At 49.0% G+C, this 57,671-nt stretch carries 51 protein-coding genes (1 of these 51 only partly in view); 40 read left to right on the forward strand and 11 right to left on the reverse strand.

Going from position 1 to position 57,671, the window contains the following annotated elements; translation table 11 throughout:
- Position 1: 1 nt before the first annotated feature.
- Positions 2-1,474 (reverse strand): 16S rRNA (cytosine(1407)-C(5))-methyltransferase RsmF, encoded by a 1,473-nt coding sequence (gene rsmF, locus AT746_RS09465; protein ID WP_062479652.1) that lies wholly within the window; start codon positions 1,472-1,474, stop codon positions 2-4.
- A 112-nt stretch (positions 1,475-1,586) separates the two neighbouring features.
- On the opposite strand from rsmF, the gene AT746_RS09470 reads away from it, so the two are divergent.
- From AT746_RS09470 to rmf, 22 genes are all read left to right on the forward strand, one after another.
- Positions 1,587-1,844, forward strand: coding sequence for a DUF3862 domain-containing protein (locus AT746_RS09470; RefSeq protein ID WP_062479655.1), 258 nt, complete (start codon positions 1,587-1,589; stop codon positions 1,842-1,844).
- A 115-nt stretch (positions 1,845-1,959) separates the two neighbouring features.
- Positions 1,960-2,640, forward strand: a complete 681-nt coding sequence (locus AT746_RS09475; RefSeq protein ID WP_062479657.1) for an SIMPL domain-containing protein — start codon at positions 1,960-1,962, stop codon at positions 2,638-2,640.
- A 78-nt stretch (positions 2,641-2,718) separates the two neighbouring features.
- On the forward strand, positions 2,719-3,183 hold the full coding sequence (locus AT746_RS09480; protein WP_062479659.1) for a GAF domain-containing protein: 465 nt from the start codon (positions 2,719-2,721) through the stop codon (positions 3,181-3,183).
- Positions 3,184-3,188: 5 nt separating this feature from the next.
- Positions 3,189-3,476: a hypothetical protein gene (locus AT746_RS09485; RefSeq protein ID WP_420480312.1), complete on the forward strand. Its 288-nt coding sequence runs from the start codon at positions 3,189-3,191 to the stop codon at positions 3,474-3,476.
- Positions 3,477-3,485: 9 nt separating this feature from the next.
- Positions 3,486-4,169 carry an RNA chaperone ProQ gene (gene proQ / locus AT746_RS09490; protein WP_062479663.1) on the forward strand — a complete coding sequence of 228 codons (684 nt, stop codon included), beginning with the start codon at positions 3,486-3,488 and terminating at the stop codon, positions 4,167-4,169.
- Positions 4,170-4,173: 4 nt separating this feature from the next.
- Positions 4,174-6,213 carry a carboxy terminal-processing peptidase gene (prc, locus tag AT746_RS09495; protein ID WP_062479665.1) on the forward strand — a complete coding sequence of 680 codons (2,040 nt, stop codon included), beginning with the start codon at positions 4,174-4,176 and terminating at the stop codon, positions 6,211-6,213.
- Between the two features lie 176 nt (positions 6,214-6,389).
- Complete coding sequence (locus tag AT746_RS09500; RefSeq protein WP_062479667.1) at positions 6,390-7,721, forward strand: sodium-dependent transporter; 1,332 nt, start codon at positions 6,390-6,392, stop codon at positions 7,719-7,721.
- Positions 7,722-7,800: 79 nt separating this feature from the next.
- On the forward strand, positions 7,801-9,261 hold the full coding sequence (nhaC, locus tag AT746_RS09505) for a Na+/H+ antiporter NhaC (protein ID WP_062479669.1): 1,461 nt from the start codon (positions 7,801-7,803) through the stop codon (positions 9,259-9,261).
- A 75-nt stretch (positions 9,262-9,336) separates the two neighbouring features.
- Positions 9,337-11,907, forward strand: a complete 2,571-nt coding sequence (gene pepN, locus AT746_RS09510; protein WP_062479671.1) for an aminopeptidase N — start codon at positions 9,337-9,339, stop codon at positions 11,905-11,907.
- A 34-nt stretch (positions 11,908-11,941) separates the two neighbouring features.
- Positions 11,942-12,166 carry a DUF2835 family protein gene (locus AT746_RS09515; RefSeq protein ID WP_231731054.1) on the forward strand — a complete coding sequence of 75 codons (225 nt, stop codon included), beginning with the start codon at positions 11,942-11,944 and terminating at the stop codon, positions 12,164-12,166.
- A 205-nt stretch (positions 12,167-12,371) separates the two neighbouring features.
- Positions 12,372-14,435 carry a DUF1302 domain-containing protein gene (locus AT746_RS09520; RefSeq protein WP_062479673.1) on the forward strand — a complete coding sequence of 688 codons (2,064 nt, stop codon included), beginning with the start codon at positions 12,372-12,374 and terminating at the stop codon, positions 14,433-14,435.
- Between the two features lie 13 nt (positions 14,436-14,448).
- On the forward strand, positions 14,449-15,813 hold the full coding sequence (locus AT746_RS09525) for a DUF1329 domain-containing protein (protein WP_062479675.1): 1,365 nt from the start codon (positions 14,449-14,451) through the stop codon (positions 15,811-15,813).
- Between the two features lie 165 nt (positions 15,814-15,978).
- Positions 15,979-16,974: a WD40/YVTN/BNR-like repeat-containing protein gene (locus AT746_RS09530; RefSeq protein WP_082633400.1), complete on the forward strand. Its 996-nt coding sequence runs from the start codon at positions 15,979-15,981 to the stop codon at positions 16,972-16,974.
- 9 nt (positions 16,975-16,983) lie between these two features.
- The gene (locus tag AT746_RS09535; protein ID WP_062479679.1) at positions 16,984-19,320 is read left to right on the forward strand and encodes an efflux RND transporter permease subunit; all 2,337 of its coding nucleotides are present in this window, start codon (positions 16,984-16,986) and stop codon (positions 19,318-19,320) included.
- A gap of 325 nt (positions 19,321-19,645) precedes the next feature.
- Complete coding sequence (locus AT746_RS09540; RefSeq protein ID WP_062479681.1) at positions 19,646-24,472, forward strand: NAD-glutamate dehydrogenase; 4,827 nt, start codon at positions 19,646-19,648, stop codon at positions 24,470-24,472.
- Between the two features lie 308 nt (positions 24,473-24,780).
- The gene (pyrD, locus tag AT746_RS09545; protein WP_062479683.1) at positions 24,781-25,788 is read left to right on the forward strand and encodes a quinone-dependent dihydroorotate dehydrogenase; all 1,008 of its coding nucleotides are present in this window, start codon (positions 24,781-24,783) and stop codon (positions 25,786-25,788) included.
- Positions 25,789-25,893: 105 nt separating this feature from the next.
- Positions 25,894-26,421 (forward strand): cell division protein ZapC domain-containing protein, encoded by a 528-nt coding sequence (locus tag AT746_RS09550; protein ID WP_062479685.1) that lies wholly within the window; start codon positions 25,894-25,896, stop codon positions 26,419-26,421.
- A gap of 148 nt (positions 26,422-26,569) precedes the next feature.
- Positions 26,570-28,678, forward strand: a complete 2,109-nt coding sequence (gene rlmKL, locus AT746_RS09555) for a bifunctional 23S rRNA (guanine(2069)-N(7))-methyltransferase RlmK/23S rRNA (guanine(2445)-N(2))-methyltransferase RlmL (protein WP_062479687.1) — start codon at positions 26,570-26,572, stop codon at positions 28,676-28,678.
- Positions 28,668-28,898, forward strand: a complete 231-nt coding sequence (locus tag AT746_RS09560; RefSeq protein ID WP_062479695.1) for a glutaredoxin family protein — start codon at positions 28,668-28,670, stop codon at positions 28,896-28,898. Before rlmKL ends, AT746_RS09560 begins: the two co-directional genes overlap by 11 nt.
- Positions 28,895-30,784, forward strand: coding sequence for an ABC transporter ATP-binding protein (locus AT746_RS09565; protein ID WP_062479699.1), 1,890 nt, complete (start codon positions 28,895-28,897; stop codon positions 30,782-30,784). Before AT746_RS09560 ends, AT746_RS09565 begins: the two co-directional genes overlap by 4 nt.
- A gap of 34 nt (positions 30,785-30,818) precedes the next feature.
- Positions 30,819-32,537 carry a DUF3466 family protein gene (locus AT746_RS09570; protein WP_062479705.1) on the forward strand — a complete coding sequence of 573 codons (1,719 nt, stop codon included), beginning with the start codon at positions 30,819-30,821 and terminating at the stop codon, positions 32,535-32,537.
- A gap of 312 nt (positions 32,538-32,849) precedes the next feature.
- Entirely contained in the window at positions 32,850-33,026 is a 177-nt protein-coding gene (rmf, locus tag AT746_RS19640; protein WP_082633216.1) for a ribosome modulation factor, read from the forward strand.
- Between the two features lie 62 nt (positions 33,027-33,088).
- On the opposite strand, the gene fabA is transcribed toward rmf, so the two are convergent.
- Positions 33,089-33,607, reverse strand: a complete 519-nt coding sequence (gene fabA / locus AT746_RS09575) for a 3-hydroxyacyl-[acyl-carrier-protein] dehydratase FabA (RefSeq protein WP_062479707.1) — start codon at positions 33,605-33,607, stop codon at positions 33,089-33,091.
- 169 nt (positions 33,608-33,776) lie between these two features.
- On the opposite strand from fabA, the gene AT746_RS09580 reads away from it, so the two are divergent.
- Positions 33,777-34,022: a hypothetical protein gene (locus AT746_RS09580; protein ID WP_062479709.1), complete on the forward strand. Its 246-nt coding sequence runs from the start codon at positions 33,777-33,779 to the stop codon at positions 34,020-34,022.
- Between the two features lie 15 nt (positions 34,023-34,037).
- On the opposite strand, the gene AT746_RS09585 is transcribed toward AT746_RS09580, so the two are convergent.
- Both AT746_RS09585 and AT746_RS09590 read right to left on the reverse strand, forming a co-directional pair.
- On the reverse strand, positions 34,038-35,579 hold the full coding sequence (locus AT746_RS09585) for a Na/Pi cotransporter family protein (protein WP_197414353.1): 1,542 nt from the start codon (positions 35,577-35,579) through the stop codon (positions 34,038-34,040).
- Positions 35,580-35,594: 15 nt separating this feature from the next.
- On the reverse strand, positions 35,595-37,001 hold the full coding sequence (locus AT746_RS09590) for an MBL fold metallo-hydrolase RNA specificity domain-containing protein (protein ID WP_062479712.1): 1,407 nt from the start codon (positions 36,999-37,001) through the stop codon (positions 35,595-35,597).
- 261 nt (positions 37,002-37,262) lie between these two features.
- On the opposite strand from AT746_RS09590, the gene AT746_RS09595 reads away from it, so the two are divergent.
- From AT746_RS09595 to AT746_RS09605, 3 genes are all read left to right on the forward strand, one after another.
- Positions 37,263-38,090 carry a L,D-transpeptidase family protein gene (locus tag AT746_RS09595; protein ID WP_197414354.1) on the forward strand — a complete coding sequence of 276 codons (828 nt, stop codon included), beginning with the start codon at positions 37,263-37,265 and terminating at the stop codon, positions 38,088-38,090.
- Positions 38,091-38,184: 94 nt separating this feature from the next.
- A complete protein-coding gene (locus AT746_RS09600) occupies positions 38,185-38,460 on the forward strand; it encodes an Lpp/OprI family alanine-zipper lipoprotein (RefSeq protein WP_062479717.1) in 276 nt (91 codons plus the stop codon).
- Positions 38,457-38,810 (forward strand): DUF1840 domain-containing protein, encoded by a 354-nt coding sequence (locus tag AT746_RS09605; RefSeq protein WP_062479719.1) that lies wholly within the window; start codon positions 38,457-38,459, stop codon positions 38,808-38,810. The genes AT746_RS09600 and AT746_RS09605 overlap by 4 nt, the downstream gene beginning before the upstream one ends.
- 497 nt (positions 38,811-39,307) lie before the next feature.
- On the opposite strand, the gene AT746_RS09610 is transcribed toward AT746_RS09605, so the two are convergent.
- The 3 genes from AT746_RS09610 to AT746_RS09620 form a co-directional block, all read right to left on the reverse strand.
- Complete coding sequence (locus tag AT746_RS09610) at positions 39,308-41,380, reverse strand: tetratricopeptide repeat-containing diguanylate cyclase (protein ID WP_062479722.1); 2,073 nt, start codon at positions 41,378-41,380, stop codon at positions 39,308-39,310.
- Between the two features lie 207 nt (positions 41,381-41,587).
- Complete coding sequence (locus tag AT746_RS09615; RefSeq protein ID WP_062479724.1) at positions 41,588-41,878, reverse strand: high-potential iron-sulfur protein; 291 nt, start codon at positions 41,876-41,878, stop codon at positions 41,588-41,590.
- Positions 41,879-42,011: 133 nt separating this feature from the next.
- The gene (locus AT746_RS09620; RefSeq protein ID WP_062479726.1) at positions 42,012-42,791 is read right to left on the reverse strand and encodes a class II glutamine amidotransferase; all 780 of its coding nucleotides are present in this window, start codon (positions 42,789-42,791) and stop codon (positions 42,012-42,014) included.
- Between the two features lie 193 nt (positions 42,792-42,984).
- Between AT746_RS09620 and AT746_RS09625 the strand changes: the two genes are divergently transcribed.
- Positions 42,985-43,560, forward strand: a complete 576-nt coding sequence (locus tag AT746_RS09625) for a Tll0287-like domain-containing protein (protein ID WP_062479729.1) — start codon at positions 42,985-42,987, stop codon at positions 43,558-43,560.
- Here AT746_RS09625 and AT746_RS09630 read toward each other — a convergent pair.
- Positions 43,550-44,047 (reverse strand): DUF2165 family protein, encoded by a 498-nt coding sequence (locus AT746_RS09630; protein ID WP_082633218.1) that lies wholly within the window; start codon positions 44,045-44,047, stop codon positions 43,550-43,552. The genes AT746_RS09625 and AT746_RS09630 overlap by 11 nt on opposite strands.
- Positions 44,048-44,211: 164 nt before the next feature.
- Between AT746_RS09630 and AT746_RS09635 the strand changes: the two genes are divergently transcribed.
- A complete protein-coding gene (locus tag AT746_RS09635) occupies positions 44,212-45,783 on the forward strand; it encodes a cation:proton antiporter (RefSeq protein WP_062479732.1) in 1,572 nt (523 codons plus the stop codon).
- Positions 45,784-45,793: 10 nt separating this feature from the next.
- Here AT746_RS09635 and AT746_RS09640 read toward each other — a convergent pair whose 3' ends face one another.
- Positions 45,794-46,258, reverse strand: a complete 465-nt coding sequence (locus AT746_RS09640; RefSeq protein WP_062479734.1) for a hypothetical protein — start codon at positions 46,256-46,258, stop codon at positions 45,794-45,796.
- A 240-nt stretch (positions 46,259-46,498) separates the two neighbouring features.
- Here AT746_RS09640 and ccoN point away from each other — a divergent pair, with 240 nt between their 5' ends.
- The 12 genes from ccoN (at position 46,499) to ttcA (ending at position 56,723) form a co-directional block, all read left to right on the forward strand.
- Positions 46,499-47,926 (forward strand): cytochrome-c oxidase, cbb3-type subunit I, encoded by a 1,428-nt coding sequence (gene ccoN / locus AT746_RS09645; RefSeq protein ID WP_062479736.1) that lies wholly within the window; start codon positions 46,499-46,501, stop codon positions 47,924-47,926.
- 14 nt (positions 47,927-47,940) lie between these two features.
- Positions 47,941-48,546 (forward strand): cytochrome-c oxidase, cbb3-type subunit II, encoded by a 606-nt coding sequence (gene ccoO, locus AT746_RS09650; protein ID WP_062479738.1) that lies wholly within the window; start codon positions 47,941-47,943, stop codon positions 48,544-48,546.
- Between the two features lies 1 nt (position 48,547).
- A complete protein-coding gene (locus AT746_RS09655; RefSeq protein WP_062479741.1) occupies positions 48,548-48,739 on the forward strand; it encodes a cbb3-type cytochrome oxidase subunit 3 in 192 nt (63 codons plus the stop codon).
- Positions 48,732-49,685 carry a cytochrome-c oxidase, cbb3-type subunit III gene (gene ccoP / locus AT746_RS09660; protein ID WP_062479743.1) on the forward strand — a complete coding sequence of 318 codons (954 nt, stop codon included), beginning with the start codon at positions 48,732-48,734 and terminating at the stop codon, positions 49,683-49,685. Before AT746_RS09655 ends, ccoP begins: the two co-directional genes overlap by 8 nt.
- A 73-nt stretch (positions 49,686-49,758) precedes the next feature.
- Positions 49,759-50,247: a FixH family protein gene (locus AT746_RS09665; RefSeq protein ID WP_062479745.1), complete on the forward strand. Its 489-nt coding sequence runs from the start codon at positions 49,759-49,761 to the stop codon at positions 50,245-50,247.
- 17 nt (positions 50,248-50,264) lie between these two features.
- Positions 50,265-52,643 carry a heavy metal translocating P-type ATPase gene (locus tag AT746_RS09670; protein ID WP_062479748.1) on the forward strand — a complete coding sequence of 793 codons (2,379 nt, stop codon included), beginning with the start codon at positions 50,265-50,267 and terminating at the stop codon, positions 52,641-52,643.
- Positions 52,640-52,819, forward strand: coding sequence for a cbb3-type cytochrome oxidase assembly protein CcoS (ccoS, locus tag AT746_RS09675; protein WP_062479750.1), 180 nt, complete (start codon positions 52,640-52,642; stop codon positions 52,817-52,819). The genes AT746_RS09670 and ccoS overlap by 4 nt, the downstream gene beginning before the upstream one ends.
- On the forward strand, positions 52,809-53,495 hold the full coding sequence (locus AT746_RS09680; RefSeq protein ID WP_062479752.1) for a sulfite exporter TauE/SafE family protein: 687 nt from the start codon (positions 52,809-52,811) through the stop codon (positions 53,493-53,495). Before ccoS ends, AT746_RS09680 begins: the two co-directional genes overlap by 11 nt.
- Before the next feature lie 84 nt (positions 53,496-53,579).
- Positions 53,580-54,311: a fumarate/nitrate reduction transcriptional regulator Fnr gene (gene fnr, locus AT746_RS09685; protein ID WP_062479755.1), complete on the forward strand. Its 732-nt coding sequence runs from the start codon at positions 53,580-53,582 to the stop codon at positions 54,309-54,311.
- A 120-nt stretch (positions 54,312-54,431) separates the two neighbouring features.
- Positions 54,432-55,364, forward strand: coding sequence for a universal stress protein UspE (gene uspE / locus AT746_RS09690; RefSeq protein WP_062479757.1), 933 nt, complete (start codon positions 54,432-54,434; stop codon positions 55,362-55,364).
- A gap of 11 nt (positions 55,365-55,375) precedes the next feature.
- Positions 55,376-55,717, forward strand: coding sequence for a DUF4112 domain-containing protein (locus AT746_RS09695; protein ID WP_197414355.1), 342 nt, complete (start codon positions 55,376-55,378; stop codon positions 55,715-55,717).
- Between the two features lie 94 nt (positions 55,718-55,811).
- Positions 55,812-56,723 (forward strand): tRNA 2-thiocytidine(32) synthetase TtcA, encoded by a 912-nt coding sequence (gene ttcA, locus AT746_RS09700; protein WP_156413664.1) that lies wholly within the window; start codon positions 55,812-55,814, stop codon positions 56,721-56,723.
- A gap of 15 nt (positions 56,724-56,738) precedes the next feature.
- Here the strand turns inward: ttcA and AT746_RS09705 are convergent, their stop codons facing one another.
- Positions 56,739-57,395, reverse strand: a complete 657-nt coding sequence (locus tag AT746_RS09705) for a DUF2987 domain-containing protein (RefSeq protein ID WP_062479759.1) — start codon at positions 57,393-57,395, stop codon at positions 56,739-56,741.
- Positions 57,392-57,671: the final stretch of a glucosaminidase domain-containing protein gene (locus tag AT746_RS09710; protein WP_231731055.1), read on the reverse strand. 524 nt of this gene lie beyond the right edge of the window; only the last 280 of its 804 coding nucleotides appear in the window; its start codon lies off the right edge, out of view; the stop codon is at positions 57,392-57,394. The genes AT746_RS09705 and AT746_RS09710 overlap by 4 nt, the downstream gene beginning before the upstream one ends.

Raw genomic sequence — 57,671 nt, forward strand, 5'->3', positions numbered from 1 at the left:
CTTATTCCATAGGTTCAGGGTATAAGTTGTGGGGCTGGCCATCAGCGGACCAGTCAGGCAGGTTATCTCTGACCAGCTCACGGGGCAGGGTGTTTTTTATCTTCAACCCTAAACCTTTTGCCAGACCCACCGGGGTATTTTGCCAGGTTAAAAGTAACTCTCCTTGCGGTGGCTTAGTGTCTGCCGTGAGGTCCCGGCCCTGGTAGTACTGGCGCAGTTGATCTGTGCTGAGGGCCAGACACTGACGGGTAAAGTTCATGCCCAGCGCCATGGCGGCATCATGGCTTAACCGAAAACCGGATTTATGCCGACTGGCGATTTTCAGACCGACACGCTGGAAACGGAACTGGCCGAGCAGGTTTTCTGTCTGTTGGGGAAACAACCAATAATCCTGCTCTTTGATAAAAAGCCTGGACTCTTCAGGAAGTCTGCAACCGAACTGCCCGGTCAGATAGTCATTAAGTTGCTGTTGTTGCTTTTTACTCGCCGGGGAAAAGGGCAGTTGTGCCTTTCTGGGAGCAGGAAGTTGAAGACCAAGATCACGGGTTTTGCGAAATCGGGCAACAAAAAAGCCTTCGCTGTTAAACAGCTGCGGCCAGATATGCAGATATCCTTGTTCGGTGACGGCCTTCTCTGCACCAGGGAAAAGCTTATCCAGGGCTTCCACCTCTACCGAATCGGCATATCTGTCCAGAAGATACTGGCAAACAGACTGGTTCTCCTGCTGATTCAGGGTACAGGTGGAATAGACCAGGCAGCCGCCTGGCTTTAGTGCTCTGAAGGCACTGTCAATTAATTGCTCTTGCAGTGCGCTGATGGAGTCAATGGATGCCTGAGACCAGTTTTTTAGTGCGTCGGGATCTTTTCTGATGGTACCTTCGCCGCCGCAGGGCGCATCCAGTAATACTGCATCAAAGGTTTGCGGTAACCAGTCGCCAAACACCTTACCATCAAAATGACTGATAGCCGTATTACGTACACCCAGCCGCTGCAGCACTGCTGCCAGAGATTTAATCCGGCTTGCCGCCAGCTCATTAGCAACCAGCAAACCATTGTTATGCATCAGGGCGCTTAGTTGTGTGGTTTTTGAGCCTGGTGCGGCCGCCATATCAAGGACTCTTTCAGGTAACGCGTTACCGATAAGCGCCTGCGGTGGCAGCATAGAACTGGCTTCCTGAATATAAAAAAGCCCGGCCAGATGCTCTGGTGTGCTCCCCAGGGGGGCCATGTGTTCCTGCTGTTGTGGGCGCTCCAGCCAGAATCCCTCTGAGCACCATGGAACAGGGGTAAGGCGCCAGTTTTGTTGTTTCATTCGCTGACAAAAATCCTGCACGCTGATCTTCAGCGTATTGACCCTGATACTCTTGCGCAACGGGGCTTTGCAGGCCTGAATAAATCCGTCCATGGACAAAGAGTCAGGCATAATCTCAGCCATGTGATTTAAGAAGGTATCCGGAAGATAGGGTAAAGACATAAATAACAAGCCTTAAGAAGCAAGGGGCTATTATACCTAAAATTAAACATGGTTGGTTGCAGGGCCTGGTCTGGGGTAAACTCTTGTAAAATATCAGCCTGGAATCAGCACAATGAAAAAGTTACTCGTCGGCTCCTTGTTAGTGTTATTGGCAGCCTGCTCCAAAGTTAACATGGAGTCTTATGACCAGATTAAGACCGGCATGTCCTATACCGAGGTTAAAAAGGTGTTGGGTGAAGCAGATAAATGTGAAGATAAATTAGCCAATACCCAGTGTATCTGGGGAGATGAAGACAAGCATATTAAAGTAAACTTTGTCGCCGATGCGGCGGTTTACTTCGACCATAAAGGGCTGATACCGGGCCAATGAGTAGTTGTGACCAGCGTGACTGATATGCTCACAAGTAATTCATCATAGGTTCAGTTGCCATGGAGACAATGCAAGACTGAATCAATGATTGATGAATCGCTCAATGGAGAAGCTTATGAAAACAATCCTTATTGCACTATCCCTGCTTGTAATAGGTATCCCGGCACAGGCACAACAACCGCAGCCACAGCAAATCAGGGTGGTAGGTCAGTCCAGCGTCAGCAAAGTACCGGATTTATTCCATTTCAGTCTGTATATCGAAGAAAAGGGGCCTGTGATCAATAAACTGAATGACAGTCTCACGGATAAAACCGGCCGTATTATCAAAAGTTTGCTGGATCAAGGCGTCGAGGAAAAAGATATCGCGTCAATGCAGGTACAATTGCAGCCCTGGTATGAACACAGAAACGGCATGACAGAACAAAAGGGGTTTGTGTTGTCCCGCACCGTGCATATCAGTCTCAGAGCGTTGAAGTTATACGATAAGGTACTGGATTCAGTGTTTAAAATCGGTGCTACGCGTATGGACGGTTTTGAATATGGCTTTGACGATCCGCAGAGCCTGTACCTTCGAGCGCTGGAGCTGGCTGTTGAGGATGCCCGCGTTCGCGCCGAGAAGCTCGCCGCTGCGGCCGGTGTGAAGGTTGGCAAGGTCACCTCAATCAACGAAGTGTCGCAGTATCGTCCTGTAGCGAAAATGGCCGAATCACGCATGCGTATGCAAAGTGATGTCAGCATGCCAGGGCAACAGACCATTGATGCCAGAATCGAAGTGCAATTTGAGCTGGTTCAATGATTCTTGTGGAACCGGTAATTTTTTTATGTCCCCTGACCGGGGCGTGTTAAACCATTTAAATAGGCAGTAGAAGTATTTATGCCAATAGCTAAACCGCAGTTGTACGCCGAGATCACTCAGCAAGCCGGGGCCCTGATCGAAGGAGAGCAAGACTTAATTGCTAACCTGGCGAATCTCAGTGCTTTACTATGGATGCGTTTACCTGAAATTAACTGGGCAGGGTTTTATCTTTATAAAGATGAGCAACTGGTACTGGGACCGTTTCAGGGCAAACCGGCCTGTGTGCGTATTCCCATGGGGCGTGGCGTTTGTGGCACCGCGGCCAAGCTGGGAGAGGCTCAGTTGGTTGAAGATGTTCACCAGTTTGAAGGCCACATCGCCTGTGACAGCGCCTCTAATTCGGAAGTGGTAATCCCTTTCTACCGGGGCGGTGAACTCCTGGGAGTGCTGGATATCGACAGCCCTGTTACCGGGCGTTTTGACCAGCAGGATTTACAGGGTTTGCAACAGCTTGTGGATACGCTGCAGGAGAACCTGATTTGAAACAGATGGTGGATATACATGTGGTTCTGGCAACACCTGCAGATATGGAGTTCTGGGAAGAGCAGGCGGAAGAAGCCAGTGACAGATTGAACGAGTTTCTGCACTACCTGTATGCCAGTGTTGAAGAGGACATCGAGACCCATCAGCTTGAATTAATGCTCCAACATATCTGGGAAAATTGGTACGAAGATCAATATTTACTGGATATTGAAGAGCATGAGCTGCATGACTGGGTTGACCAACTAGTGGCAACTTGGGATGATGAGCACCCTGAAGCACACACAGACCATTAGAACAATTGAATGGATAACCCACAACAGAAGTTTTCAAACAGCAAAGAAGTCATCGCTTTTTTAGCTGAAACCTTTCCTGCCTGTTTTAGTACTCAGGGTGAGGCCAAGCCTCTGAAAATAGGAATTTTCCAGGACCTGGCTGAGCGTTTAGCCGGGGATGAGCGTATCAGTAAGACCATGCTGCGCACGTCCTTGCGACACTACACCAACAGTTGGCGTTATCTGCACGCAGTGACTGAGGGAGCCCATCGGGTTGATCTCGACGGCAAACAAGATGCTGTGGTTGATAAAGAGCATGCTGAACATGCCAAAACGCAACTGGCTGAGAGTAAAGAAAAAGCCGCACTGAGGCGCAAGGAAAATAAAGATAAAGCAGCCCGGCCATCGACTGGCCAGAAGAAAACACCCAGAGCGAAAGTTACCGATGGCACAAAAGCCAACCGGTCAGCAAATAATGGTGCCAACGGAACTAAAAGCAGTTCTGCTAAACCAATAAAAAGAACACCCCCTGCTAAACTAAGTGATAAAGATCTGGTTGCGGGCACACAAGTCACGGTTAAACTCGGTAAAGTGCCTGTTGAGGGTACTATCAGTGAAATAGCTAAGGAAGGGGTTCATGTTCAGCTCAGTACCGGCATGGTGGTTAAAGTGCCAGCCGATACATTGAGGTTGTTGACCCCGCCTAAGAGGTAAATATATGAATCATGCAATTCGGGTTTCTGTCGCCACCGCACTTCTTGCGCTCAGTGGTAATGCAATAGCGGTATCGGTTACGGCCAGTATCGAAGATTTGCCTGAGCTGGAGCAGGAATCTCAACATGCTGTCGCATCAAAGCGGATAGCATCCTTATTCACAAGGGCGCACTATAAGAATGTTGAGCTTGATGATGAGATGTCATCGAAAATCTTTGACCGTTATCTGCAAGGTCTTGACTCGAATCGCAACATATTTCTTGCCTCCGACATTGCCAGCCTGGAACAGCACCGTAAGAGTTTTGATGATGCCCTGCAAAGAGGGAATCTGAGCCCGGCGTATGATATGTATACGCTGAATATAAAGCGTCGTGCCGAACGTTATCAATATGCCCTTTCATTACTTGAGCAACCTTTCGATTTTGAAAAAAAAGGGGATGCTTTTCACTATGATCGGGAAGAGGCAGAGTGGCCGGCAGATAAAGCTGAACTCGATGAATTATGGCGTCAGCGGGTCAAATACGATGCCTTAAATCTCAAACTTGCCGGTAAGGACTGGGACGACGCTAAAGAAATACTGGAAAAACGCTATCAAAGAGCGATCAAGCGTCTGACACAAACCCAGAGCGAAGATGTGTTTCAGGCAGTGATGAATTCATTTGCCCGCAGTGTTGAGGCCCATACCAGTTACCTTTCTCCCCGAAATGCCGAGCGTTTCCAGATGGAGATGGATTTGTCTTTTGAAGGTATTGGTGCGGTATTGCAGTCAGAGGATGATCATACTGTGATCCGCTCTATTGTGCCTGGCGGCCCGGCTGATCAGTCAAAGCAAATCAAGCCTGAAGATAAGATTGTCGGTGTGGCCCAGGACGAGGATGAGTTTGTCGATGTGGTAGGCTGGCGTCTGGATGAAGTGGTCGAACTGATTAAAGGACCCAAAGGCAGCGTGGTCAGGCTCCAGGTACTCAAAGGCTCGGTAGACAGCGGGGCGCCCTCAGTTGTCAGTCTGACCCGGGATAAAATAAAACTGGAAGATCGGGCTGCAAAATCTGAAGTCTATGTTCCGGAAGAGGGCCCGAACAAAGGAGAGAAGCTGGGTGTGATTACCATTCCCTCTTTTTACAATAAACTGCACCAGGACGTAAAAACGGAGATAGATAGTCTTAAAGAACAGGGTGTTCAGGGGATGATCATAGATCTGCGCGGTAATGGTGGCGGATCACTGAGTGAAGCAACTCAATTGTCAGGTTTGTTTATTGATAAAGGGCCTGTAGTGCAAATCCGTGACGGAGCCGGGCGTATACGCGAAGAGCGTGACACCGATGGGATGGTTTTTTATGAAGGGCCGCTGACCGTGCTGGTCGACAGGTACAGTGCCTCGGCTTCAGAGATCTTTGCTGCCGCGATGCAGGATTATGGTCGAGCCCTGATTGTCGGCGAGCAAACTTTTGGTAAAGGTACGGTTCAGCAGCACCGTGGCTTAGGGCGCATTTATGATCTTTACGACAACCCTCTTGGCAGTGTGCAGTTTACTATCGCTAAATTTTATCGGATAGATGGCGGCAGTACTCAGCACAAGGGCGTCATCCCGGATATTCTTTTGCCTTCACCTGTAGATCCTGAAGATTGGGGCGAGAGTAAAGAAGAGAACGCGCTGCCCTGGGATAGCATAGTGCGGGCCAATTACACCACTTTTGGTGATACCAGTGATGCGGTGCAAAAGGTTGAAGAAAGCCATGAGCAGCGGATTCAGAAAGATCCTGAATTTTCGTATATCTTCGAAGATATTGAAGAGTATCGTCGCAAGAAAGAAGAGAAGTTTATTTCTCTGGTTGAATCTGAGCGCAAACTGGAAAAAGAAGAGCAGGAGAAAAAGGCATTACAACGGGCGAATGAACGCCTTGCCCGTCTCGGTAAAGAGCCCGTGGAGAATCTTGATGATTTACCAGAGGATTTGGAAGAAATCGATCCGTTTCTTGACGAGGCAGCATCTATCACTTTTGATGTGGTGAGTACCGGCAAGTATGCCATTAAGACACTTTAGTTGTTTTAGTTGATTGAGGCAGGGCCATGTATTGTTACATGGCCTTGTTTTTATGTGCTGCAGATCCCTATGGCTGGCATCTGGGATATCATATAGATCAGAAGAAAAAATTTAAAACAAGTAATAAGTCAGGGGCAATCCCGACATAAAAATAACAAAAATATAGGGCAAAAAAAATGAGTGCAAGAGGTGAGTTTTCTTCCAGGCTGGGGTTTGTGCTGGCAGCGGCAGGTTCTGCAGTAGGGCTGGGGAATATCTGGGGCTTCCCTACTCAGGTGGCCAGTAATGGCGGAGCCGCCTTTGTATTGATGTATATTCTTCTGGCATTTGTGCTCGCCTATCCCGTATTAATGGCCGAGCTGTTAATCGGTCGTGCAACCCAGTCGAACATGGTTGATGCACTGGGTAAAATCTCCGGCAGTATTGTCGGCAAGGCAACCGGGATTTGGGGTTGTGTGACGGTATCGCTGATCCTGGCTTTTTACGCTATTGTCGCTGGCTGGATGATTGCTTTTGGACTGCAGGCGCTGACAAATATTTTCCAGTGGCAGTCAATGTCGCTGTGGCTTACCAGTTTTTCTGACAGCCGCAATCTGATTTTCTGTGCGCTCTTTGTACTGCTTACTGCGTTGATTGTTATCGGTGGGGTCAGTAAAGGCATCGAGAGGTGGTCGGTCAGGCTGATGCCGACCTTATTTCTGATCGTATTGCTGTTAATTGGCTATGTTATGACCCTTGATGGTGCTGTGCAGGGACTGAAGATCTATCTTCTGCCAGACTTTTCCAAGGTGCTGAATCCTGATTTGCTGATCAGTGCCATGGGGCAGGCGTTTTTCTCTATGTCGCTGGGTGTAGGTACCATGCTGGTTTATGGCTCTTATGTCAGTCGCAAAGAAAAACTACCCAGTCTTGGCGCCTCTGTTGCTCTGGTTGATATCGCTGTCGCTATTCTTGCCGGCCTGCTGATTATTCCTGCTATGTACGTCGCCCTTCACAATGGGGTTGAGATTTTCTCAGAATCCGGAGAACTGATTGCGGGAGATACCCTTATTTTTACCGTGTTACCTGCGTTGTTCGATACGATGGGCTCGGTAGGTAATCTGGTGGCACTGGCGTTCTTTATTCTGATGACCATTGCTGCGGTAACATCATCCATCTCCATGCTTGAGGTGCCGGTGGCGTATGTGGTGGAAAGTCATGGCGTGAAACGTAAAATCGCGGTGTGGCTGATTGCAACAGTAATCTTCCTGTGCAGCGCCATCATTGCACTGAACTTTGAGTCACTTTTCGGTTTGGTTATTGCTGTAACTACTCAATACAGTCAGCCTTTGCTTGGGCTGATGCTGTGTATTTTTGCGGGCTGGGTTTGGAAGCGCAATGAAATCCTGCAGGAGCTCCGTCATAGCGATGAGCATGCGGCAGAGGGACTATTCTGGAAGATTTGGCCCTGGTATGTCCGTTTTGTGTGCCCGGTCATTATCGTACTGATGTTCTACCGGTCTTTCTGATTTGTTTTAAGGCCGTCGACCATCAGGATGGACGGCCGGTTTATCGATCCTAAAATAACAATAATCCAAGGAGTCACTGATGTCTGACCGAAGACAACCCTCAATGCTGGATGCACTGATCCCCATTGCGGTGCTGGTTGTGCTGTTAAGCTCGTCGGTAATACTTTTTGCCGACGACTCTTCTTATGGTCCCAACCAGATAGCCTTGTTGCTGGCCATGGGGGTGGCTGCCATTATCGGGCTGAAGAATGGTTACAAATGGAAGGAGATCGAGGAGGGGATAGTACACGGAATTTCTCTGTCACTGGGGGCGGTACTGATACTTTTGTCTGTGGGCGCATTGATTGGTACCTGGTTGCTTTCAGGCACCGTGCCCATGCTGATTTACTACGGACTCAAACTGCTCGATCCGTCTTTCTTTTATGCGGCCACCTGTATCATTTGCGCCATTGTTGCCATGAGCATTGGCAGCTCCTGGACCACCGCTGCGACGGTAGGGGTGGCATTGATTGGCGTGGCTAATGGTATGGGCATGTCTGAAGCGGTCACCGCCGGTGCCATTGTTTCCGGCGCCTATTTCGGTGACAAGATATCACCCCTTTCAGAAACCACTAACCTTGCACCAGCAGTGGCCGGTACTGAACTGTTTGAACATATTCGCTATATGCTCTGGACCACTATCCCGAGCTTTGTTCTGGCGATACTGCTGTTTGTGATTGTGGGGCTTAACGCCTCTGGTCAGGCATCGCTGGAAAAGATTGAGAGAATGCAGCAACTGCTGGAAGCTAACTTTGAACTCAGCCCGGTATTACTGGTACCCCTGATTGTGCTGCTGGTGCTGGCGGTCAGAAAAGTCCCTGCATTCCCGACGGTTTCAATCGGCGCACTGTTGGGGGGCTTATGGGCCGCATGGTTTCAACCTGATGTGGTTCAGAGTCTGGCAGAGCAGGGTCGTGAAGGGTGGCTGGCTTCGGTAACTGTGGTCTGGACCAGTTTGTTTAACGGCGTCAGTCTGGATACTGGCAATGCCGATCTGGACGATTTGCTCAGTGGCGGCGGTATGTCCAGCATGCTGAATACTATCTGGCTGATTATCTGCGCCATGTCTTTTGGTGCGGTAGTGGAAAAAACCGGTCTGCTGAAAAGGGTGGTTACCGTGTTTCTCAAAGGCGCAAAAACTGCCGGAGGCATGGTCACCCGCACCATGTTCACCTGCCTGGGTACCAATCTGATTACTGCCGATCAGTATATGTCTATTGTGATGCCGGGCAGAATGTACAAAGAAGAATTTGCCAAACGGGGGCTGCACCAGCTGAACCTGTCCCGTAGCCTGGAAGATGGAGGAACTCTTACATCACCGTTAATCCCCTGGAATACCTGTGGTGCTTACATGCATAGTGTGCTGATGGTCAGCCCGCTGGAATACATTTTCTTTGCGTTTTTCAATCTGATTAATCCGGTGCTAGCGATTATCTATGCCTACCTCGGCATTAAAATACTGCGTATCCCTGTACCATCGCCAGAGCCCGGCAAAGCCTGATAAAATAACAGGTATCTTCTCGTTGTTACTCGCTGTGGCCTGTTCAGGTCACAGCCACCTGATTCAGGAGTTCTAATGTCATCAAACCAGTCCCGCGCGATGAAACTTGCCGATTATCAAGCCCCCGGTTTCAGTGTCTCCGATATCTATCTGGAGTTTGATTTACAGGACGAACAAACCAGGGTGACGGCCATCAGTCAGGTGCAACGGGTCGACAGTGCCATCCGGGATCTGGAACTGGATGGAAAAAAACTGATTCTGGAAGGGCTGTGGATAAACGGTACGCAGACTGAGGTTAGCCTTACAGAACAGGGTATCCGGCTGACTGAGGTGCCGGATCAGTTTGAACTGAGAATCGAAACCCTTATCGACCCGGTCAATAACCATGCTCTTGAAGGTCTGTACAAGTCAGGAGGGGCGTTTTGTACTCAATGTGAAGCGCAGGGCTTTCGTCGTATAACCTATTTTCTGGATCGGCCGGATGTGATGGCCCGATACCGGGTTAAGGTTATTGCTGATAAGCAGGACTGTCCTTATTTGCTGGCCAACGGCAATCTGATTGATAGCGGTGATGCAGAACAGGGGCGTCATTGGGCACTGTGGGAGGACCCCTTTCCGAAACCCTGTTACCTGTTTGCTCTGGTGGCCGGTGATTTCGATAAGCTGGAAGATCAGTTTACCACTCACTCCGGTCGTCAGGTGGAATTGCAGCTGTTTGTTGATAAAGGCAATGTCAGTCGTGGTCAGCACGCCCTCGATTCCCTGAAAAAAGCCATGGCCTGGGACGAGCAGAAATACGGTCTGGAATATGATCTGGATATTTACATGATCGTCGCGGTGGATTTTTTCAATATGGGGGCGATGGAAAACAAAGGTCTGAATATCTTTAACAGCAAATATGTGCTTGCCGATGCCGCTTCTGCCACAGATCAGGATTACTTTAATATTGAGTCTGTGATTGCCCATGAGTATTTTCATAACTGGACAGGTAACCGGGTGACCTGCCGTGATTGGTTTCAGCTGAGCCTGAAAGAGGGGCTAACGGTTTTCCGGGATCAACAATTCAGCGCGGATATGGCCTCTGCTGCCATTGTCAGGATTAATCAGGTCCGGGTAATGCGTGAGCACCAGTTTGCAGAAGACAGTGGCCCCATGGCCCACCCTATTCGTCCGGCTGAAGTCATGGAGATGAATAACTTCTACTCGGTCACGGTTTATGACAAGGGCGCTGAAGTGATCAGAATGCTGCATACCTTATTAGGTGAGCAGGGCTTCAGAAAGGGCATGGATTGTTACATCAGTCGCCATGACGGTCAGGCGGTGACCTGTGATGATTTTGTGCAGGCAATGGAAGATGCCAATCAACGGGATCTCAGTTTGTTCCGCGGATGGTATAGCCAATCTGGTACACCGGTGATCAGCGTGGATTGTGAGTGGGATGAATCCACTCAGCAACTGAGATTGGATCTGACTCAGAAAACGCCGCCAACGGCAGACCAGGCTGAAAAGCAGCCCTTGCATATTCCTGTCGCCATTGAGGTTGTGCCTGTGTCGGGGCAGGGAGAGGGGCGAAGTGAAGTGCTTTCGCTGACCGGGCAACAACAACGCTTTACCTTCGAGAATATCTCAGCCGAGCCGGCCGTGGCCTTACTGACCGGGTTCTCGGCACCGGTTAAGGTGGATTATCAGTCAACACCGGGCCATCAACTGGCGGTTATTCTGTACGCCAGCGACCCTGTTGCCCGCTGGGATGCCTGTCAGCAACTGGTCAGTGACGCGATTTTTACTATTGCGCAGAATGATGCCCGTACTGTGCCTGATTTCCCGATAGAGCTTTTTGCCGGCCTGCTGGAACAGGCGCAGACGGAGCCCGCGTTAATCGCAGAAATGCTGGAACTGCCAAGTTTTGAAACGCTGGCCCAGCAAAGGGATAGAATCGATGTGGATGCCTTGCTCGGCGCCAGGAAACAACTCAAGACGCTGCTGGCAGAGAAATTTTCAGCTCAGTGGCAGAGATTGTTTATACAGTTATCCAATCCTCAGTACGACTATCAACAGCAACAAGTGGAAAGGCGACGACTGTCCGGTGTCTGTTTGTCTTACCTTGCATGCACTGAAGCCAGCCTGGATATTCTGCGTCAGGCGTATAAGCATAGTGACAATATGACCGACACTCTGGCCGTGCTTAAGGCTTGTCAGGCTGAGAACCTGCCCCTGTTTGACGAGCTGATGCAGGACTTTGAACAGAGGTGGCATGATGATCCGCTTGTTATGGACAAGTGGTTTGCGCTGCACGCCGGGCGTCAGCATCCGGGGTGTCTGAGTACACTGCAATTACTGATGTCTCATGGCAGATACAGTATCAATAACCCAAACAGAGTGAGGTCGGTAATGGGCACCTTTGCTTTTTATAATACCGAAGGCTTCCATCGTCGCGACGGCAGTGGCTATAGGTTTCTGACTGATTACCTGCTCGAACTGGATGCGGTCAATCCTCAGGTAGCGGCACGGCTGATCACGCCAATGATCCAGTATGCGAAACTTGATGAAAACAGACAGCAGAAAATACGTCTGCAACTGTTGCGACTGTTTGAGCATAAATCACTCAGTCGTGATTTATATGAAAAAGTACAAAAAGCGCTATAAATGTAGACATCTGAACGCAGAGTATGGGTTTTAAATGGTGAACACCTATTTTTTCCGTATTCATTTAAGCTACGACCAGTGCCAGTATCTATATACTGGCAGTACCAGCCATGCTGTTGTGACTGCCGAGTCAGGGCAACGTATTCGCATTCCGGCAAGTAACCTGAGGCCTTTTATCGGTCAATATGGGATCCGCGGCCGTTTCCGCTTAATAACTAATCAAAACAATAAAATTCTGTCTTTTGAACCTGTCTCCTAATCGCAACTTGCTAAATTTAAGACAGCAACCTATTGAAAATAATAAGAAAAGCAACTAGGCTCAACTGGTACGATTTGTTCTTGCTAATGGGCTAAAATGATGTAATCATTTTGTTAATTGTCCAGCATTGGCGCCGGATACCGAGGCAAAAGCATCTGCAGTGGGACATAAAACACATTGCTGCAGGTTCAGGGGAGAATAAAAAATGAATAACAGGCCGCGCATATTTAACAAGACACCTTTGGCAATTGGCATTGCCGCACTGCTTGGGGGGGCAATGGCTCCTGCAATGGCTGCCAGTTGGGATGTCGGTGATGTGTCTATTACTTTAGATTCCAATTTTTCTTTCGGTGCTAGCTACCGGATTGAAGAACGGGACTTCAGTCTGATAGGTAACAGTAATCATCCGAAGTTCGACTGGACAGGCTATAACGGCACGACTAATGTGGTGTATTCCTCAGCCGATATCTGGGCCCAGGCCGATGGGGCCTATTCAACTAACGGCGATAACGGCAACCTCAATTTTGATCCATGGGAACCCTTCTCGACTCAGTTTAAGGGCAGTCACGATCTGAATATCACCTACAAAGACATGGGGTTCTTTGCCCGGGCGATGTATTTCTACGATTTCGAACTGATGGACGGCGATCGCGCCTGGAAAAATCCGGTCTCCGCTCAGGCTGGTTTTAACGAGCCTTATGACCCTTGTAGCGACCCTGAAGCCAAAGATGAATTGTGCCGCGACTTCCGTCTGTTGGATGCATTCTTCTATTACGATTTCTATATGGGCGATGTACCGGTTTCCCTGCGTGTCGGGAATCAGGTCGTAAGCTGGGGTGAGAGTACCTTTATTCAGCACGGTATCAACACGATCAATCCTGTGGATGTCACCAGGGCTCAGGCGCCCGGTGCAGAACTGAAAGAAGTCTTTATACCGGTTGGTATGGTGTTTGCGCAGTTTGGCCTGACCAATAATATGGGCCTGTCCATGTACTATCAGTATGAGTGGGAAAAAAGTCGTCTGCCTCAGGCCGGCAGCTATTTTGCCACCAACGATTTTGCCGGGGAGGGCGGTCAGTCAGCCAACGTGCAGTTAGGCTTTACCGGTAACCCTGATATCGACCTGAATTTCCTGCTGATGAGCCTTAATGGGCTCGGCGACGGCCTGCGTGCAGGCGCGGACGCCAGCCAGATTTCACAGGCATACCTGGCATTTCCGACTAAAGTAGCAGTGCGCGGATACAGTGATGAGGCGCACAATGATGCCGATGATCAGGGCCAGTACGGCATCAAGTTGTCTTACTATTCAGAAGCGCTGAATGATACTGAGTTTGGTTTCTACCATATTAACTATCATAGCCAGCGGCCATTGATCTCCGGTATCGCGTCTGACTTCACTCAGGCTGGTATTGGGGCTGACCTGGCTTATCTGGCAGCCAATCAGATTACTAAAGATAATATCACCGATTTGCGTGCTTTCACTAAGGCCGAGTTCGAGTATCCGGAAGACATTAAACTTTATGGTATCAGTTTCAACACGCAGGTGGGTGAAACAGCTCTGGCCGGTGAAATCGCTTACCGTCAGGACGAGCCTCTGCAGATCGATGATGTTGAACTCCTGTACGCTGGTATGCCACAGCAGCTTGCCAATGCAGGTCTGCGACCTGACCTGGCAGGTATATCTCAGTTAAATGATTACCTTGGTTATACGGTAGGCCCGGGCGAGACAGCACCTGGCGCTGTTTTTTCTGATACTACCCAGATACAGTTCACTGCCACGCACTTATTCGGCCCTACATTAGGCACAGATAATCTGGTGGTGTTGGGTGAAGTCGGTTATGTCAACGTACACGATATGCCGGATCCGGCGTTGCTCAGACTGAACGGCCCGGGAACCTCCAGAAGTGGTCCGATTCCCGGTAAGGAAGGTCTGCATATAGGCTTGTCGAATGGCCCGGAAACCAATCCTTTCCCGACGGACGACGCCTGGGGTTACAGATTGCTGGCTAAGGCCGATTACAATAACGTGTTTTCCGGTGTCAACATGTCAGTGAGGGCGACATTTGCCCATGACGTTGACGGCATTACTCCGGATCCACTGTTCCTGTTTATTGAAGACAGAAAGTCTTCCAGTATATCTCTGGATTTTGACTACCTGAGTAAGTGGTCTGCCAGTTTCTCACTGAATTCCTTCTGGGGTGGCGTAGGTACAACTAACTCGCTGTCTGACCGGGACTTCGTATCCTTCAACATCAAATATTCAATCTAGGGAGTCGTAGCAAATGAAAAAGTTAACCCTAGTCGCAACGGCATTGAGTCTGGTTATCAGTAGCTCATTGGCCCAGGCTAAAGTCTCAGAAGCAGAAGCGGCAAAGTTAGGTACAGAGCTGATGCCACTTGGTGGCGAAAAGTCAGCGAATGCGGATGGCAGCATCCCTGCGTGGAATGGCGGTATCACCGAACCCCCGGCAGGATATTCTGTTGGCGATCACCACCCCGATCCGTACCCCGGTGATAAGGTGTTGTTTGAGATCACTGCATCCAATATGGCAGAACACGCTGAGTTGTTGTCTGAAGGTCAGAAAAAATTGTTCGAAACCTATCCGGATACCTTTAAAATTCCGGTTTATGAGACCCGTCGCAGTGCATCAGCACCAGAGTTTGTCTATGAAGCTACCAAAGAAAATGCGACCCGCGCAGAGCTGGTAGAAGGTGGTAACGGCGTAAAGAATGCGGCAATGGGCATTCCTTTCCCGATTCCGCAAAACGGCCTGGAAGCTATCTGGAACCATATTCTGCGCTATCGTGGCGAAGCCATTCAGCGCTATGGCGGTCAGGCCGCCCCCACTGCCGCCGGTGATTATAATCTTATCGGTTTTGATGATGTTCTGATGATTAAGTACTCGGAGCAGGGGGTTACCCCGGAAAAACTGGTAGAAGAAAATGTACTGATGAAGTTCAAGCAGAGTATTACCGAGCCGGCCAGACTGGCGGGTACTGCGTTGCTGGTACATGAGACCATGGATCAGGTGCGCGAACCGCGCCAGGCCTGGACCTATAACACCGGTCAGCGCCGCGTGCGTAAAGCACCGAATATCGCTTACGATGCACCGGGCACAGCGGCTGATGGTCTGAGAACTACCGATGATTTCGATATGTTTAACGGCGCTCCTGATCGCTATAACTGGACGCTCAAAGGCAAACAGGAGTTATATGTTCCGTATAACAACTACGAGCTTCACAGTGATGACGTTACTTATAGCGACATTCTCAAGCCCGGACATATCAATCCTGATCTGACCCGTTTTGAAAAGCACCGGGTGTGGGTAGTCGAAGCGAACCTCAAAGATGAGTACCGTCATATATATCAGAAGCGGGTGTTCTATATTGATGAGGACAGCTGGCAGATTCTGGTAGCCGATATGTATGATAACCGTAACGAGTTATATCGGGTGGCAATGGCATACGCAGTAAACTATTACGAAGTGCCTGCCCTATGGTCTACACTGGATGTGTATCATGATCTGAACTCTCGTCGTTATCTGGCGCTGGGTCTGGATAATGAAACTCAGATGTATGATTTTACTATTAAACCAAGTGACAGGGATTTTACGCCACAGGCATTGCGCCGCTCAGGTATAAGATAACTGTCGTTACCAACTCCTGAGTGGAAATGGTATAAAACGGTTGGCAATGCCAACCGTTTTTGTTGGTCTCATCCAGTGAGACTCACCCGCTTTGCGGGCTAGCTGAAGCTGCGCTAGAACTCTTCCGGAGTTTTAGTGATGAGTTTCTCAACCGTGCGAAATTCTATGAAAAAAAACATATTGCCTCTCTTCGCCGCCGTTTTAATCTTCAGTACTACGGCAACCTCAGATGTCACCCCACAAGCCTCATTTCAGGCCCCTCTGGCAAATAAGTCCCTGTTACTGGATATCAGCCAGATAGGACAAACACAGCGGCTTATCGCTGTCGGTGAGCGGGGGCATATTCTGATTTCTGAGGATGGCCAGAGCTGGCAGCAAAAGCAGGTACCGGTAACTGCTACGCTGACTGCAGTGTTTGCCCGCGATAATCATATCTGGGTGGTGGGGCATGATGCCGTGATTCTGTACAGCGACGATGGTGGAGAAAGCTGGCAGATTCAGAATTTTGAACCGGAACTACAAAAACCTTTAATGGATGTTCTGTTTTTCGATGATCGCCATGGTATTGCTATTGGTGCCTACGGTCTGTTCTACCGGACAGAGGATGGTGGACAAAGCTGGAATAAGGAAGCCCATATCTCTTTGCTGAATGAGATGGATGTGGAATACCTTGAATCCCTTAAGGAGGAGGACATAAATCTCTATGAAAGCGAAATGGAAGCGATTTTACCCCATCTGAACCGCGTTTCTGTTGCCGGTGACAAACTGTTACTTGCAGGAGAAGCCGGAACGCTGGCTGTCAGTGAGGATAAGGGACAAAGCTGGCAACGCATGGATGTGGATTACTACGGTTCCTTTTTTGATATCCAGCAAATGACAGATGGCCGGATCTTCGCTGCGGGCCTGCGCGGGAATCTGTTTGAATATGTTGATGAGCAGTGGCAGGAGATTGAAACCGGTATCAGTTCAACCCTGAACTCAATTGTCCGTATCGAAGGTAAAGCGCCGCTGATTGTTGCTAACAAGGGCTATTATTTGTGGCTGGAAGAGCCACTCAGAGCCGAGCAGACCGACGACGAAGAAGCGCTGGTCAATGCTGTGCTGTTTAACGATAAACTCCTGGTGGTTACAGAAGCCGGGATCCAGGAACTGCAGAAGTAGAGTGCAATTATGACAAAGCTGATAGATTTTTTAGAGTTGGTTATCTTCAGGCACAGAGGCTGGGTCATTGCACTGTTTGCATTGTTTACCGGATATCTATTGTTGCAGGCTACTAACCTGCGCCTGGATGCCGCGTTTACCAAGAATATTCCGTTGAACCACAGTTATATGAAGACCTACATGGAGCACCAGAAAAATTTTGGTGGGGCCAATAGCATTCTGGTGTCGGTGTGTGACAGAGATTCGGATATTTTTAATGAAACCTTTTTCAATCGCCTGAAAGAAGTTCATGATCAGTTATTTTTTATTCCGGGAGTCGATCGTTCTCAGGTTAAGTCACTTTACAGTGCCTCGACCCGTTTTACTGAGGTTGTTGAGGAGGGCTTTTCCGGGGGGCCGGTGATCCCGGCTGATTTTTCAGCTTCCGATCCCAGGGGGCTTGATCTGGTATCCCAGAATATCAGTAAGGCGGGTATTGTCGGACGAATGGTGTCCGATGATTTCCAGTGCGCTATGGTCAATGCCCAGCTGCTGGAATTGGATCCGCAAACCGGTGAACAACTGGATACCCTTGCGTTTGCTGCGGATCTCGAAGAGCAACTAAGAGGTCAATACGAAGACGACGAAATAAGCATCCATATTATTGGCTTTGCCAAGATGGTGGGTGATGTGGCAGATGGCGCAAAGGATGTATTGCTGTTTTTTGCCGTTGCTATCGCTATTACGGCCGTGATGGTGTACTTCTTCTGTAAATCTCTGTTGCTGACCGTGTTGCCGTTAGCCTGCTCGATTATTGCGGTGATCTGGCAAATGGGTCTGGTTACCTTACTGGGCTTTGGTCTGGATCCTATGTCGATTCTGGTGCCATTCCTGGTTTTTGCTATTGGTGTCAGCCATGGCGTGCAGATGATTAATTCGGTCGGTAAGCAGGTGGTGATGGGGCACAGTGCCAAATCCGGTGCACAGATGGCATTCCGCACTCTGCTGATCCCCGGTGGCGTTGCACTGCTGTCAGATACTGTTGGCTTTATGACTTTACTGGTCATTGATATTGGCATCATCAGAGAGCTGGCCATCACGGCCAGTTTAGGTGTGGCAGTGATTATTCTCACTAACCTCATCTTACTGCCGGTGTTAATGTCTTATGTGAAGCTTGGCGATAAATACAAAGCTAAGTTTGCCAATAAGGAAAAGCGTTCAGACCACTTCTGGGAAACCATTTCGAAATGTTCAAGCCCAAATGTGGCTAAGGTCATTCTGGTATTGGTGGCTTTGTTGTTCGCTTATGGCTGGTATCAGTCGAGCCAGATGAAGATCGGCGATTTGCATGCCGGCGCTCCGGCTTTGCATGAAGATTCCAGATATAATCAGGATACCTTCCTGATCACCGATAAGTATGCCATCAGCGTGGATTATTTGTCAGTGCTGGTAGAAACCACCGCATCAGCCTGTACTTCACATCAGATTATGAGTGATATTGATGAGTTCCAGTGGAAGATGGAAAATGTTCCCGGGGTACAATCTACCGTGAGTCTGGCCTCTGTGGCTAAACTGATCAATGCCGGTTATAACGAGGGTAATCCCAAGTGGCGGGTGTTGCCGAGAAACCAGCAAACCATGGTTCAGGCTATTTCCCGTGTTGACACCTCGTCCGGTCTGCTCAATGGTGATTGCTCGGTGATGCCGGTGATTCTGTTTATGGATGACCATAAAGCGGAAACCATCAACCGGGTCGTTGATGCGGTGAAAGAATACCGTCAGCAGTATGAGCGTGAGGATTTACAGTTCAAACTGGCATCCGGGCCAGTGGGCGTGATGGCGGCCACTAACGAAGCCGTTAAAGCAGCTCAGAACCCAATGATGGCTTACGTATTTGGTGCGGTGATTCTGTTGTGTCTGCTCAGTTTCCGATCATTACGCGCAACCTTGTCAGTGGTCATTCCTCTTTATGTGGTATCCGTGCTGGCACAGGCATTGATGACCAAACTACAAATTGGTTTAACGGTTTCCACTTTGCCGGTGATTGCCCTTGGGGTTGGTATTGGTGTCGACTATGGTATCTACATTCTGTCAACTATGAGTCAGAAGCTTAAAAGTGGTATGCCGGTTCGTCAGGCGTATTTTGATGCGCTTAAAGAAAGGGGCAGTGCGGTGCTGTTTACCGGCATCACCCTGGCCATTGGTGTCAGTACCTGGGTGTTCTCCAGCCTCAAATTTCAGATGGATATGGGGATATTGCTGACCTTTATGTTTGTGGTAAATATGCTTGGAGCCATCGTGGTATTGCCCGCTTTGGCTTCTGTATTCTGGTATAAACAGAACAGCGATAAAAAAGTGCGAAAATAATTCACATTTTTTTTATGCAACAAAGTCCGGCCCGGAAAGATTCTGCGGTCGGGCTTTTGTTTTCAGGCGGTAGTCTGAATGACGCACAATTAAGGCTTTTAGCGACGGATAGCTATCAGTTCTGAACAGATTGGTGAAAATTTACCGAACCCCATACAGCCTGCATAGCGTTATTTTTATCCTGGCTCCCTGCATATCTATTTTTGTTGTCTTTGTTAACCCCTGTCAGGGCCTTTCAAAGCCCGCAGTAATCAGCGAGAATACGCCTAAAATCTAAAGAACTCAGTTCTTTAGCCCTACAAAGTCTGCATAACAAGGTAGAAAAATGACGGTTGATAACCAGCACTCTGTACTTTTGGATAATGTTTACACACTGATTCGTAAGAAAGTGGATAAAACGCAGGCGCAACTGGTGGAGCAGTTTGCCAGAATTCTATTTAATAACATCTCCCGTGATGACCTGGAAAATCGTGTCGACAGCGATCTTTATGGGGCCAGTCTGAGCTTGTGGAATGAGTTCTCTGATTATCATGACAGCGAGCCATTCATCCGCGTATTCAATCCTGAAATATCCAAGCATGGCTGGCAGTCTTCACACACTATCATTGAGATCATCACTGAAGACATGCCGTTTCTGGTGGACTCAGTCAGAATGGCCATCAACCGTCTGAGTATTACTGCCCATTTGTTGCTGCACAGTCCCATCGCCGTTAAGCGGGATAAAAAGCATATGGTTGAAAGCCTTCTTGATACAAAAAAAGAAGGTCATGGCAAGCAAACGATTTTCCTTATCGAGGTAGACCGGCAAACCAGTAAGAAAGCGCTGCAGGATATTGAGAAAGAGCTGCACTCGGTGCTGGATGAGGTTCAACTGGCGGTGTCTGACTGGATGCCGATGAAGAATCAGCTCAAGGAAATTATCGCCGGGTATGACAAACAGCCTTGTCCGGCGGGGCAGGAAGCGCAAAAACAAACCCATGCTTTTTTACGCTGGATCAGCAATGAAAACTTTACCCTGATGGGCTATCGCCATTATCAGGCCAAAGCCATCGAAGGGGATCATCGCTGGATCGCGGACAATGATTCGAGTCTGGGATTAATGAAGAACTCTGTCAGCAACAGGGAACGATTGCTTTCCAAACTGCCGGTTTCTGCACAGCAGGAAACCTTAAGTGAGAATCCCCTGATTCTGACCAAAACCAATTCCAAATCCAGGGTGCATCGCCCGGCGTATATGGATTACATCGGTATCAAGGAGTTTGATAAGCAGGGTAATGTAGTAGGGGAGCATCGCTTTATCGGCTTGTATTCTTCCGCCTTTTACAATGCCGGAGCCTATGAAGTTCCCGTTCTCAAAGACAAAATTGCCCGCATGTGTGATAACTCAGGTTTCGACAAGACCTCACATGCTTACAAGGCCTTTCTGAATATTCTGGAGACTTACCCCCGTGACGAACTGATTCAGGCTAATGAGTCAGAACTGGGTAAGATTGCCCTGGGCATTTTTCAGATGCAGGAGCGCGGCATCTCACGCTTGTTTATGCGCCGGGATGTGTTCGGACGTTTTTATTCCTGCATGGTGTTTGTGCCCAGAGAGCGCTACAACACCCAGTTACGTAAAGAAACCCAGGCGCTGCTGCAAAAGTCCTTTAATAGTGATCAGGACGTGGAGTTCACCACCTATTTCTCTGAGTCTGTGTATGCCCGCACCCATTACATCGTCAGGGTGAAAAATAACAATGTGGAAATTAATGTGAAGGAAATTGAAAAGAATATCATCGAGCTCAGCAAGCGTTGGGAAGACAAACTCAGCAGTGCACTGAGAAGTACATATGGTGAAGCCCGCGGCAAGCAGCTGGATGAAAAATATCTCAATGCGTTCACCCGCAGCTATAAAGAGCATAATCTGCCCACCACTACAGTAGTGGATATTGAGAAAATCGAGAGCCTGACCGATACCCACACCCTGGATATGTTGTTCTACAGGCCGCAGGAAGAATCAGCTGACAGTGAAGCGGTTAAACTGAAGTTGTTCCACCGTAATCAGCCCATTCATTTGTCTGCGGTACTGCCGATGCTGGAGCATTTTGGTCTGCGGGTCATCGATGAAAGTCCCTACCAGGTGAAGGCCAGTGACGGCAGCGTCAACTGGATTATGGATTTCTCCATGTTGCACACGGCCAGCAACAAGATGAGCCTGGAGCAGGCGCAGGAATTGTTCCAGGACGCCTTCTCAAAAGTCTGGTACCAACAACTGGAAGATGATGCCTTTAACCGTTTGGTGCTGGGCGCTGGCTTACCCGGTCGCAAGGTCACCATTTTGCGCGCCTATGCCAAATATATGCGCCAGACAGGCAGTTCCTTCAGTAAAAACTATATTGCTCGCACTTTGGATGCATACCCTGGTATTGCAATATTGCTGGTAAACCTGTTCGAGCAGCGTTTTGACCCTAAAATCAAACGTTCAGAGAAAAAAGAAGAGGCCTTGCTGACAAAAGTCAAAGAGAGCCTGGACAACGTCTCTAATCTTGATGATGACCGTATTATCCGTCGTTATCTGGATATGATTATGGCCACCCTGAGAACCAACTTTTATCAGGCCGACGAGCAGGGCAATGACAAATCCTATATTTCCTTCAAGCTGCTGCCGGAACTGATCCCGGAAATGCCACTGCCACTGCCGAAATTCGAGATTTTCGTCTATTCGCCCAGGGTAGAAGGGGTGCATTTGCGCGGGGGTAAAGTCGCCCGTGGTGGTTTGCGCTGGTCCGATCGCCAGGAAGACTTCCGCACCGAGGTACTGGGACTGGTCAAGGCCCAGCAGGTTAAAAACACCGTCATCGTGCCAGTGGGCGCCAAGGGCGGCTTTGTATGTAAGAACCTGCCTGTGGGTGAAGGGCGCCAGGCGATTTTCGAAGAAGGTAAAGCCTGCTACAAGATATTTATCCGCTCATTACTGGATATCACTGACAATATTGTTCAGGGTGAAGTGGTGCATCCTGAGAATGTGGTCAGACTGGATGAAGATGACCCATACCTGGTAGTTGCAGCCGATAAGGGCACCGCGACCTTTTCCGATATCGCCAATGGTATTGCTGAAGAGTATAACTTCTGGCTGGGTGATGCCTTTGCATCGGGAGGCAGTGTTGGCTATGACCACAAGGGCATGGGTATTACCGCACGGGGTGCATGGGAGTCAGTTAAACGCCACTTCCTGGAAATGGGTGTGAACTGTCAGACCACTGACTTTACCTGTGTCGGCATCGGCGATATGGCCGGTGATGTGTTTGGTAACGGCATGTTGTTATCCAGGCACATTCGCCTGGTGGCGGCCTTTAACCATATGCATATTTTCTTTGACCCCGATCCCGATGCAGCCAGCAGCTACAAAGAACGGGAACGCCTGTTTAAGGACACGTCACTGAATTGGGCAGACTATGACAAATCGTTAATCTCCAAAGGAGGTGGCGTATTTTCAAGGGCTGACAAGTCGATCAAGCTTTCCCCGGAAATGAAAAAGTGGCTGGGTACTAAACAGCAGACCATGACACCTAGCGAACTGATCAAAAACATCCTGCAAATGCAGGTGGATCTGATCTGGAACGGCGGTATCGGCACCTACATGAAAGGCAGCAAGGAAACGCATGCCGATGTGGGTGATCGTGCCAATGATGATCTGAGGGTAAATGGTAATCAGGTCAAAGCAAAAATAATAGGAGAGGGCGGTAACCTCGGTTTTACGCAACTGGGCAGAATTGAGTACTGCGCAAATGGCGGACGCATGAATACCGACTTTATCGATAATGTCGGTGGTGTGGACTGCTCAGATAACGAAGTTAACATCAAGATATTGCTGAATACCCTCGTGCAGGACGGTGAACTGACGCTCAAACAGCGTAATAAGCTGCTCTATGACATGACCGATGATGTGGCGCAAATCGTATTGCAGGATTGTAAGCGTCAGACTCAGTCTATCTCTATTGACGAGTTGGGCGGTGCAGATCGACTCAAAGAGCAACTGCGCTTTATCCATGGGCTGGAGCGAGAGGGGAACCTGAACCGCGAACTGGAGTTTATTCCTTCCGATGATGAACTGTCTGAACGTCAGGCCTCCGATAAAGGGCTGACCCGGCCGGAAATGTCGGTATTGCTGGCTTACGGCAAGATGGTACTGAAAGAAAGACTGAACATTCCGGAGGTTACGGATAACCCTTATCATGCAAAATTGCTGATCAGCGCCTTCCCTAAACCTCTGCAGGACAGGTTCTCGGAGCAAATGACTCAGCATCCGCTGCGCGGCGAAATCATTGCCACTAAGCTGACCAATAATATGCTCAATGATATGGGCCTAAACTTCGCCTTCAGGCTGCAGGAAGAGACCGGCGCCACTATTTCCGAGGTAGTTAATGCCTATTCTGTGGTCAAGGGTATTTTCGGCATGGAAACCCTGTGGCGGGATATTGAAAAGCTTGAAGACAAAATCACCAGCGATGTGTTGCTGAGTATGCTTGATGATATGCGCCGCACGCTGCGTCGCGCCTCACGCTGGTACCTGCGTCATGGTAATAAAGCCATGGCGATTGATGAGTCGGTGGAGTTTTACCGCAGTACCTTTGATGACCTGAGTAAGAATCTGCAGAATTATCTGGTAGAAGAGGAATACAAGGAACTGGAAAACAAAGCGCTTAAACTGACTAAAGGTGGCGTACCTGACAATATTGCCTATAAAGTCGGTAGCCTGAGCAATCTGTTTTCCTGCCTGGATCTGGCCCAGATTGCTGCCAATGAGGGTAAGCCGGTGGCGCTGGTCGCGAGTCTCTATTACAGATTGGGTAACAAGCTGCAATTGCACTGGTTCCTGGATCAAATTAACCGTCAGTCCGTGAGCAATCATTGGCAGGCACTGGCCAGAGCCTCTTACCGCGAAGAACTGGACTGGCAGCAACGGGCCATTACCTCAGTACTGTTGAAGTTTGAGCCGGATAATAAAGACGCCCAGGCGATTCTGGATAACTGGATGGAAGCCCATAAGGTATTGCTGGAACGCTGGTATCACATGATGTCTGAGTTTAAGACCAGCAGCACCCATGAGTTCGCCAAATTCTCTGTGGCATTGCGTGAGTTGATGCTGCTCAGTCTCAACTGCTCTTAGGTTTTAACAGGATTTTTTGTATATAATGCCCCGGTTTTACCGGGGCTTTTTTATGTCCAGGGGCTGGGAATGCCAGAAAAATGCGAAGCATTTTTAATGACCAGCGCGCAGGCATGGATGCCGCAGCTGGACTTTTGATAAAGGCAGGATGCCTGATTCAAAAGGACGGTATGCCGGGGTTGTAGGGAACATTCCCCGGCGATGTCCAGGGAAGGACGGTATGCCGGAAATGTCAGGAACGGATTTCCGGTGATCTCGTTCCTGTAACTGCAATCCAAATTAATCAATAACAGGTGGATACAGCGCCCATGTATACGTTTCTCAGAGAGTTATTGTTCAGTCTTGATGCCGAGAGATCCCACGATGTCAGTATGGGCTTTTTAAAACACAGCCAGCATAATTTGTTAAACAGATTGTATGCACAAAAGTTGCCGCCAAAACCGGTTCAGGTACTGGGTATGAACTTCCCCAATCCGCTGGGACTGGCCGCCGGATTGGATAAAAATGGCGAATGTATTGACGCTTTTGCTGCCATGGGGTTTGGCTTTATCGAAATCGGCACTGTTACGCCCAGACCTCAGCCTGGTAATGATAAACCCAGATTATTCCGCTTACCCCAGTCTCAGGCCATCATCAATCGTATGGGCTTTAACAACAAAGGGGTTGACTATCTGGTAGAGCAGGTCAGGCAGGCGGAATATCAGGGCATTCTGGGCATTAACATCGGTAAGAACAAAAGCACAGCCGAAGAGCGCGCACTGGATGATTATATTCTGTGTCTGGACAAGGTCTACAACCATGCCAGCTATGTCACCATCAATATTTCATCACCGAATACACCCGGCCTGCGAAATCTGCAATACGGCGAAGCCCTGGACTCATTGTTGCGTGGTCTGAAACTACAGCAGGATAAATTGGCCCAGCGCCATGGTAAGTATGTTCCGATACTGGTAAAGATTGCCCCGGATCTCAGCGATGAAGAATTACAGGATATTGCCCGCTCACTGATGCAAAGTGGCATGGATGGTGTGATTGCCACCAATACCACCCTCAGCCGCGAAAAGGTTAAGGGGCAGCAATATGCACAGGAGAGTGGGGGACTCAGTGGATCGCCACTGACAGACCAGAGTCAGATGATCGTCAGCAAACTCAGTAAGGCGCTGCAGGGTAATATGCCAATTATTGGTGTCGGCGGTATCGATTCACCCGAGACAGCAAAAGCCCGCATGAACGCAGGATCGGATCTGATCCAGATCTACTCCTCTTTGATCTATCAGGGGCCTGAACTGATCGCCAGGATCCTTAAATCCTTATAAGGATCCCGCCGCGATCCTTTCCCACTATTATAAAAAAATATTAATAAAAATAGATGGTTAGGTGTATGTTCAGGGAAGACAATAATAAGCGATGGAGGGCCCGGTATGCTGCAACCTGATACAAACTGGTATTGGTTTTATGATTCACAACATGGCTGCTTGTCGCTGTCTATGGGCGAAATGCAGTTTACAACACCTTATGCATACAAGGTGCTCAATCGCTCTCCCGTCAAGGCGGCAGATTTCGACCTGCAGGACCTTGAGCATTATTCTCTAGTTGCCCGTGAGCTTGAATTGACATGCACGACCTTTTCGGCTGCGCTAAAGACTCAGTTGGCGCTGAATATTTGTGCAGCCCTGAGATTCCATAAGCCGCTGATGCCAAAAAGCTGGTTCTTTAATCGTCACAACAATCCGGGCCATTATCATCACCTTGCATACCTGACCACCGCAACCTCAGAAGCCAGAGTCTGGGTTGTCGAAGAAAAGCCCAGCAGTTGCCTGTGCATGCTATTGAGCCCTGAACTTGAGCTTCGTCAGGGTAAAACAATGAAACAGTTTGAGCTTATCCGGGTTACACCGGATTGTTTGCTACCTTGCCTGGAACAATACCCACAGTTAAAACGAGCCTGAGTATCACAGCTCGGAGTTGTTGTGCCAATCTGCTCTGACAGAGCAATTATCTGTGTGGATTGGTATTCTCCTCAGTGATAAAAATTGATCCATACAAAAGACATCATTTCCCTTATAATCCCTGCCTTTGATTTTTAACGGGCACGGCATGTACGCTTTTTTGATAACAACTTCCAAGGGTCTGGATGAACTGCTGATGCAGGAAATTGCAGAACTCTGTCCGGATTTGAGTCTGAAATCCAAGCCTGGTCAGGTGTTGTTTGAAGGAGAGCTCGAGCAGGCTTATCGTATCTGTCTGTGGTCGAGGCTGGCCAACCGGGTATTGCTGACGCTGGCTGAAGGCGAGATCAATGACGCAGAGCAGCTCTACAAGTTAGCCAGCAGTATCAACTGGTCATTGCAAATGGATGTGACACAAAGCTTTGTGGTCGATTTTATCGGTACCAACAGGGCGATAAACAACAGTCAGTTTGGTGCGGTAAAAGTTAAAGATGCCATAGTGGATCAGTTTCAGGAACTCTATGAGCGCCGTCCCAATGTCAGCAAAGAGCATCCGGATTTGCGCATTCAGTGTCGCTTGTGGCGACAGAACCTGGGTATCTATCTGGATCTGAGTGGTCACAGTCTGCATCAGCGTCATTATCGCCTGAAGGCCGGCAGTGCTCCGGTAAAAGAACATATTGCGGCGGCCATGTTATACCGTAGTGGCTGGATTAAGAACCAGAGCCAGGTGATTGCTGACCCCATGTGCGGCGCAGGAACGGTGGTCATAGAAGCGGCCCTGATAGCCTGTAATATTGCTCCGGGATTATCCCGGAGGGACTGGGGTTTCAGTCGCTGGAAAAAGCACCAGGATGCAATCTGGCAGGATCTTGTCAGCCAGGCCGAAGTGCAGCAACGTGCCTGCAGTACCCCCATTTTTGCCAATGATATCGATGCCGCTATGGTTGCGCTGGCAAAACAGAATGCCGGTGCCGCCGGTGTTGCCCAGGACATTGTATTTTCAAATCAGGATGCGCTGCAGTGGCGTTGTGATGAGACCGAACCTGGCTATCTGGTGTCTAATCCTCCTTATGGTGAGCGCCTGGGTGAGCTGACCCAATTGCTCGGTTTGTTCGCCAACTGGGGGCTGCATATCAAGCAGCATTTTAAAGGCTGGAAACTGTCACTGCTGACCTCTAACCGTGACCTGCTGCGTCAGATGAAGCTCCTTGCCAATAAGACTTATCAGCTTTATAACGGCAAGCTCGAATGCCAGCTGGTTAATTACAACCTGGATGAGAAAAACTGCGAAATACGTGAGCAGGCGCCTGCCGGTAGTGACTTTGCTAACAGGTTACGAAAGAACCTGAGTCGTCTCAAAGGCTGGCTTAAGCAGCTCGACAGTAACTGTTACCGCATTTATGACGCTGATTTACCAGAGTATAATCTGGCCATTGATATCTACGCTGACTGGGTGGTAGTGCAGGAGTATGCGGCACCCAAAGATATTCCCGAAAGCAAAACCCGTAAGCGTCTGATGGATGCGCTGATGCAGCTGCCATCGGTATTGAATATCGACAGTGACAAGATTGTGCTGAAGGTGCGTCAACAGCAAAAGGGAAAAGAGCAATACCAGAAAATCGCCACAGAAAAAGAGTATCTGCAAGTGTGGGAGAATGGCGCGCGTTTTTGGGTCAATCTTAAAGATTATCTGGATACCGGGCTGTTTCTGGATCACCGCACTACCCGCGAAATGGTCAAACAGCGCAGCAAAGGCAAGGATGTGCTGAATTTGTTTGCCTACACCGGTGCGGTGTCGGTGCAGGCGGCGCTGGGCGGGGCCAAATCCGTCACCACAGTGGATATGTCAAAGACCTATCTGGAGTGGGCTAAGCGTAACTTTGAGCTGAATAAACTGAGTAACGTGTATCAGTATCGCTTTTTGCAGGAGGATTGCCTGCAATGGTTGCGCGAGCACAATGGTAAATACGATTTGATTTTTATCGATCCGCCGTCATTTTCCAATTCTAAACGCATGCAGGATACCTGGGACGTACAGCGGGACCATCTGGCTTTACTTGGCGATGCACAGGCCTGCCTCAGGCCCGGTGGGGAAATCGTGTTTTCCAATAATCTGCGCTCCTTCAGGCTTGATGAAGACGGGCTCCGGGCCATGGGGTTGCAGGCTGAGAATATCAGTGCACGGACCTTGCCGGAGGATTTTAAACGAAATCCCAAGATTCACCATTGTTGGGTTATTCGTCATGCAAACTAGCGTGCTTTTATACAGTACCGAGGGCTGTCACTTGTGTGAGCAGGCCGAGGAGCTGGTGCTGGCCATGGCACCAGAGATGCACATTAAAAAGATAGATATTGCCTATGATGATGCCTTGTATGAGCAATATCGTTACCGTATTCCGGTATTGAAAAACGCCGCTGATGCTGAGCTTAACTGGCCTTTTGATACCGCTACACTAAAAGAGTTTCTATCTTGAGTTTACTGCAGTTAAAAAACGCGCAACTGGCCTTTGGCCACCAGGCATTGCTGGATCATGTTGAAATGGTCATCCAGCCACAGGAACGGGTGTGTCTGGTGGGGCGTAATGGTTGTGGAAAATCTACCTTATTAAAAATTATTGAAGGCAGTATGCACCTGGATGATGGCCAGCGCATTGTTGCAGCAGAGACCATCATTGCGCGTCTTGAACAGGATCCGCCGCAGTCAGTGCAGATGAGTATATTTGATTATGTGGCTGAGGGGCTGGCGGAGTCCGGCGAATTACTCAAAGCCTGGTTTCATATCACCGCACAGGTGGCCAGCGATCCTAGTGAACGAAATCTTAACCGCATGCAACAGTTGCAGTCTGAGCTGGATCATCTCAACGCCTGGCAGTTTGAGCAGCGTATTACTCAGGTGCTGACTCAACTGGAGCTCGACGGCGAACAAGCCCTGTCATCCCTCTCAGGTGGCTGGCGGCGCAAGGCGGCCCTGGCCCGGGCGCTTGTGACAGCACCGGATATCCTGCTACTGGATGAGCCTACTAACCATCTGGATGTGCAGAGTATTCAGTGGCTGGAAAAAGTGCTGATGGATTTCAACGGCACCGTGGTGTTTGTCAGCCATGACCGTGCCTTTATTCGTAATATTGCTACCCGCATATTGGATCTGGACCGGGGACAGCTCACCAGTTATCCGGGTAACTATCAGCAGTATCTGGATAAGAAAGCTGAAGATCTGGCGATTGAGCAAAGCCACAATGCCCTGTTTGATAAAAAGCTCTCAGAAGAAGAACGCTGGATCCGGCAGGGAATTAAGGCCCGTCGGACCCGTAATGAGGGCCGGGTCAGGGCGCTCAAAGCCCTGCGTAAAGAGCACGCTCAGCGCCGACAGGTTCAGGGTACAGCCAAAGTCAGCCTGGCTGACAGTCAATCATCGGGCAAACTGGTTTTTGAAGCCAAAGCGCTCAGTTATGCTATTGAGGGCAAGCCGATTGTCCGTGATCTGGATTTCAGCCTGTTGCGGGGTGACAAACTGGCACTGGTGGGTCCCAATGGTTGTGGTAAAAGTACCCTGATCCGCTTATTGCTTGGTAAACTGCAGCCGGACTCCGGTAGCGTACGTCAGGGCACTAACCTTGATCTGGCCTATTTTGATCAACATCGGGTGGCACTGGATCAGAATGTCAGCGTTGTGGATGCGGTGGCCGATGGCAAGAAAGAGCTGACCATCAATGGCCGTACCCGTCACGTGATCAGTTATCTGCAGGATTATCTGTTTGCCCCGGACCGTGCACAGGCGCCGGTGCATTCGTTGTCCGGGGGCGAGCGTAACCGGTTGTTGTTGGCAAAGCTACTGGCTAAACCCAGTAATCTGCTGATTCTTGATGAGCCAACCAATGACCTGGATGTAGAAACTCTGGAGTTACTGGAAGAAACCCTCAGTCAGTACCCCGGTACATTGATTCTGGTCAGCCACGATCGGGAGTTTGTGGATAATGTGGTCACGTCCAGTCTCTATTTTGAAGGGCAGGGCAAGATCCAGGAATTTGTTGGCGGCTATGCCGAGATTAATCAGTGGTACAGCCAACAAAATAGACCAGCAGCGGAAACTAATAGCAAAGCGCAAAGTCCAACGGCCAGACCTTCTGCCAGCAAAGGGCAGAAATTATCCTATAAGTTTCAGCTTGAGCTTGAGAAGTTACCGCTGAAGATAGAACAGCTTGAACAACAGGTTGCTGAACTGGAGCAGCGTGTGAACAGCCCGGATTTCTTTAAACAGGAACCGGAACAAACCGCCAGCCTGCTTGAGAAGCTTGCCAATACTCAGAGTGAGTTGGAACAAGCCTATGACAGGTGGGAAGAATTAGATAGCATGTCCTAGACGGAAATGTGCTTGCAGTAAAACAGGATCACAGATGACAAAAACAAGACTATACCCTTTTTCCACATTAGCCCTGACATGTCTCAGCCTTGGAGTCTCTGCGGCCAGTTATGAGGTTGTTGAACTGGACGCCACGGATAAAGGTGTTTCCAGCTTTGCCGCTGCAATTAATGAACAGGGGCAGACCGGTATACTGGTACAAACGCCATTTAACCCGCCCATTGATATCAGCCTGTTAAACCTTGAAGAGAACGATGCCCTGCGGGATCAGTTGAATGACCCTGATGCAGTAGAGAACGGTCAGATCAGTGAAGAAGATTTGGTGATTATTTACCGTTTTCTGGTTGGCAGCGTGCCTGCTAATCTGCTGTACCAAAAACTGGGCTCAATACAGAGTTACCTCGCCAATGGAACCGGCAGCACAGAAGAAACTGGTTTCGATATCGTCGATGCCGATATGGAGGAACTCAGTCGCAGCGTTGATACTTTTGTGACCGATATCAACAGCCAGGGTGATGTAGCCGGATATGGCAGTGCGCCATACACTAAGTTTCCATGGGTTAATGAGGACGATGAAGCCCTGACCTATGTAGCACGGGAATTCAGCAGTCGCGGTTTTGTCAGAATTAACGGTCAGCTGGTTGAGCTTTCTCCGGAAGAGACATCACTGGGTGGTTTCAGCCAGGCCAGGGCCATTACTGACAATTATCTCGTAGCCGGCACTGTGTCCACAGAAGCGAATGATATTTTGCTGGATACGCTGGAGGATTGTAATGATGAAGAGACCCGGGGCGATTTTCCGGCCGAAGTCTGTTACAACGATGCCGTGAGAAGTCTTGAATCGAATTACAATCGTGCTCTGAACAGGTTTTTTCAGACCCGTGCCAATGTCTGGCAACTGGACGCTGAGGGCAATATCAATGGGCAAACCCGCTACGGTATCAGCTATCAGCCAGATGAAGAAGACACCGGGGTTTATGTCAGCCGAGCTGTAGATGTCAACGAGCAGGGTATAGCCGTTGGTGAAACCAGCCACCTGAATCCTTTCCGGGATAATGTTGTACGTAATTATGCGGCAATATTCAAAGAGGGCGAAGTCATGGCGTTTGCGGATCAGGAAGATTACTCCCTGAGCTCTTTAAACCGCAATAACACCCTAAGTACTGCCACTGCAATCAACAATCAGAATCAGGTTGTAGGTTATGCGATTAAAACGATAAATGGTTTTGACCGGACCAAGTTTTTTGTCTATGACCTTGATTCAGAAGAGCTGGTGTTTCCGGATGATTTCTTCCCTGGCTCAGCCAGTATCGCAAGGGACATTAATGATCAGGGACAGGTTGTGGGCGAGGGGGAAGTTGACTCGGTGATAGGCAGTTCTACCCGCAGACGTCACGCATTTTTGTATGATATTGATGAGCAGCGTTTTGAAAATCTCAATGATTTAATCGGCTGTGACGCGCCTTATACTCTGGTTCAGGCCCATAGCATTAATAACAACGGTGAAATTGCAGCATTGGCTACCGTTACCGGTGTCAGAAAAGACATTACCGGGGAACCGCAATTGGACGACGACGGCAATCAGATCGCTGAAGAAACAGTAATGACGGTAAAACTTGTACCTGTTCCGGGAGGCAGCCCTGATGACTGTGAAGAGACGGACGACAAACAAGAACGCCAGGGCGCCGGCATAGGCTGGTTACTGCTGGCGTTAATGACCATGGTGGGACTGAGACGCCGTTACCAGTCATAATCACGCAGAAAGACTTGCAATGGATGTCACCTAAACAAGTTGCAGGATTACCTGATAAAAAAGCCTCTGAAAAACAGAGGCTTTTTTGTTTTTGCATCCTATCTTTTTGATTTAACAATATATTCCATACACATCGATTTATGACAGAACTATTACAAAATAATGTAAGGAAAATGTCATAACAATTCAGTCAGTTAAATAATGTCAATAAGTACTGCAAGGAAGTTATATTGAACCATTGGTACAGATCCTCTATCACATAAGTGTGGTCGCAATGATCACAACTTCAAACTCTACGGATGAGGTATCTAAATGAAAAGACAGAAAAGAGATAAACTTTCCCGTGCTCATGCTAAAGGCTATCAGGCAGGCATATCAGGTCGTTCCAAAGAAATTTGCCCTTATCAGACAATGGATAGCCGCTCTCAATGGTTAGGAGGGTGGCGAGCCGCTCAGGAAGACCGAAGTATAGGGTTAGTTAATCGCTAGTCCGTCATCTCGTAAAAAAAGCCCCGTAGGGGCTTTTAACGTTTTAAGGGTAACAGAAACGGTCAGAAATTGCTGGTGTCCTGGAATAAGCCGACTTTGAGATCTTTTGCTTCGTAGATTTTCCTGCCATCCACTTCAACAATGCCATCAGCCATACCCATGAAGAGCTTGCGCTTAATAACACGCTTCATATGAATTTTATAAGTCACTTTTTTCGCAGTTGGAAGAATCTGACCTGTGAATTTCACCTCACCTACGCCCAGTGCGCGGCCTTTACCCGGGCCCTCACACCAACCCAGAAAAAAACCAACCAGCTGCCACATGGCATCCAGACCAAGGCAGCCAGGCATCACAGGATCGCCGGGGAAATGACAATCGAAAAACCACAGGTCCGGTGAAATATCTAACTCGGCAATGATATGTCCTTTATCGTAGTCTCCGCCCTGCTCAGAAATGCTGGTGATTCTGTCCATCATCAGCATGTTAGGAGCGGGCAATTGGCTGTTACCTGGGCCGAACAATTCGCCCCGGCTACAGGCGAGCAAATCTTCTCGGGAAAAGCTGGATTGTTTGAGTGTCATATTTCACTTATGGTTAGGGGTAATTGAGCGCCTTAATTTAGCGAACACTCGTGCGCCAAACAACTCTGAACAGTGATATTTTTGTTTATCCAATCAATACTGTACAGGTATCGGTTGTGGCAGAGTGGTAATATCTACCAATCTGATAGCTAAAGAATCCCGATTTAAGATGAAAAACACCAATGCGAACGCAGAAAAGCAGCGGCGATTCCGCGAACGTCAGAAAGAAAAAGGCCGCAAAGAAGTCAGAGGCTATGTTAATCCTAAAGCCATGCAGTGTTACCAGGAACTGGCCGAGAAAAGTGGCTGGACAGACAGTGAGCTACTCAGTAACGCGTTACGCGTAACCTATGCAGCCTATCGTTGTGGGCAAATCAAGCTGCTAAACGAGTGGCTTAAGAAACATGATTACTAGGTGGGCATAAGAAAGCTATTGCTCTTTAGCCCATGACTCTTCCTGCTCGTCATGAAGCTGAAGTTGCTCTTTGACTTCGTTTAAACGCCGCACAAAACGTAAAATACTGCTCAGTCCGTTCAGGCTGCGCTCTAATCGGTTCAGATCCAATTTCTGGGCGACACAAGTGCGCATCATAAACAGGCGTAATTGCTGGTAATCCTGATTCAGTTGTTGCCAGTGTTCAGCGTTGTTTTGTTCTGTGTCCGAAACATATTGCTGCAGCTTGCCAAGCCAAACGCCAATTTCGGGAAGAAAAGAGAACAGGGTGTCGTCAGTACTGGATTGTACAGCGAAATCCCGATAAGACTGAATGGCGGTAGATAAACCATGCAGGGTGGCTAGTGCAATTTCAAACTCAGCACTTTGTGCTTCGGTCAGGGTATTACGACTGGCTTTGGCAACAAACTCTTTTGCCTGACTAATCTTTTCCGAAAGTTCACTAAGCTTTGGCTCTGATTCCACCAGGGTAATCTTCAGTGAGCGGGTCTGATAGTGAATATGCCCTATTTGCTTAAACAGTGCTCCAAGGGCTAATTCAGGCATAGAGGCAATATTGGCGTCCAGTTCATTGTGACGATGCTTATCTCCTCTGAAGCGTTTGAGTAACCACCTGGAAAGGTGGGGCTCAACCGGAAGCATTAGCAGTACTCCGAGAATATTGAAGCCACTATGAAAGATTGCAAGAGTCATGGGCAAGGCATTGGCCTGAGTTGTCAGATAATCACCTGCCGACCACAGCAGTACCGGCAGCACCAACAGCGCCACAGCACCGGTCAGCAAGTTAAAAAGAATATGGGCCAGTACCAGTCGCTTGGCACTGCTGGAAGCACCAAAACCGGATATGATGGCCGTCGAGGTGGTACCGATGTTTGCACCGATAACCGCCGCTGCCGACATTTCTAATTGAGCTATGCCTGTGGCTGAGGCGGTAAGAATAATAGCCAGAGCGGCACTGGATGATTGGGTCACAATGGTCAGCACAATACCCAGGGTCAGACCAATCAGTACCGGACTGTTTACAAACTGCATCATACGGTCTGGGGCGATTTGAATCCCTGAAAAGCTTTGCTGTAAAGAGGCTATCCCCATAAACAGCAAGCCAAAACCGGCCAGCGCCATACCCAGCGATTGTCCCCTGACACGGGGGGAAAACACTTTCATTAGTGCACCAATACCAATCAGGGGCAGGGTAATGGCGGTGAAATCCAGCTTGAAGCCAATTATGGTTACTAACCAGGCGGTGAAGGTGGTACCGACATTGCTGCCAAATATGACCCATACAGATTGTGAAAAGGTCATCAGTCCCGCATTGATAAAACCGATGGTGGCAACCGTTACTGCACTGGATGACTGTACCATTCCGGTGACTAATACGCCGGCAACAAAGCCTCTGCGCCGATTACAAATCCATTGACCAAGGAGCTGTTCAAGGGCCTTACCGCCGGCGACTTTCAGTCCCTCGGTCATCATCCACATGCCTATGAGGAAGAGGCCCAGGGCCCCCAGTATCTGCATCCACATATCTGTTTCTCAGAACACCAGGCTATGATTCCTGGCCGGGATCTCCACATTCATCTGCAGTTCTTTGTAGAGCCTGTCAGCCAGTGCCTGCTGAGCTTTGGGCTCGCCATGCACCAGTACAACCTGAGGAACTGGCTTAAAATGGCTAATCCACCTGACCAGCCCTGACTGGCCTGCATGTGCAGAAAAGCCGCCAAGGGTCTCAATCTGCGCCTTAACAACATATTGTTCGCCAAAGAGTTTGATATGTCTGGCACCATCAACCAGGATCCGGCCCAGCGTGCCTCGTGCCTGAAAGCCAACAAAAATAAGGGTATTGTTGGGGTTCCATATACGCTGTTTGAAATGATGGCGAATTCGCCCACCGGTGCACATACCACTGCCGGCAATGATAATGGCGCCACTTTTCATCTTATTAATGGCCATTGAATCTTCCGGTGTTACAGACAAAAACAGATTAGGTAAAAAGTCCTCCAGCGGGGCTTTATGGTCTTTATCGAGATGCTGAGTATCTTCATCTGAGAGCAGTTCCAGCCATTTTTCATAGATCCGGGTTACGTCAATGGCCATAGGGCTGTCGAGAAAAATCTGCCAGTTATCCAGTTTGTTCTGTTGGCGTAAACAGCCCAGATGAAACAACAACTCCTGGGTGCGGCCAACGGCGAAGGAGGGGATCATGACATTTCCGCCACGGTTCCAGGTGTCTTTGAGGATTTGCTCCAGTTGCGCCAGCGTGTCTTCTTCGGTGCGGTGCTCGCGATCGCCATAGGTGCTCTCCATCAGCACCAGATCGGCTTTCTTCGGCGAACTGGGATCGTTCATCAGCACTGCGTCACGCTTGCCTAAGTCACCACTGAACACCAGGGTTTTCTGCTTACCCCGTTCAGTAAAAGTCAGCTCTACAATGGAAGAACCAAGTATATGGCCGGCATCATGCAAACAAAGATTAGCATTGCCGGAGCAAATTGATCTCGTTTCGCAGTAATCCAGGCCCTCACATAAATCAAGTACCCGCTCTACATCCTGCATGGTATATTCCGGCTTGCGCTCTGGCTTGCCCTGGCGTTTACGTTTCAGATTCTCGCGCTCAAGATCCCGTTCATACAGCCCAGCGGCGTCTTTTAGCATTACTACCAGCAGATCTGCCGTTGCACTGGTGCAGTATATAGGCCCGGTGAAACCCTGATGCACCAGTTTTGGCAGCATGCCACAATGGTCAAGATGACCATGGGAAAGGATCACGGCGTCAATCCCCGCCGGGTTAAACTGAAAATGTTCTTCTTCCAGGCGGCTGATCAAATCCCCCCCCTGATGCATACCGCAATCCAGCAGTAGTTGCCCAAAACAATCAGATTCCAGCAGGTGGCAACTGCCTGTGACTTCCTGCGCGGCGCCAAGAAAGGTAACGGTAGCCATAGAAATGAGTACTCTTTTAAAATGCTTATGGACTGTTAAGTTAGCAGTATTTACCGCAATAAACCTAAGATTTGGACGTAAATTTGATACAGATCAGCGAATTAGAATTCTCAGTACTTATATCTGATAAGGATACCGGCTACACTGATGTCTGGTGATTTAATGGAAAGTAACATATTGAATAATAATGTTATTTTAAAGCGCTTGGGGCTGCTGCTATTGCTCTGTATGAATCTTGTCATGATTTCACAGGGCAGGGCAGTGAGCTATTCTCTGCCACAGGCGGGCAGTGATTTGATTGCCGAAGATCACACCATTTCTGTAACAGAGGGCCAGACTCTGGCAGATATTGCCGAGCAGTATTCACTGGGTTTTAACGAACTGGTTGCTGCAAATTCAGGTCTGGATCCCTGGATCCCCAAACCCGGTAGCCAGGTGACATTGCCGGCGCAAACTATTCTGCCAGAACATCGCTCCGGGGTTGTGATCAATCTGGCAGAGTATCGTCTGTATTACTTTCCTCCTATGACCAATAAGGTCATCACCTATCCGGTGGGAATAGGGCGCATTGGCTGGGATACACCAGTAACCAAAACACGTGTTACCGGCAAAAACAAAGACCCGTGGTGGCGTGTGCCTCAGAGTGTCAGACAGGAGCACCGTAAACAGGGCCGAGAACTACCGGAAATGGTCAGGCCGGGTAAGGATAATCCTTTAGGTGGCTACGCAATAAACCTTGGCCTGCCGGGGTATTTATTGCATGGAACCAATAAGGGCTTTGGTATCGGCACCCGTGTCAGCCACGGTTGCATAAGACTGCGTAATACAGATATTGAAGCGCTTTATCAGCAGCTTCCTGAAGGTACCGAAGTCAGCATCATGAATCAGCCAGTCAAGGTGGGCTGGCATCAGGGCAAACTGATGCTCGAAGTGCACCCGGCGCTGGAAAAGCAGGAGTTTAACAGTCTCACACCTGTTACCGCTGCTATTGTAAAACACATTCAGAACACAGAGATTGATATTGACTGGGATAAAGTGCTGTCAATTGCCAGAAAACAACAGGGGATTGTGCAGCAAATATCAAAATAACGGCTCGTAACATTGCATACTGGCGAGGGTTGACTAGTTTTATAACAGCTTAGTACCAGTTATTTTATGTGATTGGTAAAACAAGGAGGCAAAAATGAAGAAACTGTATTTTCCTGTAATCTCCGCAGTGGTGATTTTGGGACTGGGTGGTTGTGCGTCAAACAGCACTGATCCACTGCAGGCTCAGATAGATCAGCTGCAAAGCGAAGTAAAACGGCTGAACAGCCAGAGCAATGATGCGGTCTCAGCGGCCAAATCCGCAGACAGAAAGGCAGAGATGGCCATGGATGAAGCGGTAAAGGCTCAGCAAATGGCCAGAGATTCTGAAGAAAAGGCCGAGCGCATGTTTGAACGTTGCTGCGGCAAATGATCGTCACTTTTAAAACCAGGGCATTCAGCAATATCACCATGTTTGGTGATATTGCTGTGCATTTGCTGAAAATGATGGGCCAGACAGGCAACGTGCCCGGCGCCATCAAAGATGGAGATGTCAGCCAGGCTTATCAGACCCTAAAGCAAGCCCTGGAGACGCTGCCGGAAGACCTGAGTATCGATCAGAGTCAGGAGTCAGACAGTCAGACGGAGAGCCCAGGCGGTTATCAGGATAAGGATGAAGAAGAACAGCAGCGCACAGCCGTCAGCCTTGAACAAAGGGCCAAGCCGCTACTGGATTTACTCGAAGCAGCTGCTAAAGACAATACCTATGTAAGCTGGGAATAAGTATCTGCACCAATTTCAATTCGCAGCGCTACGTAAAATCTGAGCACTAGGAACCCATGACCATACACAGATTTCACGTAGCGACACCGAAACTCGCCAATAATAACCACCATAATCTGTAACTTTTATCCTGACCAACAGACTTCATAGCGTAAACACAATTAACAGTTTATCTCCACTAATGTATATTATGTTAAATATACAATTTTGACTTAAAGGGCTTTCAATGAATGTATGTAATAACTTCATGAGTCCCACCCTATCTGAAATCTGAGGAATTAGAGAAACACCGAACGCCTTTATGGGCGTCAGTCAATTCAGATATTTGCTAGTGGGATTTAAGTCGTGGCGTGTGACGCTGCCTGTGCTATGGCTGATGTTTTATCATCCTGCAATGCTGCTCTTTTCTGCTTTATAGATATAGAGGACGTGGTCGCCTGAGTCGGCGGTAAAACATTATAAAGGCAATTATAAGGAGACTGGTTCCCCGTTCAGGTTCAGCACCAGGTAATGTCGGTGTTTTTTGCCAGACTGCTTATCACCTTGATCTCATTTTGGCTGATTCTGTCCTTAATCAGGTCTGCATTGATGGGAAAACCGTCGGCCAGCGGCGTACTGGCAGACTCAATGCCAACATAGCAGTCCCGGCCACTGTTTTTAGCGGCGTACAGGCACAGATCGGCTAATTCAAGAAGCCGCTTCCAACTCTCAGGCCCACTCTGGCTGGCCGGCACCAGTGGATAGCAGGAAAAGCCAACCGAGCAGGTTACCCTGATCTGACGTTGTTCAATTTCGAAGGGGGTCTCACGTACACACTCAATTAAGCGCCGGGCCACATCACCTGCATCCTGACGGTTAACCTGGCGGGCAACACAAACAAACTCTTCCCCACCCCAGCGGATAAGATAGTCAGACTCTCTGAACACCTTTTGCAATCGCTGTTTAAATTGGATCAGAACTAAATCGCCACCATGGTGACCATGGTTGTCATTGATCTGCTTAAAGCGATCCAAATCAATCATAAAAACGATCATATCCGCATTTTGTGGAGCAGCTCGCCTGCCCTGATGCCAGTCAGTATAAGCTCTTCGGCTTAGTTCAAGATCACTCAACACATGTTGCTCAAGAAAAAACCTATTGTTCAGACCCGTTAATCTGTCTGTCAGGCTCAGGGCTTCAACCTTTTTATAGGCATCACGTAATTCCTTATTCTTCAGTCTGAGTTGTGCAGTCCGGCGCTCAACCAATACGCTTAGTTTGCTGTTTATACGTTTTCGCTGATAACCACGGTAGATTAAAAAGAGCATGACAAAACCAATCAGCAGACCTGTTACCAGCATATTTCGCTGTTGCTGCTGTGTTTCTAGCTGTGCCTGTTGCAATGCCCGCTCTTTCTCCAGTAACGCTATCTTGTATTCATTTTTAATAAATTCAGTTTGCGCCTGAGCTGCGGCAATGCCTGTGACACGTTTTTCATTTAACAACTGCTCGTCCAGTTGTTGTTTGCGTTGCAGGGATTCGAATGCTTGCTGGACTGAATGCAACTGGATATAGGCTTCAACCCGTTGCTCTTCAAACAATACCTGGTCTCTTAGTTCATTATTAAGTCGGGCCAGCTCAATTCCCTGCTCTATATATTCTAGCGCCGCCGAATAGTCTTCTTGTAGCAGTGTTACATCTGCCAACATTCCGAGAAGATCGACTTTAAGGCTCAGATACTGGTTTTTTTCTGCACGGACTAACAATTCAAGCAGTAACTCCCGTGCCTCGGTATAGTGACCGGTATTAATATCCACCTGAGCCATGGAGCTTCGCGCCCAGTCGGTATCTCTTGGTGCCTGAATTTGCTGGAAAAGGGCAATCGCCTTACTGATATGTTCGCGGGCCAGCTGATGTTGTCCTAACTCACTTAAAACGTAACCCACTTTATTATGGCTATAAGCCATATCTTTGGGGTTGTTCCGATTGATATCCATTTGCAGTGCGTCGTTAAAGTACTGCAGGGCTTTTTCATGGTCCCCCATCACCCGGTACAAATCCCCCAGATTATAAATGCCGGTGGCAATGCCCCCGCTATCATCTAGCTGATAATCTATTTCAAGGGCCTTCTGGTGAGCCTGAAGGGCTTCTTCGTATTGGCCCATTTTTTCCATAATCAGACCAATACTGTTATAGGCACTTCCAATTGCGGTCATATCCTCAAGCTGCTGATAGATCTGCATGGCAAGATAAACGTAACTCAGGGCCTGAGGATAATCGACCTGATATCGATAGGTTAAGCCCAGTTGCCGGTAGCTGTCAGCCAGCCATTTTTGCTCACCGGAATCCTGAAAAAACTGGATGGCAAGATTCAGCTGTGTCTTTGCCTGAGGGTATTGGTTACGTTCCATGTGATTCCGTGCCAGTGCAAACGCCGCTTTGCCCTGATAAAGCGCACGGCCTGAGGATTCTGATGCCTGCAGCAGCAGCCGGGCCTGTTCATCGGCTTCATCCATCAAGCCCTGCTCACGTAACTGGCTGACCTGGCTGTATAGTGCATCAATTTCTGCGTCAGTGAGCGCGAGACACATCAGACTCCACATACTCAGATTCACAATAAAGAATAACTTCGCGCTCCAATACACCCTGGCTGTACCCTACTTCGTCAGAACCTGATTTCAAGTCGCTTACTTTACCCTATTAGTTGAATGTCTCCCAGCCTGTTGTATAAACAAGTATCCGCAACAGGCACGGGTTACGCGTTACTTTAGTTGCGACTGAGAAGCCAGGCATATTTGTTAGTTAGCCTTAGCCCAGGCCGCGCACCAGCCCTTGTTAGCAACAAGCTTATTAGGAAACAGCGCGCAGGGGCGCCAATCTTTGTTCGCATCACCCTGAATATGCATACAATTAGAGCAGTCCTGACCGTCCTTCTCCGATTTATGCACATACTGCAGCGCTTTGGCGCTGGGGTTATCCAGGCTTAGTTTTTCCTGAGCACTGGCCCTGAGAGTGATACCGCCAGTGGTTAATCCAATCAGTGTAGCACCTGAGATCTTAAGAAAGCTCCGTCTGTTGATGTTTGACATAGTCACCTCTGGTCTGTTGAGAAAGAGAATAATTGTTATTTTGCTACCCCTGAAATAACTCAGGCCCGTCCAAAGACGGGCCTGTTAGGGATGCAACTTCTAATACTAGCATAGTTGTAATAGGGATCGATTTTCAGCCACCGCTTTTAACCACCACCTCGCCCAGTTTAAACAGGATACCTTCTCCGGGCTGCATTTTTTTCCACTGTTCATTGTTTGTCAGGGGTTCAGTGGCGATTACGGTCACCACATCGTCAATGGTCGTATGCTGAGTAAAATCGATATCCACATCAAGGTCTGATAAGCGAGCCACACTGAACGGGGCCCTGCGCGTTATCCAATACAGTTTTGTTGAGCAGTATGCCAGCAGGTAGTCGCCATCGCTTAGCAACATATTAAATACACCCCGCTGATGAAGCTTATTGGCCTTCTTCTGAATAAAGCGAAATGCTGCCTTGCGGCTATAGGCACGGTTGGGATAGTGATTGGCCAGCTCACTAAGCAAATAGCAAAAGGCATACTCGCTATCTGTGGTACCTACAGGAGTAAAAGGGCCGTAGGGTAGATCTTTATATTCGCTGAGCTGGCCATTGTGGGCATAGGTCCAGTAGCGTCCCCAGAGCTCGCGGGTAAATGGATGGGTGTTCTCAAGCGAGATCCTGCCCCGGTTAGCCTGACGAATGTGGGCCAATACCGCACAGCTTTTCATCGGATAATCCGAAACCAGGTTGGCGATCTCTGAATCATGGCTGGGGTTAGGGTCCTTAAAGGTATTTACCCCTTTTTTGTTGTAAAACGCAACACCCCAGCCATCTTTATGCGGGCCGGTGCGCCCTCCCCGCTCCCTTAACCCTTTAAAACTAAAACAAATATCAGTCGGCACATTGGCGGACATTCCAAGCAATTCACACATATTTAATACATATATTCTGGTTAAGGCGTTGAGGAGATGCGGGTTTATACCAATTATCTGTGCAGATTGGTATTTGCACTATACCCCAGGGGATCAATTGGCAGCAATATTGATATAAAACAAAAACTTTGAGTTCCGGCTCACTACAATATGATAATACCCAATCCCCCGGATGACCAACGGAGATTAAGCCGTGAATACCCTGATAAAACTATCTTTACTGCCATTGTTGCTGCCTGCAGTGGCCGCGGCGCAAGATAATTCAGAGCTGGAGAAACAGGCTAAAGAAAAGATAAAAGCCTTTGCAACTAACCTGAAATCGGAACTGAGCAAGGCCATTCAGCAAGGTGGCCTGGAACAAGGTATCAGGGTTTGCCATCACCGTGCACCGGAGATAGCTGCGCAGTCATCAAATGAAGGCTGGCAACTCGGGCGCACCAGTTTGAAGCTTCGTAACCCTGATAATGCGCCAGATAGTTGGGAGCAAAACATATTGCAGCAATTTCAGGGTCGTTTTGAGGATGGAGAGAGCCTACAGAACATGGCAGTCTCGGCAAAGCTGGATGGGCAGCAAACTAAGATATACCGTTATATGCAAGCCATTGCGGTCGATAGCGTTTGTCTTGCTTGTCATGGACAGGATATCGCTCCTGCAACACGGGCTATGCTGGAAAAGTACTATCCGGAGGATCAGGCTACGGGATTTCAGGCTGGCGATTTAAGAGGGGCATTCAGCCTGACAAAATATCTTGAGCAGGCTAATCAATAAGATCTTCAGAGTCTTTTTGCAACAGGATTAACAGCACAGCGGACAACTGCATTGAATACCAGAACGCCCCTTCCAGCGCAGTGCTGCCGGTTTGCGTTTGCCACATCTGAAAATAGGCGCCGCCGATGGCTGAGAACAAGCCAAACCAGATCAATACTGCCAGGCTCAGACCGAGAGCGGCAAAGTGTTTTGCCTGCTGAAATCTTTCAGAGCTGCCTTTTAGTTCTCTGAACATATCATAAGCCCCGCGCAGTATCAGAAAGCCGGCCAACAGTTCCAGCAGGATAATAATGCCCAGTACAAGCCAGATTATTACATCTGATGTGAAAGCTGGGCCGATACTGGCAGGATAGAGAGTGTGCCCCTGCATTGATAAAGTGAGCTGGACGAAGCTAAAAGCGGCATCCAGATTCATCAAATTCTGCAATCCGTACAGCAAACAAAACAGCGATGCAAAGGCAACGAGCAGGGTTTTCATTAACCTCATGCTGATATCCTTATTGTTCAGTATTCCAACTGATGTTTAATTTAGCAGCAAGATCAATCATTTGCACATATCCGCTTAAAAAATGATTTATAGAAGTTTTTTGCTTTAATACGCAGGTCTCTATTATTCTAGGGGCATTCAAAGTGCCGTAGAGAAACAGCAACATGGATTTTATCTGGATACTTTTTGCCTTTGTCTGTGGCCTGGGCGTAAAACTGCTGCATTTCCCTCCCCTGATTGGCTTTCTGGCAGCCGGCTTTGTACTTAACTTTGCGGGTATCGAGCCCGCTGACAGTCTCGATACATTGGCCAATCTTGGTATTACATTGTTGCTTTTTACCATTGGTCTGAAGCTGAATATTCGCGACTTACTCAAGCGTGAAGTATGGCTTGGTACCGGCGGGCATATGCTGCTCTGGTCTGCTCTCATGAGTCTGCTTTGCATTGGCCTGAGTAGCGCAGGCCTGGCATATCTGAATATTCTCGACTGGCAGTCGGCAGCCCTGTTGGGATTTGCACTCAGTTTCAGCAGTACCGTCTGTATTGTTAAGATGCTTGAGGAAGCCGGAGAAATGAAAACCCGCCACGGCAAAGTCGCTATTGGTGTGTTGGTTATGCAGGATATTCTGGCTGTGCTGTTTCTGGTCACTGCAACCGGCGAAATCCCTTCGATATATGCCCTGGGTTTGTTTGGCCTGTTATTGATCAAACCTTTATTAAACAGGCTGGTTAACCTGGCGGGTCATGGTGAATTACTGCCATTAACCGGTTTTTTCCTGGCGCTGGGAGGGTACGAACTATTCAGCATAGTGGGGATTAAGGGGGATTTGGGCGCCCTGCTTATGGGCATACTATTAAGCAGCCATGCTAAGTCTACTGAGCTGAACAAGGCGCTGCTGAGTTTTAAGGATCTGTTCTTAATCGGCTTTTTCCTGTCTATCGGTTTTACCGCCCTGCCTGACTTGCAGATGATAGTTATTGCGCTGGTGCTCTGCCTGATGTTGCCGATAAAATTTATGCTGTTTTTCTTTATCTTTACGGGATTGCGGTTAAGGGGACGAACGGCCTATCTTTCAGGCATGGCGTTATCAAATTTCAGCGAGTTCGGCCTGATTGTGGCAGCGTTATGTGTGGATCTGTCGCTGCTCAGTAAGGAATGGTTGGTGATTCTGGCACTGGCTGTGTCGTTTTCCTTTGTGATTACCAGCATCATCTATCGATATGCCCATGCGGGGTATTCAAAATACCAGTCTCAGATCAAAGGTTTCGAAAAAAAGCGGCGCTTGCCAGAGGATATCTACCTGCAGCCGGCCAATGCCAGGGTGCTGGTGGTGGGGATGGGCCGTGTAGGTAAAGGCGCGTTCCTGGCGCTTAGTGAGGTATTAGGCAAGCAGGTTTGGGGCATGGATGCCGACAGAGACCGTGTTGAACGACAAAAAAAGCTGGGTATGCAGGTGATGATGGGCGATGGTGAAGACGCGGATTTATGGGATAGTATGGATCTGAGTGATACCAAACTGATCTTGTTGGCCCTGCCTTCAACGGAAGACATTCGTCATATTCATGACCAGTTACGCAAAGCGGGTTATAAAGGGCAACTGGCAGCTATCGCCCGCTACGAAGATGAACGCATAGAAATGATCCAGCATGGTATTGATCACGTGTTCAATTTTTATACCGAGGCGGGTACCGGCTTTGCTGAAGAGAGTCTGCAACTGCTGAAAAAAGCGGCCTGACTCATCATGCTCAGAGGATGGTATTTCCGAGAGTAGTATTAAAGTACAACTCGCGGTAAAAGGAATTACCGTCGCGGCTGAATACCATGGACAATTTCCACTGCATACTGGGCTCACTGCAACTGCCCAAAAAACTGATGCCTGTCAGCGGCAGCTGCTGGCGATCAATAAACACTATGGTTCGTCCCATATACATATTCACCCCTTCAATATGAGCTTCCTCCAGACGGTACTCATCGGGTATATCAAAGGTAAAATGTATCTGCTCTTCTATGGGTATCGGCCGCGGCGAAAGACTGACCACAGCACTATGTTTGCCTAGTTTAAAACTGCAGTCGGATTGATCCAAAACACAATCACCGTCGTTGGCATTATCATCTCCGGAAGGGGCTTTCTGTAGCCAGACGGCAACAGAAAGTATGACCGCCAAAACCAGCAGGCTGAGCACAAGTGACAGGGTTTTTGCGGAGGGCATATTGTTGCATTCTGGTTAACAGATTTGCGCATCAGTGTGAATTATTGACCGGGATCAATCAAGAGTCAGATAGCCTATCTTTTTAGGGGTAAAAACTTTATCATTTGCGCCCGAAGTCCCGCCAGATACAGGTGATTTTTCAAGCGCTTAAAATCGTTTGAGGACTGGCGGAATCTGTTTGGTTTCCTATGGTTATCAGGTAACAAAACAATTCATCTCAGTAGCGGAAGATTCAAAAAAATGAATGAAACCAGTCGAGCACATCCGGAATATAACTATAAGGTAGTGCGACAGTTCGCCGTCATGACGGTGATATGGGGAATTGTCGGCATGAGCGTTGGTGTATTGATCGCTGCCCAGCTAATCTGGCCAGAGCTTAATTTTAATACGCCCTGGCTCACCTACTCCAGACTCAGGCCTTTGCATACTAATGCGGTGATTTTCGCATTCGGTGGCTGCGCCTTGTTTGCGACATCCTACTATGTCGTGCAGCGAACCTGTCAGACAAAGGTCTTCAGTGACAAACTGGCAGCCTTTACGTTTTGGGGATGGCAGGCGGTTATTGTTCTGGCTGCTATCACCCTGCCCCTTGGGCTGACATCATCCAAAGAGTACGCGGAGCTGGAGTGGCCTATAGACATCCTGATTACGCTGGTGTGGGTGGCTTACGCCATCAACTTCTTCGGGACTCTGGTGATCAGGAAAACCTCCCATATCTACGTAGCCAACTGGTTTTTTGGTGCCTTTATTCTGACAGTTGCAGTACTGCATATTGCCAACTCCATGGTGGTACCGGTTTCATTTACCAAGTCATACTCACTTTATGCCGGTGCCGTGGATGCCATGGTGCAGTGGTGGTACGGGCATAACGCCGTTGGCTTTTTCCTGACCGCAGGGTTTCTGGGCATGATGTATTATTTTGTGCCCAAGCAAGCCGGCCGTCCGGTTTATTCTTACCGTCTGTCTGTGGTGCACTTCTGGGCGTTGATTTCACTCTATATCTGGGCCGGCCCGCACCACCTGCATTACACCGCTCTGCCCGACTGGACGCAGTCTTTAGGAATGGTGATGTCGGTGATCCTGTTTGTCCCCTCCTGGGGCGGGATGATCAATGGCATCATGACCCTGTCAGGGGCCTGGCATAAGCTGCGTACCGATCCCATTCTGCGCTTTTTGATTGTGTCACTGTCTTTCTATGGTATGTCCACCTTTGAAGGGCCGATGATGGCGATTAAAACCGTGAATGCTTTATCTCACTATACCGACTGGACTGTGGGGCACGTGCATTCAGGGGCACTTGGCTGGGTTGCTATGATCTCTATCGGCTCCATCTATCACCTGATTCCGGTACTTTTTGCGCAGCCTCGTATGTACAGTACCCATCTCATCAATATTCACTTCTGGCTGACCACTATTGGGGTGGTGCTGTATATCGTCGCCATGTGGATTTCCGGCGTTATGCAGGGCCTGATGTGGCGTGCCGTCAATACTGATGGCACCCTCACCTACAGCTTCATCGAAAGTATCGAGGCGTCCAAGCCCTTCTACTTTGTCCGCTTTATAGGTGGCTGTTTTGTTGTCGCTGGTATGTTGCTGATGGCATATAACTGCTATCGCACCATACGGGCACCCAAAAACAGCCTGCAAGCTGAAGCGCAACCGGCATAAGGTAACAGGCAGATATGAAAAACGTACATGAGATAGTAGAGAAAAATACCGGTCTGCTGGCCATCCTGATTCTGGTGGTGATCAGCTTCGGTGCTCTGGTGGAGATTGCTCCTTTGATGTTCCAGCGCCAGGTCACAGAGCCGGTGGATGGGCTCAAACCTTACACTGCCCTGGAACTGGAAGGCAGAGATATCTATATTCGCGAAGGTTGTGTGGGTTGTCATAGTCAGATGATTCGCCCTTTTCGTTCTGAAACCGAACGCTATGGTCACTATTCGGTTGCCGGAGAGTCCGTGTGGGAGCGTCCGTTCCTGTGGGGCTCAAAGCGTACCGGTCCTGATTTGGCTCGTGTCGGTGGTCGTTACAGCGATGAATGGCACAGAGTTCACCTGATTGACCCCAGAGCCGTTGTACCTGAGTCGAATATGCCGGGTTTCCCCTGGCTGGCAGAAAATACCCTTGATGGTGAACTGACGGCCAAGAAAATGGAAGTGTTCCGCGACTTTGGTGTGCCCTATACCGATGAGGATATTGAAGGCGCGAAGGATGCGGTCAAAGGTAAAACAGAAATGCAGGCGCTGATTGCTTACCTGCAGTCACTTGGCAAGGCGTTGAACTGATATGGATGCGGTCACCATTAACGTCATCTGGACTGTAGCCATCTTTGTCATTTTTGTTGCCATTGTTATCTGGGCGTACAGCAAACGCAGTCAAAAAGGCTTTGATGAAGCCGCCAATCTGGTGTTTGACGACGACAAGTCCGCTCAGGACAAGGCACAACAAAATAAGCGGGAGTCATCTAGCAATGAGTAGCTTTTGGAGCATTTTTATCTCAGTCATCACCCTGGGGACAATCCTGGGCTGCTTTCTTCTGTTGCGCTGGTGTTTAAAAAACATGACCGGCGTCGAGGAAGGCGACGATATGCATCATGATTTTGATGGTATTGTGGAAATCAATAACCCCCTGCCCCGTTGGTGGACCATTATGTTCTATGTCACCATCGTATGGGGTGTTATTTACCTGGCCTTGTATCCTGGTCTGGGTAACTTTGCCGGTCTGCTTGGCTGGAAAAGTTCAAACCAGGACGTACGTAGTCTGGAAGAGTCCCGTGCTGCAGCGGAGCAGGCGCTGGAAAACGGCGAACTGGTGGAATATGACCGCCAGATGCAGCAGGCACAAGAACGCTTTGGACCCATTTTCGAAGCTTATGCCAAACGGGATGTCACCGATCTGGCTACGGATCCTGAGGCCCTTAAAGTAGGTCAGCGGTTGTTTTTACAAAACTGTGCCCAGTGTCATGGCTCTGATGCACGTGGCATGCGTGGTTTCCCGAACCTGACCGATGATGCCTGGTTATACGGCGGCAGTCCTGAACAAATTCGGACGTCCTTATTGCAGGGGCGTCAGGGTGTTATGCCTGGCTGGATAGATTCCTTTGGTGAGAAAGGTATTGAGGAAATCGTCGCCTACACCCTTAGCCTGAGTGGCCGTAAGGTGGATCCGGATCTTGCCCGGGCCGGTGAGTCCAGATTTGCCGCGTGCGCGGCCTGCCACGGACAGGATGGTAAAGGTAACTACGCCATGGGTGCACCAAATCTTACGGACAATATCTGGCTCTATGGTGGCAGCGAAAAAGCCGTTACTGAGACCCTTACCCACGGTCGCAACGGTGTGATGCCTGCCTGGAAGGATATACTGGGTGAAAATAAAATCCATTTGCTTACCGCTTATGTATACAGTCTGTCTCAGGAACAATAAGACAAACGTTCAGCTCATCCCAAAAGCCTCGTTCTGACGGGGCTTTTTATCATTTAAAGCGAACCGGAAGATCATGACCCCTAAGCCCCCACCCTGGTACAAGCAGTTCTGGCCCTGGTTTTTAATAGCCATTCCTGTGATTTCTATTGGTTTGAGTATCAACTTACTGAGACTGGCCACCAGTGGCCAGGACAGTATGGTCATCGAAGATTATTACAAGGAAGGTAAGGCCATTAATATGCGCCTGGATAAAGTCCGTAAGGCAGAAGAACTGGGCATAGCAACACACCTTAGCATCAGACAAAAAAAGCTGGTGCTTGAATTTACCCGGTCTGCACCTGAACAGGGTACGGCGCTTAAGCTGTTCTTTCAGCACCCGACACTTGAGGAAAATGATTTTCAGGTGATGTTGACCCGGGACAGTGTCGGACGTTACAGCGCAGAGCTACCCCGTGATATCTCCGGCAAGTGGCATCTTACTCTCGAACCTTTTGATCAGCAGTGGCGGATCTATCAGGTAGTCGGGTTGCCACAGCAAGAGCCCATTGTTTTTATCCCTTAACATCAGGTTGCCAGAGCGTGCATTGTTATCATTGTCATCAGGACGTTATTGAGCCTAACCGCTATATTGCTGAGGTGCTCGGGGAAAAAAGGCAGATGTGCTGCCCCGGTTGCCAGGCGGTGGCACAAGCTATCGTTGCCAATGGCCTGGACGATTATTATAAGTTTCGTACTGAACCGGCGAATAAAGCTGACGACAGTGCACTGGAACAGACGCTGAATAAACTCAGGCTGTATGATCAGCCGGAATTACAGGAAGAGTTCGTCACCACTGACGACAAACTCAGTGTCATCCAGCTTAGTATCGAGGGAATAAGTTGTGCGGCTTGCGCCTGGCTGATTGAAAAGAAGCTAAGTGTGTTAGCCGGAGTCGCTCAGGTGGGCGTCAATGCCAGTGCCAGACGGGCCCTTGTGCGCTGGGATCCGGCCAGGATTAACTTAAGCGATATTCTTGCTGCGATTGAGAAAATCGGGTATCACGCCCTGCCCTTTCAGCCACAGCAACATGAAGAGCAATTTAAACGTACCAGTCAGTCATTCCTCAAGCGAATGGGCCTGGCCGGGATAATGACCATGCAGGTTATGATGATTGCCTTTGCCTTGTATTTTGGGCTGTTTGGTAATCTTGATGACGATATTCGTCAGTTCCTGCACTGGGTCAGCCTGCTGCTGACCCTTCCGGTGGTGTTGATTTCCGGTGCCGGCTTCTACAGAGGCGCAATAAGAGCCCTGAAAGCCGCTACGGTAAATATGGATGTGCCCATCTCCATTGCTATCTGGGCGCTGTTTATTGCCAGTGCCAAAGCCACTGTACTGGAACAGGGGGAAGTGTTCTTTGAATCGGTGTGCATGTTTATCTTCTTGTTATTGATCAGCCGTTATCTTGAGCACCGATCCCGTCACCAGGCGGCGTTAATCTCCGCCAATATGAGCCAGTATGTTCCGGTTACCGCGCGCTTACTGAGCGAGGGAAAGACAACTGATTGTCTGGCCAAGATCCTCAAGGCCGGCCAGGTGGTGCTGGTGCGAAGTGGTGAAACCATTCCTGTGGATGGTGTTGTCACTCAGGGTAAAAGCTACGTGGATGAGTCCATGTTAACGGGAGAGTTTTCACCTGTGGTCAAACAAGCCGGGGATAAAGTCTATGGCGGCACCATTAATCAGCACAGCAGCCTGACACTGGAGGTGTCCCGGCCCCTTAAAGAAGCACTGGTGAATCAGATCCTGCGCTTGCAGGATCAGGCGCTGCTGAGTAAACCAGCCATTTCGCAGCTGGCCGACAAAGTAGCGCGCTATTTTGTGATGGCGGTGCTGTTAATAGCCGCCCTCACCTGGGGCTTCTGGACCTGGGTCGGAAATCCTGATGCATTCTGGATTACAGCCGCTGTGTTAGTGGCGACCTGTCCATGCGCTCTTGGGCTCGCTACCCCATCTGCCCTGACCTGTGCCATGGCCAGTCTGAACCGGCACGGATTATTGTTAAAGCGGGCGGATCTGCTTGAGACCATCACCAATATCAAGGTGCTGGCTTTTGATAAAACAGGCACCCTCACCCAGGGCCGTTTTAGTCTCAGTGCTGTGCACAATTTATCTGCTCACCCACAACAACATATTCTGTCTGTTGTCTGTGCAATAGAGCAACATTCTGAGCATCCTATCGCCCGGGCATTTGATGCCCCGACAACGGAACAGGTCAGTGATGTGGAAGTCAGGCCGGGATACGGCCTGTGCGCAACGGTTAACGGCACAGGCTACCGATTGGGGAGTGCCAGACTGATACGTAACAAGGTACCTGAAGATCTGCAGGGTTGTAATGTATTTCTGGAAAACGGAAACCAATTGCTGGCGGCCTTTACGGTGACAGACAGCCTCAGAGAGGATGCAACAGAGACGCTCAATCGGCTTAGTTCTTATGAGCGGGTTATTATCAGCGGTGATGCCGAAGAAAACGTACGCAGGATAGCCAATGAACTGACTATCGATGAGTATTATGCCCAGTGCTCTCCAGAGCAGAAGCTGCAGAAATTGCAGGCATTGCAGAAACAGGGTAAGTCGGTGATGATGATCGGAGACGGTATCAATGATACGCCGGTGATGGCTGCCGCCGATGTCTCCGTCGCCGTTGGTGGAGCCACAGATCTGGCTAAGAATGCAGCCGATATTATTCTGGTTACACCGAGTCTGGCCCTGCTGCCGGAGCTCTTTGCTATGGCCAGACTCACACGGCGCAAAATCATCCAGAATATGTGCTGGGCCTTAGGTTACAATATGGCGGTGTTGCCCCTGGCAGTGGCAGGCTATCTTACTCCCTGGATGGGGGTCATCGGCATGTCCCTGAGCTCGATACTGGTGGTAGCTAACTCTGTGCGATTATTAAATAAAGGGCCGCGTTCGTGAGCATTCTCTATATCCTGATCCCCATAGCTATCCTGCTGGTCACCCTGGCCGTGGTGGTATTTTTCTGGGCGGTTAAATCCGGCCAATTTGAAGATCTCGAACGTCACGGTACTAGCATTCTGTTTGATGAGGACAAACCAGAAGCCGATAAGGATAACAACCAAAATGAACGCTGAGTCGCTGTGGCTGGCGGCCTTGCTGATTGGCATGGCCGGCAGTGTTCATTGTGTGGCCATGTGTGGCGGTATCGTTGGTGCCCTGACCTTCTCCATTCCTGTACAAAAGTCTGCCCTGCCCTACATGTTGAGCTACCATGCCGGGCGAATCTTTAGTTACAGCATCGCCGGTGCAGTGACTGGCAGTTTGGGGGCGATATTCTCTCACCAGGTGAGTCATGGCCTGGTGGTACTGAATCTGTTCGGTGGCCTTTTTCTTATTGCGTTGGGACTCTATATCGGTGACTGGTGGAGGGGGCTGGCGATCCTTGAAAGGCTTGGTGGCAAAATCTGGAAACCGCTGGTGCCGCTGTCAAAAAAGTTTCTGCCTTTTAAGCATCCACTGGCAGCCCTGCCCTATGGCATTATCTGGGGCTGGCTACCCTGTGGCCTGGTGTATTCAACCTTATCCTGGAGCCTGGCCAGCGGCAGCGCATTCAACGGTGCGATGGTGATGGCCCTGTTCGGGCTGGGCACCCTGCCGGCGCTGATCAGTCTCGGCGTGGTCAGCCATAAGCTTAAGCCCTTACTGAGCCACAGGCTGACTAAAAAAATCATTGCCCTGTGCCTGCTGGGTTTTGGCCTGTATATGTTGTTGAACCAATTTGCGGGGCAAATTGAGACATACGTGCGATAAGACCTTAGTCTGCTGGTGAACAGTATCAAGTTAATGCTAAGCTGATACAGGAATAGTTTATTTATTGAGAGCTTTAGTCGCCTTATGAATCAGCATCGCGAATGTGCCATCAGTTGCCAGAATTGTAGTATCAGCCAGCTCTGTCTGCCGTTTACCCTGAACAGTAGTGAGCTGGACAAACTGGATAATATAATTCAGCGCAAACGGCCTTTTCAGAAAAATGACAAATTATTTCAGTCCGGTGATCCTCTGGGAAGTTTATTTGCGGTACGTTCAGGCTCGTTTAAGAGCTACGCCCTTGCCAGTGACGGAGAGGAACAGATAACGGCCTTCCATCTGCCCGGCGATATTATTGGTTTTGATTCAATCAACAACAAGGTTCACAAGACAGCCGCACAGGCATTGGAAACCTCAATGGTGTGTGAGATCCCGTTTCAGACTCTTGAGCAGTTGTCCGGCGATCTGCCACGACTGAGACAGCAGGTCATGCGAATGATGAGTAACGAAATTCAGTCGGATCAGGACATGTTGTTACTGCTGAACAAACGCACGGCCCATCAGCGACTGGCCTATTTCCTGACACAACTGGCAAATCGCTACCATCAGCGTGGATTCTCTGCCACTCAGTTCAGGCTCAGTATGACCCGGGCTGAGATTGGTAACTATCTGGGACTGACAGTAGAAACCATCAGTCGACTGCTTACCCGCTTTCAGAAGCTGGGTATGATCCAGGTGGATGGTAAGTTTATTACGCTGTTAAAGCCGGAATTACTTAAAGAAGCATTAGAAAGTCCGGTATTAGCTGGTAAAGATTAGCAGGCAGGGTTACTAAACCTTGATCTGAAACAAAAATGACTCCGTTTTTTACCTGATAGATTGGAAAAAAAGTTAGATTGTACATAGGCTTATAACATCTTTACTGAAAAGGGACAGAAGATGGTCAATTACAAGAAACTGTTGGTTGTTATCGATCCGACGACGGAAAAACAAAAAGCGCTGAATCGGGCCCTGTTAATCGCACAAAAGACCGGTGCCAGTATTACGGCCTTTCTGTCTATCTATGATTTTTCCTACGAAATGACCACCATGTTATCGGTTGATGAGCGTGAAACCATGCGCCAGGCCGTGGTGGATGACAGAACTGAATGGCTGACGGAACTGGTCAACGCTCAGGTAAAAGACAAGGATATCGCCATTGATGCCAAGGTGGTCTGGCATAACCGCCCTTATGAGAGCATCATCTATGAGGTGATCGACAACCATTATGATTTGGTTGTTAAGGGCACTCATGAGCATGGTGGCCTGAAATCGGTCATTTTCACGCCTACTGACTGGCATCTGATGCGTAAAGCACCTGTACCTGTATTGTTAGTTAAAGAACATGACTGGCCCGAACAAGGTAACATTCTTGCTGCGGTCAATGTGGGCACAGAGGATAAGGATCACCAGTCACTGAACCAGCAGGTGACCCATACAGCCCTGGCGTTTGCCCGAACCCTCAAGGGCCAGGTTAATCTGGTTAATTCCTACCCCGGTACGCCGGTAAATATTGCCGTAGAGATCCCTGAGTTTGATCCTTCCGATTTTAATGAATCGGTGAAAAAGCATCATATCGAGTCTATGCAGACATTTGCCAGCACCCACGGCGTGGCAGATGAACACTGTTTCGTCAAAGAAGGTCTGCCGGAAGACGTGATCCCTTCCATTGCCAAAAAGATCGATGCTGAGCTTGTGGTGCTTGGCACTGTTGGCCGTCATGGTATTTCTGCGGCGCTGATTGGCAACACTGCCGAGCATGTTATTGATGCACTGGATTGCGATGTATTGACCCTGAAACCGGAAGGCTTTATCAGTCCGATGCAAAAATAAGGGCTCTGTCATTGGCGCAGAAGGCATATCCTGCTGAGCTGAAAGCGGCGCAATACTGGGCCGAGCTGACAGACAGCAGGTTTTCAATTTTAGGTATTCGCTTCGGACTGGACTCGCTGGTTGGGCTGGTACCTTTTTTGGGTGATGCAATTATGCTATTGCCTGCACTGAGAATATTCTGGCTGGGCAGACAATTGGGCGTACCCTTTAGTATGCAGACACGTATGCTGTTCAATATTCTCCTCGATCTGCTTATAGGCTCAGTGCCTGTTATCGGTGATCTGTTCGACCTGCTGTTTAAGGCCAATCAGGCAAACTTCCGGTTGATAGAAAGCTGGTGGCAACAACAGTAGCACCAATCCGCATAGATAATTGCCCAGCAGCCGAATAGCTCCCTCAGGTTTATTTCGTTATAATCGCCGCCTGATTTTTACCGGGCAGATACTGATGGAATTATCCGGGCTGACAGCCAAACAAAAATACGGCTTTAACAAGCTGCAAAAGCGCCTGCGCAGGGGTGTGGGTAAGGCTATTGAAGATTTTAATATGATCGAAGATGGCGACCGCATTATGGTCTGCCTGTCAGGAGGCAAAGACAGTTACACGCTGCTTGATATTTTGTTGTATCTGCAACGCATTGCACCGGTCAAATTTGAGCTGATTGCGGTCAATCTGGATCAGAAACAGCCCGGTTTTCCTGCCCACGTACTGCCCGAATATCTGAGCCAGCTTGGCGTTAACTATAAGATAGTGACCGAAGATACCTACTCCATCGTCAAAGACAAGATCCCGGAAGGTAAAACCACCTGTTCGTTGTGCTCCAGACTGCGTCGCGGCATTTTATATCGTACGGCGACAGAGCTCAGGGCAACGAAGATTGCTCTTGGTCACCATCGTGACGATATGCTCGAAACCCTGCTGCTGAATATGTTTTATGGTGGCAAGCTCAAATCCATGCCGCCAAAACTGGTCAGTGATGATGGCAAACAAATGGTCATCCGGCCGTTGGCCTATTGTGCTGAAAAGGACATAGATCGTTATTCACAGCACATGCAGTTTCCTATCATCCCCTGTAATCTGTGTGGCTCACAGGAGAATCTGCAACGTAAAGTCATCAAGCAGATGTTACAGCAGTGGGATAAACAGTACCCCGGCAGGATTGAAAATATGGCCAGAGCACTGCAAAGCGTGACGCCTTCACACCTGGCAGATAACAGACTGTTTGATTTTGCGGGTCTGCAGACACAGGACAGCCCCTTTGCCGATGGCGATATTGCTTTTGATCAGCCTGAACCGATGGTGACGGATTCTTCAGCTTCTGATATGGCTCCCGCAGTGCAGGTGATTAATCTGAGTTAAGTCAGATTTCATCTGTTATTCAACCCAGGCCACAATACGCATGGGTTTGGCCGGCAACTGCAGTTCTGCCTCATTCTGTTGCTCCAACCATTGATTGCTCAGGCGCAACTGATTGTCGCTGATATCCGGCAGTGCTATCCCACCATCGATTTTAGCTTGTTGCGCCGGTTGCTGAGCAAAGTGAATGATCAGACCCCGCACCTCTGGCATCAGAAACGACATAAAGCCACCCATTTGGTCGAAGAATGCCATGTACTGACGCTGCAATGACTGCAATTCGTGCAACGGGTAATCAGATTTAAGATGTTCTGCTGTGGTTTCCAGTTGCACCGACATATCACAATCATCGGCCATATCATCCAGTTCAATATTGACTACCGCCCTGGCCAATTTCAGTGCCTGCTCAGATGGCACAGTAAAGCGGTTTTCGGGAGTTACCTTCAGGGCGATATTCTGTTTCTGGGTATGGATAAATGCCTCATTGATGTTACAGAGCCGCTTTTGTTGCCGGTGCGCAAAGCCAAAGGCGAATTGCAGCGCAGGCATAGTTTCAGCATCCAGCTTTCGCGTATGACTGTACAGGCTGCCATAATCAAGTTCGAGTGTATCTGCCTGTATCGGCATTGCACATAGCCAGCCAAGGGCGGTCAGGATGATAGCTTGCTTTATCATGCGCCAATATACTTGCGGTTAAATCTAATCATTTCCAGTAGCTCATCAATATAATCCTGGCCGCGTTCTGAGTAGCTCATGAGCCCCTGTGCCAGTGGCTCGGCAGCGATCTGCTGCTGATTATTGCGTAATGTGGCGCGAATACCCCGCAGCTCGCTATAGGCGTAATGGGTATTGATATTGCGCAGATAAGCACTGACTGCATGGGAAAGATCGCGGAATTTTGCCACTTCGTGAGCGGCATCATCGTCCCGGGCACTGGGAACAAAGCCACAA

Source organism: Lacimicrobium alkaliphilum (assembly GCF_001466725.1).
GTDB lineage: Bacteria > Pseudomonadota > Gammaproteobacteria > Enterobacterales > Alteromonadaceae > Lacimicrobium > Lacimicrobium alkaliphilum_B.

Coding starts and splice junctions, on each gene's coding strand:
- pepN (WP_062479671.1), top strand. CDS start 9,337: ATGTCATCAAACCAGTCCCGCGCGATGAAACTTGCCGATTATCAAGCC.
- AT746_RS09705 (WP_062479759.1), bottom strand. CDS start 57,395: ATGATAAAGCAAGCTATCATCCTGACCGCCCTTGGCTGGCTATGTGCA.
- AT746_RS09550 (WP_062479685.1), top strand. CDS start 25,894: ATGCTGCAACCTGATACAAACTGGTATTGGTTTTATGATTCACAACAT.
- AT746_RS09590 (WP_062479712.1), bottom strand. CDS start 37,001: ATGGCTACCGTTACCTTTCTTGGCGCCGCGCAGGAAGTCACAGGCAGT.
- AT746_RS09540 (WP_062479681.1), top strand. CDS start 19,646: ATGACGGTTGATAACCAGCACTCTGTACTTTTGGATAATGTTTACACA.
- ccoO (WP_062479738.1), top strand. CDS start 47,941: ATGAAAAACGTACATGAGATAGTAGAGAAAAATACCGGTCTGCTGGCC.
- AT746_RS09630 (WP_082633218.1), bottom strand. CDS start 44,047: ATGAGGTTAATGAAAACCCTGCTCGTTGCCTTTGCATCGCTGTTTTGT.
- AT746_RS09585 (WP_197414353.1), bottom strand. CDS start 35,579: ATGCAGATACTGGGGGCCCTGGGCCTCTTCCTCATAGGCATGTGGATG.
- AT746_RS09655 (WP_062479741.1), top strand. CDS start 48,548: ATGGATGCGGTCACCATTAACGTCATCTGGACTGTAGCCATCTTTGTC.
- AT746_RS09475 (WP_062479657.1), top strand. CDS start 1,960: ATGAAAACAATCCTTATTGCACTATCCCTGCTTGTAATAGGTATCCCG.
- AT746_RS09680 (WP_062479752.1), top strand. CDS start 52,809: ATGAACGCTGAGTCGCTGTGGCTGGCGGCCTTGCTGATTGGCATGGCC.
- AT746_RS09665 (WP_062479745.1), top strand. CDS start 49,759: ATGACCCCTAAGCCCCCACCCTGGTACAAGCAGTTCTGGCCCTGGTTT.
- AT746_RS09620 (WP_062479726.1), bottom strand. CDS start 42,791: ATGTGTGAATTGCTTGGAATGTCCGCCAATGTGCCGACTGATATTTGT.
- prc (WP_062479665.1), top strand. CDS start 4,174: ATGAATCATGCAATTCGGGTTTCTGTCGCCACCGCACTTCTTGCGCTC.
- AT746_RS09640 (WP_062479734.1), bottom strand. CDS start 46,258: ATGCCCTCCGCAAAAACCCTGTCACTTGTGCTCAGCCTGCTGGTTTTG.
- AT746_RS09470 (WP_062479655.1), top strand. CDS start 1,587: ATGAAAAAGTTACTCGTCGGCTCCTTGTTAGTGTTATTGGCAGCCTGC.
- AT746_RS09480 (WP_062479659.1), top strand. CDS start 2,719: ATGCCAATAGCTAAACCGCAGTTGTACGCCGAGATCACTCAGCAAGCC.
- AT746_RS09535 (WP_062479679.1), top strand. CDS start 16,984: ATGACAAAGCTGATAGATTTTTTAGAGTTGGTTATCTTCAGGCACAGA.
- AT746_RS09530 (WP_082633400.1), top strand. CDS start 15,979: ATGAAAAAAAACATATTGCCTCTCTTCGCCGCCGTTTTAATCTTCAGT.
- AT746_RS09485 (WP_420480312.1), top strand. CDS start 3,189: ATGGTGGATATACATGTGGTTCTGGCAACACCTGCAGATATGGAGTTC.
- fnr (WP_062479755.1), top strand. CDS start 53,580: ATGAATCAGCATCGCGAATGTGCCATCAGTTGCCAGAATTGTAGTATC.
- AT746_RS09560 (WP_062479695.1), top strand. CDS start 28,668: ATGCAAACTAGCGTGCTTTTATACAGTACCGAGGGCTGTCACTTGTGT.
- rlmKL (WP_062479687.1), top strand. CDS start 26,570: ATGTACGCTTTTTTGATAACAACTTCCAAGGGTCTGGATGAACTGCTG.
- AT746_RS09515 (WP_231731054.1), top strand. CDS start 11,942: ATGGTGAACACCTATTTTTTCCGTATTCATTTAAGCTACGACCAGTGC.
- AT746_RS09605 (WP_062479719.1), top strand. CDS start 38,457: ATGATCGTCACTTTTAAAACCAGGGCATTCAGCAATATCACCATGTTT.
- nhaC (WP_062479669.1), top strand. CDS start 7,801: ATGTCTGACCGAAGACAACCCTCAATGCTGGATGCACTGATCCCCATT.
- rsmF (WP_062479652.1), bottom strand. CDS start 1,474: ATGTCTTTACCCTATCTTCCGGATACCTTCTTAAATCACATGGCTGAG.
- fabA (WP_062479707.1), bottom strand. CDS start 33,607: ATGACACTCAAACAATCCAGCTTTTCCCGAGAAGATTTGCTCGCCTGT.
- rmf (WP_082633216.1), top strand. CDS start 32,850: ATGAAAAGACAGAAAAGAGATAAACTTTCCCGTGCTCATGCTAAAGGC.
- AT746_RS09570 (WP_062479705.1), top strand. CDS start 30,819: ATGACAAAAACAAGACTATACCCTTTTTCCACATTAGCCCTGACATGT.
- ttcA (WP_156413664.1), top strand. CDS start 55,812: ATGGAATTATCCGGGCTGACAGCCAAACAAAAATACGGCTTTAACAAG.
- AT746_RS09610 (WP_062479722.1), bottom strand. CDS start 41,380: ATGTGTCTCGCGCTCACTGACGCAGAAATTGATGCACTATACAGCCAG.
- proQ (WP_062479663.1), top strand. CDS start 3,486: ATGGATAACCCACAACAGAAGTTTTCAAACAGCAAAGAAGTCATCGCT.
- ccoN (WP_062479736.1), top strand. CDS start 46,499: ATGAATGAAACCAGTCGAGCACATCCGGAATATAACTATAAGGTAGTG.
- AT746_RS09580 (WP_062479709.1), top strand. CDS start 33,777: ATGAAAAACACCAATGCGAACGCAGAAAAGCAGCGGCGATTCCGCGAA.
- AT746_RS09600 (WP_062479717.1), top strand. CDS start 38,185: ATGAAGAAACTGTATTTTCCTGTAATCTCCGCAGTGGTGATTTTGGGA.
- pyrD (WP_062479683.1), top strand. CDS start 24,781: ATGTATACGTTTCTCAGAGAGTTATTGTTCAGTCTTGATGCCGAGAGA.
- AT746_RS09615 (WP_062479724.1), bottom strand. CDS start 41,878: ATGTCAAACATCAACAGACGGAGCTTTCTTAAGATCTCAGGTGCTACA.
- ccoP (WP_062479743.1), top strand. CDS start 48,732: ATGAGTAGCTTTTGGAGCATTTTTATCTCAGTCATCACCCTGGGGACA.
- AT746_RS09520 (WP_062479673.1), top strand. CDS start 12,372: ATGAATAACAGGCCGCGCATATTTAACAAGACACCTTTGGCAATTGGC.
- AT746_RS09525 (WP_062479675.1), top strand. CDS start 14,449: ATGAAAAAGTTAACCCTAGTCGCAACGGCATTGAGTCTGGTTATCAGT.
- AT746_RS09635 (WP_062479732.1), top strand. CDS start 44,212: ATGGATTTTATCTGGATACTTTTTGCCTTTGTCTGTGGCCTGGGCGTA.
- AT746_RS09500 (WP_062479667.1), top strand. CDS start 6,390: ATGAGTGCAAGAGGTGAGTTTTCTTCCAGGCTGGGGTTTGTGCTGGCA.
- uspE (WP_062479757.1), top strand. CDS start 54,432: ATGGTCAATTACAAGAAACTGTTGGTTGTTATCGATCCGACGACGGAA.